Source organism: Brevibacillus reuszeri, from assembly GCF_002897295.1.
GTDB classification, from domain to species: domain Bacteria; phylum Bacillota; class Bacilli; order Brevibacillales; family Brevibacillaceae; genus Brevibacillus; species Brevibacillus reuszeri_A.
In genome coordinates, this window is sequence record NZ_BEXF01000020.1 from 1 (window position 1) to 56,466 (window position 56,466).

Annotated in this window: 58 protein-coding genes (1 of these 58 only partly in view); 33 read left to right on the forward strand and 25 right to left on the reverse strand. The window is 46.7% G+C overall.

Going from position 1 to position 56,466, the window contains the following annotated elements; all coding sequences use genetic code 11:
- The 8 genes from C3B52_RS25190 to C3B52_RS25225 form a co-directional block, all read left to right on the forward strand.
- Positions 1-344: RNA-guided endonuclease TnpB family protein (locus tag C3B52_RS25190; protein WP_164684918.1), on the forward strand; the 344-nt coding region annotated here is incomplete at its 5' end.
- Positions 345-635: 291 nt separating this feature from the next.
- Positions 636-914 carry a CD3324 family protein gene (locus C3B52_RS25195; protein WP_103109143.1) on the forward strand — a complete coding sequence of 93 codons (279 nt, stop codon included), beginning with the start codon at positions 636-638 and terminating at the stop codon, positions 912-914.
- Between the two features lie 94 nt (positions 915-1,008).
- Positions 1,009-1,743, forward strand: coding sequence for a class I SAM-dependent methyltransferase (locus C3B52_RS25200; RefSeq protein WP_103109144.1), 735 nt, complete (start codon positions 1,009-1,011; stop codon positions 1,741-1,743).
- Between the two features lie 461 nt (positions 1,744-2,204).
- On the forward strand, positions 2,205-3,560 hold the full coding sequence (gene brnQ, locus C3B52_RS25205) for a branched-chain amino acid transport system II carrier protein (RefSeq protein WP_103109145.1): 1,356 nt from the start codon (positions 2,205-2,207) through the stop codon (positions 3,558-3,560).
- Positions 3,561-3,763: 203 nt separating this feature from the next.
- Positions 3,764-4,459, forward strand: a complete 696-nt coding sequence (locus C3B52_RS25210; RefSeq protein WP_103109146.1) for a response regulator transcription factor — start codon at positions 3,764-3,766, stop codon at positions 4,457-4,459.
- Positions 4,459-5,904, forward strand: a complete 1,446-nt coding sequence (locus C3B52_RS25215; RefSeq protein ID WP_103109147.1) for a sensor histidine kinase — start codon at positions 4,459-4,461, stop codon at positions 5,902-5,904. The genes C3B52_RS25210 and C3B52_RS25215 overlap by 1 nt, the downstream gene beginning before the upstream one ends.
- Positions 5,905-6,069: 165 nt before the next feature.
- Positions 6,070-6,459 (forward strand): hypothetical protein, encoded by a 390-nt coding sequence (locus tag C3B52_RS25220; RefSeq protein ID WP_103109148.1) that lies wholly within the window; start codon positions 6,070-6,072, stop codon positions 6,457-6,459.
- 311 nt (positions 6,460-6,770) lie between these two features.
- The gene (locus C3B52_RS25225) at positions 6,771-7,796 is read left to right on the forward strand and encodes a S66 family peptidase (RefSeq protein WP_103109149.1); all 1,026 of its coding nucleotides are present in this window, start codon (positions 6,771-6,773) and stop codon (positions 7,794-7,796) included.
- Between the two features lie 112 nt (positions 7,797-7,908).
- Here the strand turns inward: C3B52_RS25225 and C3B52_RS25230 are convergent, their stop codons facing one another.
- The 3 genes from C3B52_RS25230 to C3B52_RS25240 all read right to left on the reverse strand — a co-directional run bounded on the left by C3B52_RS25230 (position 7,909) and on the right by C3B52_RS25240 (position 9,952).
- Positions 7,909-8,838, reverse strand: a complete 930-nt coding sequence (locus C3B52_RS25230) for a DMT family transporter (RefSeq protein ID WP_103109150.1) — start codon at positions 8,836-8,838, stop codon at positions 7,909-7,911.
- Between the two features lie 143 nt (positions 8,839-8,981).
- Complete coding sequence (locus C3B52_RS25235; protein ID WP_103109151.1) at positions 8,982-9,500, reverse strand: GNAT family N-acetyltransferase; 519 nt, start codon at positions 9,498-9,500, stop codon at positions 8,982-8,984.
- On the reverse strand, positions 9,497-9,952 hold the full coding sequence (locus tag C3B52_RS25240; protein ID WP_103109246.1) for a DinB family protein: 456 nt from the start codon (positions 9,950-9,952) through the stop codon (positions 9,497-9,499). Before C3B52_RS25240 ends, C3B52_RS25235 begins: the two co-directional genes overlap by 4 nt.
- A 155-nt stretch (positions 9,953-10,107) precedes the next feature.
- On the opposite strand from C3B52_RS25240, the gene C3B52_RS25245 reads away from it, so the two are divergent.
- Positions 10,108-10,539 carry an acyl-CoA thioesterase gene (locus C3B52_RS25245; RefSeq protein WP_103109152.1) on the forward strand — a complete coding sequence of 144 codons (432 nt, stop codon included), beginning with the start codon at positions 10,108-10,110 and terminating at the stop codon, positions 10,537-10,539.
- Here C3B52_RS25245 and C3B52_RS36765 read toward each other — a convergent pair.
- Entirely contained in the window at positions 10,528-10,701 is a 174-nt protein-coding gene (locus C3B52_RS36765) for a hypothetical protein (RefSeq protein WP_164684920.1), read from the reverse strand. The two genes, C3B52_RS25245 and C3B52_RS36765, sit on opposite strands and share 12 nt — an antisense overlap.
- Positions 10,702-10,813: 112 nt before the next feature.
- Between C3B52_RS36765 and C3B52_RS25250 the strand changes: the two genes are divergently transcribed.
- Positions 10,814-11,518: an HAD family hydrolase gene (locus C3B52_RS25250; protein ID WP_103109153.1), complete on the forward strand. Its 705-nt coding sequence runs from the start codon at positions 10,814-10,816 to the stop codon at positions 11,516-11,518.
- A gap of 57 nt (positions 11,519-11,575) precedes the next feature.
- On the opposite strand, the gene C3B52_RS36770 is transcribed toward C3B52_RS25250, so the two are convergent.
- From C3B52_RS36770 to C3B52_RS25260, 3 genes are read right to left on the reverse strand one after another with little or no spacing between them, the layout of a single operon-like run.
- Positions 11,576-11,740: a hypothetical protein gene (locus C3B52_RS36770; RefSeq protein WP_164684921.1), complete on the reverse strand. Its 165-nt coding sequence runs from the start codon at positions 11,738-11,740 to the stop codon at positions 11,576-11,578.
- Entirely contained in the window at positions 11,733-12,650 is a 918-nt protein-coding gene (locus tag C3B52_RS25255) for an ABC transporter ATP-binding protein (protein WP_103109154.1), read from the reverse strand. The genes C3B52_RS36770 and C3B52_RS25255 overlap by 8 nt, the downstream gene beginning before the upstream one ends.
- Positions 12,650-13,333 (reverse strand): ABC transporter permease, encoded by a 684-nt coding sequence (locus C3B52_RS25260; protein WP_103109155.1) that lies wholly within the window; start codon positions 13,331-13,333, stop codon positions 12,650-12,652. The genes C3B52_RS25255 and C3B52_RS25260 overlap by 1 nt, the downstream gene beginning before the upstream one ends.
- A gap of 116 nt (positions 13,334-13,449) precedes the next feature.
- On the opposite strand from C3B52_RS25260, the gene C3B52_RS25265 reads away from it, so the two are divergent.
- Complete coding sequence (locus tag C3B52_RS25265) at positions 13,450-14,202, forward strand: response regulator transcription factor (RefSeq protein WP_164684922.1); 753 nt, start codon at positions 13,450-13,452, stop codon at positions 14,200-14,202.
- Positions 14,199-15,950: a sensor histidine kinase gene (locus C3B52_RS25270; protein WP_103109157.1), complete on the forward strand. Its 1,752-nt coding sequence runs from the start codon at positions 14,199-14,201 to the stop codon at positions 15,948-15,950. Before C3B52_RS25265 ends, C3B52_RS25270 begins: the two co-directional genes overlap by 4 nt.
- Positions 15,951-15,983: 33 nt before the next feature.
- On the opposite strand, the gene C3B52_RS25275 is transcribed toward C3B52_RS25270, so the two are convergent.
- Together C3B52_RS25275 and C3B52_RS25280 are read right to left on the reverse strand one after the other, a co-directional pair.
- Entirely contained in the window at positions 15,984-16,478 is a 495-nt protein-coding gene (locus C3B52_RS25275) for a GNAT family N-acetyltransferase (protein WP_103109158.1), read from the reverse strand.
- 111 nt (positions 16,479-16,589) lie between these two features.
- Positions 16,590-17,471 (reverse strand): YitT family protein, encoded by an 882-nt coding sequence (locus C3B52_RS25280; RefSeq protein ID WP_103109159.1) that lies wholly within the window; start codon positions 17,469-17,471, stop codon positions 16,590-16,592.
- Between the two features lie 203 nt (positions 17,472-17,674).
- Here C3B52_RS25280 and C3B52_RS25285 point away from each other — a divergent pair, with 203 nt between their 5' ends.
- The gene (locus tag C3B52_RS25285; protein WP_103109160.1) at positions 17,675-18,145 is read left to right on the forward strand and encodes an SRPBCC family protein; all 471 of its coding nucleotides are present in this window, start codon (positions 17,675-17,677) and stop codon (positions 18,143-18,145) included.
- 104 nt (positions 18,146-18,249) lie between these two features.
- Here the strand turns inward: C3B52_RS25285 and eutH are convergent, their stop codons facing one another.
- The 4 genes from eutH to C3B52_RS25305 all read right to left on the reverse strand — a co-directional run bounded on the left by eutH (position 18,250) and on the right by C3B52_RS25305 (position 22,118).
- Positions 18,250-19,527 carry an ethanolamine utilization protein EutH gene (gene eutH / locus C3B52_RS25290; RefSeq protein WP_103109161.1) on the reverse strand — a complete coding sequence of 426 codons (1,278 nt, stop codon included), beginning with the start codon at positions 19,525-19,527 and terminating at the stop codon, positions 18,250-18,252.
- 448 nt (positions 19,528-19,975) lie between these two features.
- The gene (locus tag C3B52_RS25295; RefSeq protein ID WP_023556290.1) at positions 19,976-20,176 is read right to left on the reverse strand and encodes a cold-shock protein; all 201 of its coding nucleotides are present in this window, start codon (positions 20,174-20,176) and stop codon (positions 19,976-19,978) included.
- A gap of 269 nt (positions 20,177-20,445) precedes the next feature.
- A complete protein-coding gene (locus tag C3B52_RS25300; protein ID WP_103109162.1) occupies positions 20,446-21,045 on the reverse strand; it encodes a nitroreductase family protein in 600 nt (199 codons plus the stop codon).
- Between the two features lie 284 nt (positions 21,046-21,329).
- Complete coding sequence (locus C3B52_RS25305; RefSeq protein ID WP_103109163.1) at positions 21,330-22,118, reverse strand: class I SAM-dependent methyltransferase; 789 nt, start codon at positions 22,116-22,118, stop codon at positions 21,330-21,332.
- A gap of 162 nt (positions 22,119-22,280) precedes the next feature.
- Between C3B52_RS25305 and C3B52_RS25310 the strand changes: the two genes are divergently transcribed.
- Together C3B52_RS25310 and C3B52_RS25315 are read left to right on the forward strand one after the other, a co-directional pair.
- Positions 22,281-22,940: a futalosine hydrolase gene (locus C3B52_RS25310; RefSeq protein WP_103109164.1), complete on the forward strand. Its 660-nt coding sequence runs from the start codon at positions 22,281-22,283 to the stop codon at positions 22,938-22,940.
- On the forward strand, positions 22,941-23,789 hold the full coding sequence (locus tag C3B52_RS25315) for a 1,4-dihydroxy-6-naphthoate synthase (protein WP_103109165.1): 849 nt from the start codon (positions 22,941-22,943) through the stop codon (positions 23,787-23,789).
- Between the two features lie 65 nt (positions 23,790-23,854).
- Here the strand turns inward: C3B52_RS25315 and C3B52_RS25320 are convergent, their stop codons facing one another.
- The gene (locus C3B52_RS25320) at positions 23,855-25,312 is read right to left on the reverse strand and encodes a copper amine oxidase N-terminal domain-containing protein (RefSeq protein WP_103109166.1); all 1,458 of its coding nucleotides are present in this window, start codon (positions 25,310-25,312) and stop codon (positions 23,855-23,857) included.
- Between the two features lie 399 nt (positions 25,313-25,711).
- Between C3B52_RS25320 and C3B52_RS25325 the strand changes: the two genes are divergently transcribed.
- Positions 25,712-27,190 carry an Lsa family ABC-F type ribosomal protection protein gene (locus tag C3B52_RS25325; protein WP_103109167.1) on the forward strand — a complete coding sequence of 493 codons (1,479 nt, stop codon included), beginning with the start codon at positions 25,712-25,714 and terminating at the stop codon, positions 27,188-27,190.
- Between the two features lie 209 nt (positions 27,191-27,399).
- Here C3B52_RS25325 and C3B52_RS25330 read toward each other — a convergent pair whose 3' ends face one another.
- Complete coding sequence (locus tag C3B52_RS25330) at positions 27,400-27,936, reverse strand: superoxide dismutase family protein (protein ID WP_103109168.1); 537 nt, start codon at positions 27,934-27,936, stop codon at positions 27,400-27,402.
- Positions 27,937-28,184: 248 nt separating this feature from the next.
- Between C3B52_RS25330 and C3B52_RS25335 the strand changes: the two genes are divergently transcribed.
- From C3B52_RS25335 to C3B52_RS25365, 7 genes are all read left to right on the forward strand, one after another.
- Positions 28,185-28,640: a GNAT family N-acetyltransferase gene (locus tag C3B52_RS25335; RefSeq protein ID WP_103109169.1), complete on the forward strand. Its 456-nt coding sequence runs from the start codon at positions 28,185-28,187 to the stop codon at positions 28,638-28,640.
- A 132-nt stretch (positions 28,641-28,772) separates the two neighbouring features.
- Positions 28,773-29,450 carry a response regulator transcription factor gene (locus C3B52_RS25340; RefSeq protein WP_103109170.1) on the forward strand — a complete coding sequence of 226 codons (678 nt, stop codon included), beginning with the start codon at positions 28,773-28,775 and terminating at the stop codon, positions 29,448-29,450.
- Positions 29,447-30,871 (forward strand): HAMP domain-containing sensor histidine kinase, encoded by a 1,425-nt coding sequence (locus tag C3B52_RS25345; RefSeq protein ID WP_103109171.1) that lies wholly within the window; start codon positions 29,447-29,449, stop codon positions 30,869-30,871. Before C3B52_RS25340 ends, C3B52_RS25345 begins: the two co-directional genes overlap by 4 nt.
- A 120-nt stretch (positions 30,872-30,991) precedes the next feature.
- Positions 30,992-32,116 (forward strand): Fe(3+) ABC transporter substrate-binding protein, encoded by a 1,125-nt coding sequence (locus C3B52_RS25350; RefSeq protein WP_103109172.1) that lies wholly within the window; start codon positions 30,992-30,994, stop codon positions 32,114-32,116.
- A 2-nt stretch (positions 32,117-32,118) separates the two neighbouring features.
- Positions 32,119-33,774: an ABC transporter permease gene (locus C3B52_RS25355; protein ID WP_103109173.1), complete on the forward strand. Its 1,656-nt coding sequence runs from the start codon at positions 32,119-32,121 to the stop codon at positions 33,772-33,774.
- Positions 33,771-34,412, forward strand: coding sequence for an ABC transporter ATP-binding protein (locus tag C3B52_RS25360; RefSeq protein WP_103109174.1), 642 nt, complete (start codon positions 33,771-33,773; stop codon positions 34,410-34,412). Before C3B52_RS25355 ends, C3B52_RS25360 begins: the two co-directional genes overlap by 4 nt.
- A 136-nt stretch (positions 34,413-34,548) precedes the next feature.
- Positions 34,549-35,271: a DsbA family oxidoreductase gene (locus C3B52_RS25365; protein ID WP_103109175.1), complete on the forward strand. Its 723-nt coding sequence runs from the start codon at positions 34,549-34,551 to the stop codon at positions 35,269-35,271.
- A 170-nt stretch (positions 35,272-35,441) separates the two neighbouring features.
- Here C3B52_RS25365 and C3B52_RS25370 read toward each other — a convergent pair whose 3' ends face one another.
- Positions 35,442-36,389: a Gfo/Idh/MocA family protein gene (locus C3B52_RS25370; protein ID WP_103109176.1), complete on the reverse strand. Its 948-nt coding sequence runs from the start codon at positions 36,387-36,389 to the stop codon at positions 35,442-35,444.
- A 106-nt stretch (positions 36,390-36,495) separates the two neighbouring features.
- Here C3B52_RS25370 and C3B52_RS25375 point away from each other — a divergent pair, with 106 nt between their 5' ends.
- The gene (locus C3B52_RS25375; RefSeq protein ID WP_103109177.1) at positions 36,496-37,452 is read left to right on the forward strand and encodes a helix-turn-helix transcriptional regulator; all 957 of its coding nucleotides are present in this window, start codon (positions 36,496-36,498) and stop codon (positions 37,450-37,452) included.
- Between the two features lie 29 nt (positions 37,453-37,481).
- Here C3B52_RS25375 and C3B52_RS25380 read toward each other — a convergent pair whose 3' ends face one another.
- From C3B52_RS25380 to C3B52_RS25395, 4 genes are all read right to left on the reverse strand, one after another.
- Positions 37,482-38,312: a siderophore biosynthesis protein gene (locus C3B52_RS25380; protein ID WP_103109178.1), complete on the reverse strand. Its 831-nt coding sequence runs from the start codon at positions 38,310-38,312 to the stop codon at positions 37,482-37,484.
- 78 nt (positions 38,313-38,390) lie between these two features.
- Positions 38,391-38,816 (reverse strand): VOC family protein, encoded by a 426-nt coding sequence (locus C3B52_RS25385; RefSeq protein WP_103109179.1) that lies wholly within the window; start codon positions 38,814-38,816, stop codon positions 38,391-38,393.
- 218 nt (positions 38,817-39,034) lie between these two features.
- On the reverse strand, positions 39,035-40,225 hold the full coding sequence (locus C3B52_RS36775; protein WP_164684923.1) for a copper amine oxidase N-terminal domain-containing protein: 1,191 nt from the start codon (positions 40,223-40,225) through the stop codon (positions 39,035-39,037).
- A gap of 123 nt (positions 40,226-40,348) precedes the next feature.
- Entirely contained in the window at positions 40,349-41,041 is a 693-nt protein-coding gene (locus C3B52_RS25395; protein WP_103109181.1) for a LuxR C-terminal-related transcriptional regulator, read from the reverse strand.
- Between the two features lie 148 nt (positions 41,042-41,189).
- On the opposite strand from C3B52_RS25395, the gene C3B52_RS25400 reads away from it, so the two are divergent.
- The 5 genes from C3B52_RS25400 to C3B52_RS25420 all read left to right on the forward strand — a co-directional run bounded on the left by C3B52_RS25400 (position 41,190) and on the right by C3B52_RS25420 (position 45,410).
- Positions 41,190-42,128 carry an alpha/beta hydrolase gene (locus tag C3B52_RS25400; protein ID WP_235615857.1) on the forward strand — a complete coding sequence of 313 codons (939 nt, stop codon included), beginning with the start codon at positions 41,190-41,192 and terminating at the stop codon, positions 42,126-42,128.
- Between the two features lie 8 nt (positions 42,129-42,136).
- Positions 42,137-43,792 carry a flavin-containing monooxygenase gene (locus C3B52_RS25405; RefSeq protein ID WP_235615858.1) on the forward strand — a complete coding sequence of 552 codons (1,656 nt, stop codon included), beginning with the start codon at positions 42,137-42,139 and terminating at the stop codon, positions 43,790-43,792.
- 63 nt (positions 43,793-43,855) lie between these two features.
- Complete coding sequence (locus C3B52_RS25410; protein WP_103109182.1) at positions 43,856-44,590, forward strand: SDR family NAD(P)-dependent oxidoreductase; 735 nt, start codon at positions 43,856-43,858, stop codon at positions 44,588-44,590.
- 140 nt (positions 44,591-44,730) lie between these two features.
- Positions 44,731-45,033, forward strand: coding sequence for an AbrB/MazE/SpoVT family DNA-binding domain-containing protein (locus C3B52_RS25415; RefSeq protein ID WP_103109183.1), 303 nt, complete (start codon positions 44,731-44,733; stop codon positions 45,031-45,033).
- Positions 45,033-45,410 (forward strand): type II toxin-antitoxin system PemK/MazF family toxin, encoded by a 378-nt coding sequence (locus tag C3B52_RS25420; protein ID WP_103109184.1) that lies wholly within the window; start codon positions 45,033-45,035, stop codon positions 45,408-45,410. Before C3B52_RS25415 ends, C3B52_RS25420 begins: the two co-directional genes overlap by 1 nt.
- 63 nt (positions 45,411-45,473) lie before the next feature.
- On the opposite strand, the gene C3B52_RS25425 is transcribed toward C3B52_RS25420, so the two are convergent.
- Positions 45,474-45,995 carry an ankyrin repeat domain-containing protein gene (locus C3B52_RS25425; protein WP_103109185.1) on the reverse strand — a complete coding sequence of 174 codons (522 nt, stop codon included), beginning with the start codon at positions 45,993-45,995 and terminating at the stop codon, positions 45,474-45,476.
- A 189-nt stretch (positions 45,996-46,184) separates the two neighbouring features.
- Here C3B52_RS25425 and C3B52_RS25430 point away from each other — a divergent pair, with 189 nt between their 5' ends.
- A complete protein-coding gene (locus tag C3B52_RS25430) occupies positions 46,185-46,787 on the forward strand; it encodes a hypothetical protein (RefSeq protein WP_103109186.1) in 603 nt (200 codons plus the stop codon).
- A gap of 84 nt (positions 46,788-46,871) precedes the next feature.
- On the opposite strand, the gene C3B52_RS25435 is transcribed toward C3B52_RS25430, so the two are convergent.
- A complete protein-coding gene (locus tag C3B52_RS25435) occupies positions 46,872-47,297 on the reverse strand; it encodes an NUDIX domain-containing protein (RefSeq protein WP_103109187.1) in 426 nt (141 codons plus the stop codon).
- A 15-nt stretch (positions 47,298-47,312) separates the two neighbouring features.
- The gene (locus C3B52_RS25440) at positions 47,313-48,629 is read right to left on the reverse strand and encodes a serine hydrolase domain-containing protein (protein ID WP_235615859.1); all 1,317 of its coding nucleotides are present in this window, start codon (positions 48,627-48,629) and stop codon (positions 47,313-47,315) included.
- A gap of 111 nt (positions 48,630-48,740) precedes the next feature.
- Here C3B52_RS25440 and C3B52_RS25445 point away from each other — a divergent pair, with 111 nt between their 5' ends.
- Positions 48,741-49,544: a WecB/TagA/CpsF family glycosyltransferase gene (locus C3B52_RS25445; RefSeq protein WP_235615860.1), complete on the forward strand. Its 804-nt coding sequence runs from the start codon at positions 48,741-48,743 to the stop codon at positions 49,542-49,544.
- Positions 49,545-49,583: 39 nt separating this feature from the next.
- Here the strand turns inward: C3B52_RS25445 and C3B52_RS25450 are convergent, their stop codons facing one another.
- Positions 49,584-50,402, reverse strand: a complete 819-nt coding sequence (locus C3B52_RS25450) for a hypothetical protein (RefSeq protein ID WP_103109189.1) — start codon at positions 50,400-50,402, stop codon at positions 49,584-49,586.
- Between the two features lie 95 nt (positions 50,403-50,497).
- Between C3B52_RS25450 and C3B52_RS25455 the strand changes: the two genes are divergently transcribed.
- Positions 50,498-51,079, forward strand: coding sequence for a type 1 glutamine amidotransferase family protein (locus C3B52_RS25455; RefSeq protein WP_103109190.1), 582 nt, complete (start codon positions 50,498-50,500; stop codon positions 51,077-51,079).
- Between the two features lie 41 nt (positions 51,080-51,120).
- On the opposite strand, the gene C3B52_RS38100 is transcribed toward C3B52_RS25455, so the two are convergent.
- A complete protein-coding gene (locus tag C3B52_RS38100; protein ID WP_306418834.1) occupies positions 51,121-51,426 on the reverse strand; it encodes a DUF6713 family protein in 306 nt (101 codons plus the stop codon).
- 1,126 nt (positions 51,427-52,552) lie between these two features.
- Between C3B52_RS38100 and C3B52_RS25465 the strand changes: the two genes are divergently transcribed.
- Positions 52,553-56,466, forward strand: the 5' portion of a protein-coding gene (locus tag C3B52_RS25465) for a cadherin-like beta sandwich domain-containing protein (protein ID WP_103109192.1). 64 nt of this gene lie beyond the right edge of the window; only the first 3,914 of its 3,978 coding nucleotides appear in the window; it begins with the start codon at positions 52,553-52,555; the stop codon falls past the right edge of the window.

The following is a 56,466-nucleotide window of genomic DNA, read 5'->3' on the forward strand; positions in this document are numbered from 1 at the left end:
CCAAGCTGATCAACGAAAACCAAGTGATCTGTTTAGAGGACTTGCAAGTAGAAAATATGGTCAAAAATCACAAGTTAGCAAAATCCATTGCAGATGCTTCGTGGTCTATGTTTCGCACGATGCTGGAGTATAAGTCAGAATGGTATGGCAGAAAGGTCTCAATTGTTGGGAAACAATTCCCTTCCAGCCAGCTCTGCTCGACTCCAAACTGTGGATACCGTAACAAGGACGTAAAATATCTAAATTTACGTAGTTGGATATGCCCGAACTGCGGCGTCCAACATGATCGTGACCAAAACGCTGCCATCAATATTGAGCAAGAAGGACTTCGATTGTTGGCGTAGCCAACTAAACTGTGGGACTCACAGGGATAGCTTGGTATATTTCACTCTGTTAGGAGTGACTACCCAAGAATCCCCTGCCTTTAGGCATTGGGAGTGTCAAAACAATGATAACTCACATTCATACAGGAGCTGATCGGCATGAGACCCGTGCTCGTACGAAGAGCTGATTCAGGCTCTAGGCAAAGAGTTCCAGCTGTACTTTGCTTAGAGCCTTTATCACAACAGTAAAACTGGTACTCTTTGCTTCTCTATATACGGTAGGTCACGCTATATAGATAGGAGCAAGAACGAATGAAATATCAAAATGCCCGAGCGTTGCTGCCCGAAAAGCTGGTGCGCGATATCCAAAACTATGTTCAAGGAAGCTATTTGTATATTCCGATTCAACAAGAGCATAAAAAGCATTGGGGAGATAATTCAGGCTCAAAAAAATTGCTGCAAGAGCGCAATGAGCAGATTGCCCAGGCTTACCGCAGCGGGACCAGTGTCAAAGAGCTGGCTCAGCACTATTTTTTAACCGAGCATAGCATCCGTAGAATTATCCGTGAAGAGCACAACGTACAAACTTGATGCTGGATGATGTTTGTCCTGTAACCTTCTCGTTTGATCGACTAAGCTGATCATATGACGATAGAAAGTGCCCAGGATAGGAGCTGTATGCGGGATGAAACAAAACAAATACGATGATACGGATTTTTTTTCTGCTTATAAACAAATGCCTCGCTCCGTCAAAGGATTGGAAGCGGCAGGAGAATGGCATGTCTTACGCGCTTTATTGCCAGATGTAAAGGATAAGGACGTACTCGATTTAGGCTGCGGTTTTGGCTGGCATTGCCGGTATGCCCGCCAAGAGCAAGCACATTCAGTGACCGGTGTAGATATTTCGGAAAATATGCTGGAGCAAGCTCGCAAGCAAACGGACGATCCTGCGATCACCTATATACAGCTGCCGATCGAAGATATTTCGTTTGCAGCTGAGCAATTTGATGTCGTGCTCAGCTCGCTTGCCTTTCATTATATCGAATCTTTTGCAGACATTTGCCAAAAGGTGTATGAGTGCTTAAGGCCAGGCGGCTCCTTCGTTTTCTCAGTAGAGCATCCTTTATTTACAGCACGAAACGAACAGGATTGGCATTATGATGATCAAGGTAAACGCCTGCACTGGCCCGTCGATCAATATCAGCTGGAGGGAGCTCGAAAAACGACTTTTTTGACTGACAATGTCATCAAGTATCATCGCACGATCTCCACGTATCTAAACGACGTCATGGGGGCAGGCTTTGTTTTAAAGGCTGTTCGTGAACCGATCCCTTCGGAAGAAATGCTGAAGCAGGATGAAGGCATGCAGGATGAATTGCGCAGACCGATGTTTTTAATCATAGCTGCGGAAAAAGTATAAACGCAGTAGTGTCCAAAGCATATATACAATTAATTTTTGTGCGCGGGAAGATTTTCCCGCGTTTTTCACGTCTTTTCCCTGTTTTAAAAAGCTGTTAGGAAGACGCAAGGCTGCGCGAGGAAAAAGGAGAAAAAAGCGAAGATCTTTGGGGACCAGCCGAGGCGGAAGGCAAAAAGAGAAACACGCCTTTAAGCGTCCACTCTGAGAAGCATCCCGAACCGACCACTTTGGACGCGGTTTCTCTTTTTGCATGTAGCCGGACAGGAAAGACCCCCAAGCAAGGTACCCAAGAATCTAGAGCTTTTTTCTCCTTTTTCCTCCCACCACAGCATTACTAACAAGCGCCCCCGTATTTTCCAATTATTTATTCTGTTTGAAATAAAATTAGGTTGATGCAGGTTAAAAAATTAAGTTATACTTATGAAAATTTTATTAAAATAAATAATATTAAGGGGAGACACATGAGAGATTTAACAACTAGACAAACCATAACTGTGGGCCTCATGCTATTCGCCTTGTTCTTTGGTGCGGGCAATATGATTTTTCCACCTGCTTTGGGACAAGCGGCAGGTTCAAATGTATGGCTAGCGATGCTTGGATTTATTATTACTGGGGTGGGCTTGCCTTTGCTAGGGGTAATCGCCGTCAGCTTGAGCGGTGGTAATCTGCAAACATTGGCTGGTCGTGTACATCCTGTTTTTGCCGTTATTTTTACTTTTGTCGTCTACTTAGCGATTGGACCGTTTCTAGCGATTCCACGAACAGGGACCGTTACGTTTGAAATGGGTGTTCTGCCATTTTTACCGGAGGCGGTGAAAGGGAGCTGGGTACCACTCTTTATCACCACAGTTGTCTATTTTGCCATAACATTCTGGCTTTGCCTGAATCCTTCCAAGCTGGTGGATCGGATCGGAAAGATTCTGACGCCTGCTTTGCTTATCATTATTGGAATCATGTTCGTACAGTCGTTATTCCAGCCTATGGGCGGGATGGGACAACCAACTGGCGCTTATCAAGAAACAGCATTTTTTAAAGGCTTTTTGGAAGGGTATCTGACCTTGGATGCTCTGGCTGCGATGGTATTCGGGATCGTTGTTACCGCAGCTGTTCAGAACCAGGGGGTAACGGATCGTAAAAAAGTGACCTGGTCTACAATCAAAGCCGCTATTATTGCAGCTTGCGGCTTGGGCCTTGTTTATTTGGCTCTTGGCTACATGGGTGCGACCAGCTTTTCGCTCGGGCAGTCCGAAAACGGGGGACAAATTTTGACTACAGTTGTTCAGCATTTGTTCGGTCCGCTTGGCTCGATGCTTTTGGGCGCAGCCGTTACACTGGCTTGCCTGACGACATCCGTAGGACTCGTCACAGCGTGCAGTCGCTTCTTCTCAGACCGCATCCCTGCTATTTCCTATAAAGTGATGGCTGCGATTTTGTGCGTATTCAGTGCCGGTGTGGCAAATATCGGACTGACACAGCTGATTGCGATTTCGGTCCCTATACTGATGGCAATTTATCCGTTGGCGATCGTTTTGATGCTGCTGGCGTTTTTCCACAAAATGTTTCGGGGGCATAGAGCTGTATACGTTGGTGCGATCGTAGCAACAGCTTTGATCAGCTTGATGGACGGACTTTCCTCGGTGGGGCTCTCCATTGAGGCGATTACCTCGATTTACAAGCATTTGCCGCTTCATAAAGAGGGGATTGGCTGGCTGCTTCCTGCCATTGCTGGTGCTTTGCTCGGCTTTCTGTGGGGCAGTTTATGGCCAAGCAAACAGACAAAGCAAGAAATTTACCAAGAGAAGGCTAGCAACCTGTAAGAGGTGGCCTTTAAGAAAAAACAAGAGGGCGTGCGAACTCGAGCAGGGTTCAGGCACGCCTTTTTCCATCTAGTCCCAGCAGGATAGGACTTCTATCCGTCCACAAGCTGGGCGATCTATGTTACCATAGGAAAAAGTTTAGCGTATGGGACGGCACATAGATTCGCAAGCTGTCGTTTCATCATGAAGGGAGGTTATTAGCTGTGGCCCAAACAAAGGTCCTGGTAGCTGATGACGATCCAAACGTGCGCGAAATTATTCGCCTCTATTTTGAAAAACAAATGATCGACCTTGTTGTCGCTACAGATGGACGAGAAGCTATCGAGCTGATGGAAAAGGAATTGCCAGATGTAGTGATTTTGGATGTAATGATGCCTCAGATGGATGGCTTTGACGCATGTCGCGAAATTCGCAAAAAATGGGATACACCGATTATTATGCTGACAGCAAAGGATGAAGAATTTGACCGCGTACTCGGTCTCGAGCTGGGAGCAGATGATTATGTGACCAAGCCCTTCAGTCCGCGCGAGCTGGTAGCAAGAATTCGGGCGATTCTGCGTCGATTGCAGCCAAAGGCAAAGGTGGAGGAGGAAGTGCTCCGACCGTTTGTATTTGAGCAACTGACGATAGATATGGACAAGCGCGAGGTAATTGCTGCCGGAGAAAAAGTCAGCTTTCGCCCCAAAGAATTTGATTTGCTTGTTCAGCTGGCGAAGTCTCCAGGCAGTGTCCTGTCGCGGGAGCAATTGCTGGAGCAGGTATGGGGTTTTGATTATTTTGGCGATGTCCGCACGATCGACGTGCATATCAAAAAAATCAGGCAGCGTTTGGACAAGCTTCCGTATGAATGTATTCATACGGTCTGGGGGATTGGCTACAAATTCGGGGTGGATGTCTGATGCTGGGGATGTCCAAAAGCATCTTTCGTCGCCTGCTGTTTAGTTTCCTTGCCACAGTATTGGTTGGTCTGGGGATCTCGGGAATTTTGCTTTCCTTTTTTGCCAAGGAGTACATCTACAATACAAAGCAAGAAGAACTGCTTCGTCTGGCAAAAAAGGTGAACACCGCTATCTACGACAGCAATGAGATAAACAAGCAGCTGCTGGACAAGCTCGCTATGCTGGACGAATCGTTTGACACGCGTATTTGGTTGTTTAATGAGAATGGAAAAATCGTCGCAACCTCGATGAAAGATGAAGTATTTACAGGCAAGTCAGTAGCCGTCTCCATTGCAGACAGCGTATTAAAAGGAAAGAGTGCTGTGACCGAGCTGCAAATCGAAGGCTTGGAAGACCCGATGCTCTCTGTTTCTGTCCCATGGGGCAAAGGGGAGAAGGTGTACGGCGGGATCATTTTACACGCTCCGATAGAAGGCATCGAGCGAACCTTTGGGCAGATGCGTGAATCGATTTTGTGGGCGACACTATTCGGTGTGGTGTTATCGACCGCGATGGTTTCGTATTTATCCTGGTCAATCTCCAGGCCGCTTAGGACGATTGAACGGACTGCCGCGGAGATCGGCAGAGGGAACTACGTAGAACGGGTCAAGATCGATACCTCAGACGAGATCGGGGATTTGGCTCAAACGATTAATACAATGGCAGAAAAGCTGGAGAAGGTGGAGCAGGAGCGACATCATCTGGAGCAGGTGCGCAATGATTTTCTCGCCAATGTGTCCCACGAGCTGCGCACACCTTTGACGGCAATCCAAGGATTCCTGGAAGCGCTGCAGGATGGGCTCGTGGAGGAAGAAGATGCCCGGCAAAAGTACTATGCCGTGATGTACACAGAAACGATGCAGGTTAATCGCCTGGTCGATGACCTGATGGACCTGATGAAGCTGGAGAATAACGAAGTAAACCTCGCCAAGTTCCCAGTCGATGTTGGAGAAGTCATAAACAAGGTGGCTTTTTCTTTTCGAGCAGAGGCAGAGGAAAAGGGCTTGCATATTGCTGTTGAGGTAGCAGACGAGCTGCCGAGAATATACGCAGATAAAGATCGGATCGCCCAAATTCTGAAAAACTTTGTGAAAAATGCGGTGAAGTTTACGGAAAGAGGGGAAATCCGGCTGATCGCTGAGACGGAAGACGAATGGGTACGAATTCGGGTGGTCGATACCGGAATTGGCATTGCCGCGGATGATTTGAATCGGATTTGGGAGCGGTTTTTCAAGGTAGATCGCGGACGTTCCAAAAATAATAAGGGGACAGGCCTGGGGCTTGCGATCGTCAAAGAGCTGGTGGAGCTGCACGATGGAAAATGGAGTGTAGAAAGCATGCCAGGTCACGGAAGCACGTTTACCGTGTGGCTGCCGACAGTGACTGCGATTCGGCAAACGACCTGATTTTGTCTGAGTCCGAGTCAGCCTGATGATGTGATGGTCATACTTTTTTCATAGTTTGATCATGGTTTTTTCCCACTTTCCACACAGAATGGTTACTTTTCGCCGTTACGATATACATGTGACAGCGAGAAGGTCACGATGCCAAGGAACGAAAGGGGAATGAACATGAATAAAAAATGGGTATCCATTGCAGCTGTCGCATTGCTCCTATCAGGTAGCTTGGTTGCCTGCTCGAGCACAACGGGCACACCTGAGCCAGCGACACAACAAGAGGGAGGAAGCGCAACCACTCCGGGGACCTCCTCTACTGACAGTGGAACATCGGCTGACAGCTCGTCCACTCAAGATCAATCCACAGATGACTCCAAAGCTAACGCTGAAGCACCAGCAGGTTCTTCTGACAGCACAGGCTCGTCATCGGATGCATCAACTGGAGCTGGTAGCACAGACAGCAAGTCTGACGCAGGCTCTACGACAGGATCAGCTGGAACTACTGGCACCGAAAACAGCAGTTCGACTGAACAGCCTGCAGCAACTGATGCAAGTAAGCAGTAAGAACCAACTGTAACGACAGGTAACGCGTTTGTTCGTAATGAACTCCTCTACTTCCCTCCCGGTTAATTATATAGGGCGGCTTGATGTCGCCCGCTTTGTTTTGTCCCTGCTTTATGGAAACGCAGAAAGTCCGTCATCTCTATTGCTGATGTCCCTTGTGGATATCAGCTTTTTTTTGCTCTCAGAAAAGCTATCCATTTCGCTAGAGGCTTGCGATGCCAAGCTCTCTTAAAGTAAGACTGGTCTTTGCTCAGGCACAATTGATATGATGATTGGTAACTTACGCGTGAATCCTGGCAGGAGGGTCGAAGATGATTACATATCCGTTTTTAGAAAAGGGAGCAACGATCGGAGTAACAGCTCCATCTTCGGGAGTGAGAGCGGGCTTGCATGATCTGCTAAAGCTGGCCAGCAGTCGGATGGAGGAACGAGGCTATACTGTTACTTGCGGAGAAACGGCATGGACGCAGGAAAAAGCAAAGTCGGCTCCGGCACGAGTACGGGCAAAAGAGCTTCAGGATATGATGAGTGATGAGCGCATTTCGTTGGTATTCCCGCCGTGGGGTGGAGAGCTGTTGATCGAGCTCCTGGAGTATATCGATTTTGCAAAGCTTGGAAACAAGTGGGTTCTCGGCTACTCAGACACAAGTCTTTTGTTGCTAGTTGTTACATTGAAGCGGGGAATAGCGACTGCTCATGGAACCAATCTCATAGACCTGCGCGGAGAATTTTCGGATGCTACGACAGCCATGTGGGAAAAGGTGTTGTCTACCGAGGTAGGCTCCTATATCGTTCAGCAATCTTCGGAGTTGTATCAAAAGAAATGGCAGCATGATAATCCGACGCCCTGTGTCTTTCATTTGACGGAGCAGACAGAGTGGAAAACGATTACTGCGGAGGCTCACGCCCCAGTAAAAATAGAGGGACGCTTACTCGGTGGTTGTATCGATGTCATCCGGCATATCATCGGTACGCCGTATGGGGACGTGCGCCATTTTCAGGATCATTTTATCCAGGGTGAACCGATTGTATGGTTCTTGGAAAACTGTGAGCTGAGTACAGCAGATTTACGCCGCTCCTTGGTCCAAATGAAGCTGGCAGGATGGTTTGCGAATTGCTCTGGGATCTTGTTTGGGCGAAGTCCTGCCAATATGCCAGTCGACGGATACACTGCCGAGGATGTGTATCAGGAGCTTTTCAGCGAGCTGCAGGTCCCGATTGCTTACGATATCGATTGTGGGCATGTACCACCACAAATGACCTTGGTTAACGGGGCCTACGCGAAGATAGAAGTAGAAGCAGGCAAGGGCGTAATCACTCAGCATTTTAAACCATAGGCATGACACTGTGAAAAATAGCGGGAAAAAGGACAGCGCAAATGCTGTCCTTTTGTCCTTTTCGCGCTTCATTGTGATTATGCCAAACGTTTGGCGTCTGCCTGTAGACTCGTTACAACTTATGAGATTCTTGTGCATCTGCTTTGGAGGAATTTGATTTTTGCAGGTTAGACAAAGCGACTCCCAGAAAGATAAAAACAGCACCTGCGAAGAAACCTACACCGAGATGTTCATGGAGTAGAAGCCAGCCCAAAAAGGCGCCGACGATCGGCTGGACAAAGAAAAATCCTGCACCGCTTCCTGCCTGCATCAGCTCAAAGCCTTTGTTCCAGAGGTAAAAGGCTCCCGCAGTAGAAATGATCCCGATGTACAGAACCCCGGCCCAAATATCCATTCCAAATTGCCAGGAGACAGGCGTGACTGACAGCTCCCAAACCATGATGGGACTTGTAAAGAGGAGACCAAACAAGGCGACATAGGTGGTGACGGCCAAGGAGGAATAATGCTGTGTCGCTTTTTTGCTCAGTACTGTGTATAGACCCCAGCTAACAGCCGCCACCAACAGGATCAGATTGCCCATAAGTGACGATTGCGCATCTGCCCCATCCGGTACTCCGATGACGATAACAACCCCGCCAGTTGCAAGCAAGATCCCGACCAGCTGCTTCCAGTTAAGACGCTCTTTAAGCAGCCAGACCGCAAATAGCGCGATGAAAGCGGGAGAGGCAGCGGTAATCAAGGCTCCCATGTGTGCAGTCGAAAGCTTGGTACCGACAAACTGAGCAGCAATGGAGATCGTTACCCCTACAAACGCAATCCCCATCAGCATAGGAAAATCCTTTTTCGCGATGTATTCCTTGCGCGCTACGACAAACGCTCCCAATACGAGCAGCGCAATACCAAACCGCAAGATTAATAGCGTAAAAGGAGGAATTACCTCCAAAACGACCTTGCTTACTACGTAGACCCCGCCCCAGATGGCGGCTGCCAGCGTCAGGCAGAGTGCTCCAAACAGTTGTTTTTTCCAGTGTGAATGGTTCATGACCAAATGCCCCTCTCGGAATAGTTGAAAACAACCTTCGTTCCGCTTGTCGAGGGACGGATTCTGTATCTTCCCTCGACTATTAGGAGAGAAGAGCAGGTACATCACATTCAAATAGCAGGCGTGCCATCTATTTCACCTCCTTATTGAGCGTCCTTCAGCCATTTGGCTACCAAAAGCACAGGCTGTGTCAAGCGACCGACTGGAGCCTGAACCTGGCGATACTGTTCGTAGCCGAGCCGTCCCCAAAAGAGCAGGGCTTGTTCGTTCTGCGCGATCACTCCGTGGTGGATGTTGCGGCTTCCCGCTTCTATACAATGCTGTTCAACCAAGCAAACAGCTTCCTTGCCAAAGCCTTGCTGCTGGTAGTCAGCGTGGAGCAGCAGCATACTGATCCAGCTCTTTTGATCAGCGGGACTTGAGACGATCAGGTGCATGATTCCGATTAGCCTATCCCTAGAGCAAAGAGCAAGCCAGTATCCAGTAGGAATAGAGAGCGTGGAGTCATATTCTGCTTGGACTTCCTCAAGTGTTACGCTGCTCTCGCCATTTCTGAGCAGATTGTAGCCGGGATTGCTGTTGTATACATCCAAGGCAAAGTGGAGATCGCCCTGCTTCAGCTCACGTAAAACAAGCCGTTCTCCCGATAGATGAAGACTCATTGCTTGCCCCCGTATTTGCGGATCAGACCAATCTGTCCTCCGTGATAGCCCAGATGATAGATGAGACGCCCCAATGCTTGTCTCGGCGTCAGCGTGGCGATTGGAGACTCGCAGGGAACGTCCCATGCCTCTTCGGGCAAGGAGCGGAGGGATTCAAGCAGATGAGCGTAGGATGCTTCTCGTATCGCATGCAGAGCTGATAAATTCGTATAGGTACCCTCGTCTTTTACAGGTCCAATAGTTGCCAGCGTAATTTCTGGCGGTAGAGGCTGCTGAAAAAACATGGAGCAAAAGCGATACTCTACTTCGGCAATATGATGAATCAAAAATCCAACTGAATTAGAGCCAGGTGCCAATTTCCACGAAAGCTGCTCTGCATCGAGGTTTTCCAATACGTCCATGTAGCGGGAGCGAGCTGTTTGGAGTGCAGGAAGCAGGGTTTGTTCGAACATAAAATCATCCTTTCCGGTCGACCATACGATCACAGCATATACCTTTATTATAGGAGAAATGCAGCAAATGAACAGACGAATCATTCGGAATATTTTGAATGAACATTCACTCAGTTACGTACATTCGTTATACTAAAGAAAAAAGGAGTGAGAGAATGGCACATCGCTTTGATTTTACCGTCAGGTCAACAGATATTGACGTCATTGGGCATGTGAACAATGCAAAGTATTTGGAGTATATGGAGTGGGCGAGATTTGACTGGATCTGGCAGCATGGCTTTACACTTGACGAATTAAAGCGCCGACAGATCATGCCAGTGGTCGTTAATATCAACATCAACTATCGAAAGGAGCTGCAAATGCGCGAAGAGGTGTACGCTATTACGACTGTGGTCAAGGTGGGTGAAAAAAGCTTTGTCATCCGGCATGAGCTGTTTAACGAAAGGGAGCAGCTGGTGGCAGATGGGGATGTAACGATGGTGATGATCGATGCGAATACACGCCGCTCCACATCTTTGCCGAAAGAACTAGCAGAGGCATTGCATGCTGAGCTTGCAGCCAGCAGAGAAAATAAGTCAACTACGTAATATTTGCTTTATTGCAGCAATGTCATCTCTTATCAGCTGTACATCGATGATTAAATTGTCTAGCTTTTGGTTCATGCTGTCCAGCCGATCCAAAATGGTACGGGTGACCTGACGCAGCTCATTCATGCCTTCCAATAGAAGATTAAGCTTTTCCGTAGACATATTGCGCCCCCCTTTTCTTCGTTTTCCGTTACAATGATCATAGCAAAAGAAAGAGCCACATGCAGGAATAACTTGCAGGAAAGTCGTAAGGAAAGGGAGTGACCGCAAAAGAATGGCTGCTTTCACTACAATCTTGTTTGATTTGGACGATACCTTGTTTGATTTCTCAGCCTGCTGGGAGATAGGGATGCAGCAAACGATAGCGACCCACCCGCTCACTGCTGATCTGGATGGAAATGAAATGCTGGAAGCGCTGCGACGTCATGGGGACGAGCTATGGGTCGATGTCATTGCTCAGCGCTACGACTTTACGCAGTACCGTCAGCTTCGTTTGCAGCGTGCGCTGGCTGATTTTGACAGACACATTGAGGTAGAGCAAGTCGGTGACTTTCAGCGTGCATATGCGGAAGCTTGCATGAATGCTGTCCAGCCTGATCAGAATGTGCAAGCCACGATCGCAAAGCTGGCTGAGCAGCACACGCTCGGAATCGTCACGAATGGTCCGGAAGATATGGCGTTTACCAAGCTTGAACGTTTGGGGCTGTCCGGCTATTTTCCACAGGATCGGGTCTTTATTTCCGAATTGATTGGGTACCACAAGCCTGATCCACGGATCTACACAGCTGCGGTGGAGCAGCTGGGTGTACAGCGTAAGCAGGTGCTGTTCGTAGGCGATACGTGGGACGCAGATGTTGCTGGCCCGATTGACGCAGGCTTCTCAGCGGTCTGGATTAACATGAGGGGAAAAGAACCAAAATCGGCACATAAGCCTTTGGCCGTCATCGAACGCCTCGATCAGCTTTTATCACTGGTATAGCGCAAGAAGCAGCTCTTTGTAACCCGAATCGATCGGAGCTCAAACAGCTGCTTTTTTTTATGCCCTTTTCTGTTTTTGACGCCATTTATTCGCGGAAATGACGATATTTAGTACAATCAGACCAATCATGATCGACATGGACATGTTGGATACATCGTCTCCCCGATAGATTCGATACAGCAACAGAATCGTCAGAACGAGAGCGAAGTACAGATTAATCATGGCTCTCCTCCTCCAGGAAAATCTTCTCCAGAGACGGCTCCTCGACATGAACTCCATAAATGTCTACGCGAGCTTGTACGAGAGCACGGATCAACGCAGCTACTTTTTGTTCATCATCGACCTGTAACGAAAAGCGTCCATCTCCCCACACGCAGCTGCGCCCCAAAGCTTCCACGAATGTACGCAGGGTTGCCTGCTCTTGGGCGGCAAATGCAGAGTGGCGGACCGATACATTTCGCCATTTTTGATGTGCGGATTGTAATTCATCCAGACTCCCGAGCGACCCGATTTTTCCGTTTTTCATAATCGCGATGCGCGTACAAATTTTTTCTACCTCATTCAAGTTGTGAGAGGTCATGAAGATCGTCTTGCCTTGCTTATGCAGGCTTCTGAGCAGCCCTTGAATATGCAAAGCCGACTCGACGTCAACCCCTGAAGTAGGCTCGTCAAGAAACAATAGCTCCGGATCTCCTACGAGAGCCTGGGCGATCCCCAGCTTCTTTTTCATCCCAAAAGAAAACGTCTTGGCTTTGCGCGCCGCATGCTCCTCAAGCTCTACGGCAGCGAGTAGGCGGTTGCATTCTTGTTGGGTCAGCGTAACACCTTTGACACGTGCAAAGTAATGTAGATGAGCGGCAGCAGTCAGTGAATCATAAAATGTGGAGTAATCAGGCAGCACGCCGATTCTGCGCTTCCACTCCTCTGAAGTGGTATCGCTATCGAACATACGGATGGAGCCCGAGGTTGGGCGAATGATACCCGTGAGCATGTTGATGAAGGTCGACTTGCCTGCACCGTTGCGTCCTAGAAAGCCAAAGATTTCACCGCTCTGCACCTCCAGGCTGACGCTATTTACTACAGTCCGATTCCCGAAGCGTTTGCTCAGTTGGACAGTCTCAATTACCGGCATTAACAATCCCTCCGTCGAAACAAGTAGATGGAAGCGGACAAAAATACAGCGGCATACAGCCAGATAAAGCCAGTCCACGCCCCACCTTTTTGAATAAAGGTGTACGGTGTCAAATAAGCGGTCCATTGTGCAGTGGGATGGTCAGAAAGCGCACTCCAAAATCCAAGTCCGGGGAGCATTATTGCCAGTACGATTCCGAGGAACATCGTATAGCTGGGGCGAGGAACCGCTAGTGAGAGCAGAATCGCCAGGGTGATACAGTAGACAAGAATGGTCAAGCACTGCCAAAAGGTTTTGGCATCGAATGTATGGACAGTAGCCAAGACGACGCCAAATGTAATCACCAGGCAAACCAGCCAAAAGAGTACAACTCCGAGAAACTTCCCCAAAATGATTTTATTCCGCGAGGTTCGCGTAACGAGAAAGCGAATCGTCCTACCTGCCAGCTCTCGATTGATGACGTCATGGGACAGGCTGAAGACGAACAAAGGTCCGAGCAGCATGATGAGAACCAGGATGCCAAGCGCATGTCCTTTGGCCAGCTCTTGCGCCGGGAAAAAGCTTGCTGCCTGATTGACCAGATCAGAGACCAGGTACGAGATGCCGACAATAAAGGCGACGGTAATCAAAGATTTAATACTCTTGAACAATCTTATAAATTCATGTTGGCAAATGGCCCACATCGGTTTGTTCACTTCCTTTCTTCTCTTTATATTGTAGAAGGTCTTCCTTTCCTCGGTCGAAACACTACCTTACCATTACCTTAACGTTTTCATGTCTGCAGCCTGCACATGATATGATGGATGAATATAAGGAGGAGACGGTTGTGGAAACAGAAGCGAGAATATTGCTTGTGGATGACGAAGAAGCGATTTTGCATATGGTGAAGACTGTCCTGAGCAAGGAAGGCTTTTCGAACATAGATACTTGTACGCGAGCAAATCAGGCACTGCGTTTTATCGAAGAAAGGACGTATGATCTGTTGATTCTGGATGTCATGCTGCCGGATAAAAGCGGTTTTGAGCTATGTGCTGCGGTGCGTCAGCGGACACAGGCGCCGATTTTTTTTCTCTCCGCCAAAGGTACTGATTTTGACAAGCTGAGCGGCTTTGCATATGGAGCCGACGATTACATCACCAAGCCCTTTCACCCGTTGGAGGTTGTGGCACGCGTGAAGGCTCATTTGCGCCGGACATTCGGTGCTGCAGCTCCTGCTGCTGCGGTGCAGGAAGAAAAGCGCTACGTTTTCGACCGGTTCACAGTCAACGTGGATGCGGCAGAGCTGCTTGTAGAGGGAAATCAGGTAGACTGTCCGGCACAGGTTTTTCAACTGCTTGTGTTTTTCTGCCAAAACCCGAATCGGGTCTTTACCAAGGAACAAATATACGATCACGTCTGGAAGGATGAGTACGGCTTGTTTGATGAAAATACGGTCATGGTGCACGTCCATAAGCTGCGGCAGCGCATCGAGGATAATCCGAGCCAGCCCAAGCATCTTGTGACGATCCGGGGCCTGGGATACAAGCTGGTGACTTCTGGGAAATCATCATGAGTCTGCGGAAAAAGCTGATTAGTCAGTATGTGCGTCAGTTTTTCGGGTTTGTAGTCGTGCTTTTTGGTTGTCTCAGTATCTCGTTGGTGATTTTTGGGGTGCGGGTGACAAACGAGGAGATTGCTGCTGATCCATCCCGCCTGAGTGCCTCAGATCTGGCGATGCAGCTGCATGCCGAGGGTGAGGTCATCCGAGTAGATAAAAAGGTAGAAAAGAGCGTCGAAAACCATCATGGCTGGATGCAAATCGTGGATGAACAAGGTAAGGTTGTTTACGCGTTTCGATCGCCTGCCAATATACCTACCACCTACACACCTGGTGAGTGGATTGCATTGGTACAGACCGATCAGGCTGCCCCATATCACTTTACACACTGGGTTGTTTCGCTTGCGGACAAAAAATGGATTGTTTTGTATGCCACCCCTGCACCAGAATTTGAACTGATGCGACAATTACTCGCTTCGTCACAGGCGGCGGGAGGTAAGCAGGATACAGAGCTGTTGCAGCAAAGCTTTTCCCGGGAAAACGCCTGGTATGTGATCTATGACCGTGACGGACGGCTGTTCAGGCAATGGAATAATGCAAACGCGGCTCCGAGACTTGACCTGATGGAGGTATTGCAGACAGGGCAGGGACAACAAAGCACGCCGTATAACATTATTAGCCGTTATGACCAACAAAGTGGATGGACATACGTGGTCGGGACACATAATCCGGGCTACCAGCCAGGGGGAGCGGGTGATTCGGTCGACAATATGCTAGAGGATGGGCTGCGTCAGCTCGTTGTAATCATGATTTTATGTGTTGTCGTTGTCGGCAGCTGGTATGCGCTTCGCGTAGGAAAACCGCTTTTGCACATGGTGAGCTGGATTGAGCGTCTGGCAAAAGGTCAGTACGTAGAGCCTCCCACAAGAAAAGGTCACAGGGTGGGGATGACGCGAAAAGGGAAATGGAAGCGGTCATTTGCTGTGTATAAAGATATGTTTGATGCTCTCGGGCATTTAAGTGAGACGCTGCGGATGAATGAACAACGGCAAAAGGACATGGAACGTACGCGGGAAGAATGGATATCTGGACTCTCGCATGATTTGAAGACGCCGCTTAGCTCCATTTTTGGATATGCCGCGATTTTGGAGACGGAGGCATACGAATGGGCCAAGGGTGAGGTAGGGCAGTTCGGTAGGACCATACGCGAAAAAGCGGATTATATGAATGGGCTGATTGAAGACTTGAATTTGACGTATCGATTGAAAAATAATGAGCTGCCGCTCGTAAAGGAATCGATTGAGGTGGTCGAGACCATCAGGAGGATCACCGTAGACATGGTGAATGACCCGGGCGCAGATGAGCACCTGATCGAGTTTCGAGCGTTTCTCCCCTCATTTCGTGCAGAGGTGGAGCCAACCTATTTTCGACGTATCGTCGTCAACATTTTGGCCAATGCCATCAAGCACACTCCTACAGGCACACGAGTGCTCGTGTCTGTAAGTGCTTTGGAGACCTCTTCTGGTTTTGCTGTTGCAATCAGCGATAATGGGCCGGGGATGGATGAGCAGACGCAGGACAATTTATTTGAGCGGTATTATCGGGGGGGACATACAGAAGAGGATGTCAGTGGGACGGGCTTGGGGATGGCCATAGCCAAGCAGCTTGTATTGGCACATGACGGTGAAATTGCAGTAGAGAGTAAGCTGGGGAGCGGAACGACGGTCAGGATGACTTTTCCACTGGCAAAAAGAAAAGACTAGAAACTGGACGGTCCCTGTCTCTAGTCAGCTTGTTCAGGAGCTCGTTACAGATACAAATGTTTGATACACCTTGCCTTCTTCCTCGTGTTCTGAGAAGTCATCTTGGGTGTATTCTGCAATGGTTTTCCGCCAAAAGGCTTGAGCAGGCAGGTTGCTGCTAATCTGAAAGACCTCCCATTTTCCGGGAAATGCTCGGAAGATCTCATGGGCGACAGCTTTTCCTATCCCATGTCTTCTGTAGCGCTTCATGATAAAAAATTCGGCAATCGTAAAAACGGGCTCATCGTTCGGGTCAGGAAAGCTTCGAACCAGTACAAACCCCGCCAGCTTACCCTCAACCTTTATAAAATAAGGGTGCCGGACTGGATCACTCCAATACTCGTCTAAATACTGATAGCCATAACATCCATTCTCATTGACATCGATCGGCAAAAACTCGCTGAAGTCATAGATATACAGCTCTAACAGTCGCCCGAGAGCATCCTTCTCGCGGGCTGGAACGTTTACTAGTGAAAAAGGGATAGACAACGGAAAGCCTCCTTGCTAGTGAATACATCAATGGTACACGATTGTGCCATTTCGTGGAAACGAAAAAGTGCCACCAAATATCGGCGGCACTTTTTCCTATTGTCACGTTTGTTAGTGAATTGCGTTCTTTTTGAATTGTCCGCCGCGCACGTCGTGAATGTTTCCTACTGCTAAAAAGGAAGTCGGGTCTACTTCTTCTACAATCAGCTTGAGCTTGGCTTCCTCTAGACGAGTGATGATGCAGAAAATGACTTTTTTATCGTCGCCTGTATAGCCGCCTTCACCTTTCAGATAAGTAACGCCGCGTCCCAGGCGGGCAACGATTGCGTCACCTAGCTCTTTGTGATTGTCGCTAATTATCCAGACTGATTTTGATTCCTGGAATCCTTCGATGGTCAGATCGATCATTTTGAAAGCAATGTAATAAGCAATCAGCGAGTACATCGCACGATCCCAACCGAATACAAATCCGGCGCTGCTCAAAATGAATAGATTGATAAACATCACGATCTCACCAACGGAGAATGGAGACTTCTTATTGAACAAGACAGCGATGATTTCCGTACCGTCCAGTGAACCTCCGTAGCGTAGGACAAGACCAACACCAATACCCATAATAATTCCACCAAATACAGCAGCGAGCAGAGGGTCATCTGTTAAACCAGGTACGGGATGGAGAAGTGATGTGCCAATCGACATGACGGTTACCCCAAACAAGGTTGAGATAGCAAATGTTTTACCAATTTGCTTGTAACCGATTAAGAGGAAAGGTAAGTTCAAGAGGAACAGGAAGATACCTAGCTTCATTCCTGTCAGGTGCGAGGCAATAATGGAAACACCTACAATTCCGCCATCAATGATGTTGTTTGGAACCAAAAAGATTTCCAGAGCAACGGAGACGAGAGAGGCACCAATCAGGATGAAGAGGATCCTCTTGAGCAGTTTTCCAATAGGTAATTTTTGATGAACTGATTTTGCGACTGTTTGTTCCATCGTTCCTCTCCCTAATTTGGATTTTATTCCATTCTATTATAACATTCATTTTTGCTTGACAATGGCGCTAATGTGCTTTACCAGAAAAAATAGTACATTCGCATCTGATTTCATGAGAATCATTGCTGGAATAAGCTATTGACTGCCGATGCTTTCATTGTTATTTTCAAACTGTTAGGACAATAATGAGGGGGAAAATGACGATGAGTGCCTTGCAGGTAGAGACGGAAATAGGGTCTCCTCTGGAACTGGTATGGTTGGCCTTCACGCAAACAGATAGAGTGATTCAGTGGTTTGCTCCTGACGCGAATATTGAGCCGCGTTTGGGTGGGGCGTATGAATTGTTCTTTGATCCTAGTAATCGGGAGCAAATGGGAACCAAGGGATGCTTCCTGACACTCTTTGAACCAAAGGAGAGATTGGGCTTTACATGGAAGGGCCCGGACGATTTTGCAAGTCTGATGAATCAGGACGATGCATTGACATATGTCCTCGTCACATTGTCGGAGCAGGCGGGGAAAACAAAAGTGGTGATCGAACATTTTGGCTGGAAGGATTCAGAGGAGTGGGGCAAGGCTCGCGCTTGGCACGAAATGGCCTGGTCTCAGGTTCTAGCAAGTCTGAAGTCTGCGCTGGAAACAGGAAAAGGCGATTTGTGCTGCGTCCCGAGCTAGGGAGAGGTCACAATACACATTATGTACAGCCTCTCGTTTTCAGACGTTGTTTTTTACAGGAAAAAGGAGCCGTCCCTTTGCAGGACAGCTCCTTTTTTTAGGTTTTATTCTTTTGTAGCCGCTACTTCAGAAGCAGCTGCTTTTGGTTTGTCTTCCAAGTATTCATCCGGTCCGATAATACCAGCAGCACGGTCTTGTTTTTCCAATTCCAGTGCTTTTGGTACGGACAGCCAGTAGGAGATAGCGATCGCGATTACACCAGCCCCCAATTTACCGAGCAGTACCGGCAAGATGATGTTTGGCTGGAAGTTAGCCGAGAAGCTTAGGTGGTCACCGAGCAAGAAGGCAGCACACACACCAAACGCGATGTTGATTACTTTGTCTTTTGGCGGCATGGAACGTATGAGACGGAACATCGCCAAAATGTTTGCGATGGTAGCGAGCAAGCCAGCGCTACCTGTAGAGCTCAAACCTAATTTCATACCCAAAGCTTCCAGTGGCTTCGCACAGTATTTACGCAGCAAGTATACCATCGGGAAGGCACCTGCCAGCATGATACCGATGTAACCAGCTGTTTCCAAAGCACGGTATTGGTCAGCAGGATCGGCGATGATCGGGTCGAAGCCCCAAGCACCAAAGATCGTAGAGAAAATTCCAGTAAAGTGTTGAACGATGGAGAAAACGAGTACCAGCTTGATACCAGCATCCATTGTTTTACCGAAGATCATGAATCCGCGAATCATCAGGTCTGGCAAGAAGCGCAGACCGGCAGCGATTACCAATACAAAGATCAGGATCGGGGAGAGATTCAGCAGAACCTGTCCAATTCCGATAGCAAAAGTATAAGTAGAATCACCATTTGATGCGATTTCAGCACGCACTTGAGCGTTTGTTAAAGAAAGAATCGCACTTGTAATGAAAGCACCGATTGGAACGGTCAAAATACCGGACATGACACCCAACGCCATATATTTGTGGTCGCGTTTATCGAGCATCGCAAGACCCATCGGGATGGAGAATACGATAGTAGCACCAGCCATGAAACCAACCACCATAGCCATAACCCAACCCTCAGTGCTGGTCTTCAGGATGTTTGCCAATTGATATCCGCCCATGTCACTGGCAAGGATTGCGGTAGCGGCAAGAGCAGGGTCTGCACCGATCTTATGAAAGATGGGAGAAACTGCTTTTTCTACGAACCAGGAAATATACGGCAGGGAGGCCATAATACCGGCAGCGGGTACAAAGATATAACCGGTAGAGTGAATCCCTTCCATAAACTCTTTTCCGAGTCCTTCGTCGCTATTGCGGATCGCGGCAATAGCCCCAATGACTGCACATAACATAATAATGTAGATAATGACACTTCCAATGTGTTCCACAGACAACCCCACCTTTTTCAGGATGTAAACAATACGGTCATAATTCCCTTTACAAGATACCCATATCGAGGCCTCATTATGGAGGGAGACCGCGTAAAAAGGCGCTTAGGATCTCGTGACCGAGAATGACCTAAGCGCCTTTGCTTATTTGTATGAACTTGTTTACAGATACTTGTTTGGTAAACAAACTGCAACCGCTTTCAAACGCTTTTAAAAATAAAGGCTAGAATACCGGGTCTACGAAAAACGTACATGTTGTCAAAAAATTCATGCTCTCTAAAGCGCCGTTGCTTTAATCTGCATTATAACGTGATTATATGGTTAGGTGTGTGGATTGTCAACTGCCTCTTAGGAAGAAAGTATGAATTTTTTACATATGAAAATCAATAGTGATGCCAGCTAAAAAAAGCCGCCCCTAGATAAGTAGGGGCAGCTTTGTGAGTGCTGTTTACAGTTTTACAACGTTCTCAGCTTGTGGTCCACGGTTGCCTTCAACTACGTTGAACTCAACGCGTTGGCCTTCTTCAAGGGATTTGAAACCTTCGCCTTGGATTGCGCTGAAGTGAACGAATACATCGTTTCCGCCTTCAACTGCGATGAAGCCATAGCCTTTTTCAGCGTTGAACCATTTTACTGTACCTGTTTGCATGGGTGTTACCTCCAAAAAAATTAAAATGAATATGCAACTTTTATTTGTGGATAAAATAAAAATTCACACATTGGAAAAGGTTCAAACATAAATGTAAACCCTTTACAATATGTGAACGCTTAAAAAATCTTTTGTTTAACTGCATTTTACCATAGTCATTTGCGGAAAGCAATCGAATAAAACAGCACTTTTGCAGGAGAAATGCAGTACGACGACAAAACGGCATCGCACCATTTTGTCGTCGTATGTAGCCAGTCAAAAAGTAGTTTTTAAGAGTAGAATTTTACGCGATCTTCTAATGGCTGGAACTGTTTTTCGCCTGGCTCGGAGGTTGGCTTGCCAAAAGGCATTTGGGCAATCAGCTTCCAGCTGCTTGGAACGTTCCAGGTTTGCTGAACTTCTTCGTCAATCAATGGATTGTAGTGCTGCAGTGTTGCCCCGAAGCCTTCGTTTTCCAAAGCCGTCCAAACAACAAACTGAAGCATACCCGAAGAATGCTGGGACCAGATCGGGAAGTTGTCTTTGTACAGCTCGAATTGTTTTTGCAAGCCTTCTACGACACTTTGATCTTCAAAGAAAAGAACAGTACCATAGCCACTGCCAAATGCGTTCATTTTTTCTTCGGTCGAAGCAAAATTGTCGGCAGGTACGATTTTACGCAAGGTTTCTTTGGTGATATTCCAGAGCTTGTCGTGCTGTTCTCCGAGCAGTACAACTACACGAGCACTTTGGGAGTTAAAAGCGGAAGGAGTATGTTTTACTGCTTGGTTGATGACCTCTTGAATACGGCTATCAGATGCAACTGCTTCTTTGCTAATTCCATAGTAGCTTCTTCTGTCTTTTAAGGCTGTCAAGAAATCTTTTCCCATCATACATACCTCCAGAGACTTTTTTCTTTTAACATGATGCTTTGGAATTGCGATTATTATGCGGTGTGTTTTTGAAGATTACTTTTCGTAACCTAGTGTAAGTAATAAACTGTTCATTGTCAAGTAACTATCTATATTAAAGTTACATTTACATTTTTTTAATAGAATTTTACATAATGAGCAGTAAATACAGAAAAACCAAGAAAACCGATCCTCTTCATGCGAGATCGGTTTTCTTGGTTCGCTCCATGATAGATTTGGTTCCTTCAATGGGCAAGTGACTTCTACACGATGACTCGGACAAAGTAATGAGCGAAAGTGACTGGCAAGCCATTTGCCGTCGTATGCTGATCAAAAATGCGCTGAACTGACTCCAGATGCTGTGCAATTGCCTGCTCAGTTACGGAAGGCTGCTGGCCGAAGCAACGCAGCTTGATGACGTCTAGGGGAGAAAGAATGTACTCTGTGCTCGTTACCGACTCAATATCCACGTGGGAAAAGGAGGCCTGGCGCAGTCTGTCTTGTAGTAGATCGAGGATGGGAGTTCCACTTGGATGTGGCTCGAATAAATCAGGAAACCATTCAGGTAATTCGGCGAATAGCTGATCTGCCGGATGCAGCCCGAGAATTTGACCACCTGCCTTGATGACTTGTTTGCAGTGCAGGTACGCGGAGGTTGGACCTTTGCGATTATAAGCACAATCAAATTCTCCTGCTGCAAAAGGGAGAGGCTCTTTTGTGTTGCTGACTACAAAGGATACGTTTGGCTGTTTCATCTCTTTGGCTGTTTGCACGAAGCGATTGGTCACATCCACGCCAACCAGTTCACGTGCCACAGATGCCCAGCGTAGGGTGAAAGCACCATGACCGCAACCGATGTCGAGCACTTTTTTATTCTGAACCATATAAGCGACTTCCTGGGTAAAAAGCGACTCACCATTCGGCTCAGCGACAGTGGAGCGCCAAGGATATACATATTCGGCTGACAAGCTCGCCAGCTGTGCGTACCAGTTGAGCGAATGTGGTGCGATCCAGTCAGGGTGGTTTTTGGGGTTAGTTAAAGGTGGGTTCATTTGTCACCTCTTTGGAAATAGTTGTCTGAAGGTTCTATTGTAATTATTTTCCTATGTTTTGACAAACTCTCTAAACAACTTTACATGGAGTGAAAGTAGCGATAACGTTGGAGGTGGAAGCAAGACTGGACACAAGACAAATAGGAGAGGGGAGTGGGATACATGGAGACGGATCAACAGAAAAGACGCGTGCTGGTGGTGACGTCGGTCGAAGCAGAGCGTGATGCGGTTTTGCGCGGTCTGCAGGATGACAATAGATTTACGCTTCTGGTTGGAGGCGTGGGACCAGCGTCTGCCGCAGCAAGTACGGCAAGCATGCTTGCAGCAAACGAGTACGATTTGGTTATTTGCGCCGGCATTTGCGGTGGCTTTAGTGGACGAGCCGAGGTCGGTTCATTGGTCATGGCAAGTGAAATCGTATGTGCAGACTTAGGTGCCGAGACAGCAGACGGTTTTTGTGATGTAGACGAGCTTGGTTTTGGATCAGCGCGTGTTGCAGTCGACAAAGAGCTGGCGACACAAGTGACCGAAGCGATAGCGTCCAAGGGCTTGCCCGTTACAATGGGGCAGGTGCTTACTCTGTCAACCGTTACCGGTACAGCAGAAACGGCAGCGGCACTGGCAAAGCGTATGCCGGACGCAGCTGGGGAAGCCATGGAAGGCTATGGGGTAGCGATTGCCGCCCAGCAGTGCAGCTTGCCGATCCTGGAAATCAGGGCGGTATCCAATGCGATTGGCCCGCGCGACAAATCAGCGTGGCGCATCAAGGACGCGCTGAGTGCTCTAGAAAAAGCCAGTACAGTATTACGGGAGGTGCTATAGATGAAAATTGCGTTTTCACCATGTCCGAATGATACGTTTGTTTTTCATGCTTGGGCGCATGGACTGATTCCTGGAGCGCCGCAGCTCGACATTATGTATGCTGACATCGATATTACGAATACATTGGCCACAAAGGCAGAGGGTCCAGAGGTTATGAAAATCTCGTATGCGGCTCTGCCATGGGTATTAAAAGACTATGCGCTGTTGCCATGCGGAGGTGCCTTGGGCAGGGGGTGCGGACCACTTGTTTTGACCCAAGGAAATGGCTTGGGTACCGATCAGAATGATCCAGCCCGTTTGTCAGGAAAACGAGTAGCGGTGCCCAGCGAGCGCTCGACCGCTTATTTACTGTTCCGATTGTGGGCTGCGCAGAACGTACCTGGCGGGGTAGGCGAAATTGTCGTCATGCCTTTCCATGAAATTATGCCAGCCGTTCGTGACGGCAAAATCGATGCGGGACTTGTTATTCATGAAGCGCGCTTCACGTACCAAAACTATGGCTTGGCACTCATGACTGATCTCGGAAATTGGTGGGAGGCTGATACAGGACTGCCGATTCCGCTAGGTGCCATCATCGCACGCAGATCAATGGATTTGCAGGCTTTGACCGACTGGACGCGAGCTTCTGTCGAGTATGCGTGGGCTCACCCGCAGGCATCGCAGGATTATGTGATGTGTCATGCTCAGGAGCTGTCCTTGGAGGTTGCCAAAGCACATATCGATTTATATGTAAATGAATTTACACGTGACCTGGGTGAGGATGGCTACGGGGCGATTACCGCCCTGCTGGGGAGAGCGGGAGAGCAAGGACTCGTTCCTCAGATTGATTTGTCCTTGTTGCGCTGGTAGCAATATCGATCGAGAAACGCAAAAAAGCGCAGGAGTATCGTTAGGCTCCCGCGCTTTTTCTTGTGTTATTTGCTGATAATGACAGAGTTAGAATAATTATCCCAGCTTACTGTAGCCCCAAGTGCTTCACTGACAAAGCGAATGGGAACCATAGTCGTCTGGTTATTATACAAGATGGCAGGCACGTCCATCGTAATTGGCAGGCCGTTTTTATAAGCGATCTTGGAGCCGATCGTCAGCTTGATGACATCACCATCTGTCGTTGCCGTGACACTTTCCGTTGCTTCATCCCAGTCTACTTTTGCGCCGAATGCCTCAAACACTGCGCGCATAGGAACCAGCACTCTGGAGTTGATTTTGACTGGCGGCTTGCTGTAGGTTTGCAATTGACCGTCGATAAAAACGATGATCTGGCCGGACAGGTTCACCGTGTAGTAGGTTGCTTCCGATTGAATCGTTTGTTGGCTGAAACGATCGTAAATCGACAGCGTCAGTGTATAGCGGCCTGTAGGCAAGTTCAAATTTTTCGCAACGAGAGATGGATTTTTCGGATCGATCAGCAAATGCCGCACTTCTTTTCCATCTGCATTGCGCACGATAAAGTAAAAGTCGTACTGATCCAGAACATCTTGTTTCCCGCGCAATGTTATCGTGATCACACCAGAAGAACTAATCGTGATGTTGCCAGGGAAGGATTGCCCCATCCCTAAGCCGAGGTCGATAAATTCGCTCTGAATCACCCAGGTAACTGCATTCGACAAGGTTGTTTTACCAGAGAGCGTCATCTCCAGCTGCACCTTGTATGTACCCGGTTTAAGTGAGATGCTGCGCGATGAAAACTGCTGTTTCTTTGTTCCCAGAGCGGTGCGTTTCACGACCTTGCCATTTTCGTCGATGATGAGAAGAGAAAACTTTGCTTTTGCATATTCTGCTGTCAGATTGAGGTTAATCAAAATGTTATCTTCTTTAATGTCGATGTAACCAGGAAAATCGGAGCTGGGAATCTCGTCAATGGTGATTTCGTACGAATCGGATTGTAGAGTAGCACGACCGCACTGGGTATCTGTTATGACTCCCGTTAATTTATTCCCGGACGTTGTCTCGGGGCGAGGATCGTAGTTGCTAAGCTCCAAATAGAATTCATAATCCCCAGCCGGCAGTTTCAGACTCTTTTGCGGTACATGAATCCAACCGGATTTTATTTTCACTTCTATTTCTTTACCTTCCCTGTCTGTAGCAGGAGCCGTAAAGATTTTTGATTCATCAATGGAAGTAATGCGGATACGCGCTTTTTCATTTCCACGCGAATCTGTGGCAACCAGGTACATAAACTCGGTAAAAGCAGGCTCTGCCTCGATATACGCAGTCAGTCCCTCGTACTCATCGTAATCAACTTCACCAAATAATGGTGGCAAATAATTGCGTGTCACATAGCAGAATGCGTCTGCTCGGCTCGGTCCGAATGTGGAGAACAAAAGCAGACAAGCCATGAGCAGTCCAAACCATTTTGTAAAAGATTTCATGCTGTTTATCCCCTTTGGAAAAGTGGCAACCTGTATTGATCGGTACAACGATCTATGCCATCCGGGTCTATTTACCCACTTTTTAAAGAGTTAAAACATGATACGGACTGGAATGCTCTGAATTTTATTGTAGAAATTAGAAATTGGGTATGATAAAATACGTGTAACTTAATGAACGGAGCTGAAGTGGATAATGTAATCAAATCTTGCTTATAAAATAAAACAAAAAAGCGATATGTTTCGCCTGTTTTATTTCTTATATGCAAGAAGGTTACTTTATCTTTCACTCAATATATCCTTATCTGACGCCAGTATTGGGTTAGATTTGCTGTATTTATTTGAGCTACAAGAAAGTAACTTTCTTGTAGCTTTTCTATTTTTTTACAGGGGGATAACTCTATGTCATTAATCAATGTTACAAACCTGACGTTTGCCTACGAGGGTAGCTTCGATAACATTTTTGAAAATGTAAGCTTTCAAATCGATACAGATTGGAAGCTCGGATTTACAGGAAGAAATGGTCGTGGGAAGACGACCTTCATGAACCTGTTGCTTGGTAAATACGACTACAGCGGAACGATTTCTGCCCATGTCCAATTCGAGTATTTCCCATTTCCGGTTGAAAACAAGGAAAACAATACAATGGATGTAATCGCCGATGTACATCCCGACTACGTTCACTGGGAGCTCATGCGCGAGCTATCTTTACTGGGGGTTTCGGAGGAGGTTCTATATCGACCTTTTGATACCTTGTCCAACGGCGAGCAGACAAAGGTGCTCTTGGCAGCGTTATTTCTAAAGGAAAATAGCTTCTTGCTCATTGATGAACCTACGAACCATCTCGATATGCATGCAAGAAAGCTTGTCAGTAATTATCTCAAAAGCAAAAGTGGATTTATCCTGGTATCTCACGACCGATCCTTCCTGGATAATTGCGTGGACCACATTCTTTCCATCAATAGGACGAACATCGAGGTGCAAAAAGGGAATTTCTCGGATTGGTGGGAAAACAAGCAGCGACAAGACAACTTTGAGCTTGCCGAGAATGAAAAGCTGAAAAAAGACATCAAGCGCTTGTCAGAATCCGCGAAACGAACGAGCCATTGGTCGGATGAAGTGGAAAAAACGAAAAACGGGACGAGAAATTCCGGTTCCAAGGTAGACAAAGGATATATCGGTCACAAGGCTGCCAAAATGATGCAGCGATCAAAATCAATCGAGCAAAGACAGCATTCAGCCATCGATGAAAAATCCAAGCTCCTGAAAAATATCGAAAAACAGGACAGTCTAAAGATCTCACAGCTTGCTTATCATAAGAACCAGCTTGTTGAGCTCGATAATGTGTCAATTTCGTATGGGGAGAACGAGGTGTGCAAGAACGTCAGCTTTTCAATTCAGCAGGGAGAGCGGATTGCGCTTTCAGGAAAAAATGGTTCCGGCAAATCAAGCATCATCAAGCTGATATGCGGCGAGGACCTGAGCTATACGGGCACGTTCAGAAAAGGAAGTCAGCTGAAAATATCGTATGTCTCCCAGGATACTTCACACCTACGAGGCAATTTAACAGACTACGCCAGAGACAACGGAATTGACGAAAGTCTGTTCAAAGCGATTTTGAGAAAGCTTGATTTCTCCAGAGTCCAATTTGAAAAGGATATTTCCGCTTACAGCGGCGGCCAGAAAAAGAAGGTGCTGATTGCCAAAAGCCTTTGCGAGAAAGTTCATTTGCATATTTGGGATGAACCACTGAATTTTATCGATGTCATCTCGCGCATGCAAATAGAAGAGCTGCTGCTTGAGCACTCTCCAACCATTCTGTTTGTGGAGCATGACAGTGAGTTTTGCAAAAACATCGCGACGAAGGTAATTGAGCTGTAGGTTTGGAAAGTCCCGTAAATAAAAGCAGCGACAGTCCAGGAGCATTTTTTCGCTTCCGAGGCTGTCGCTTTTTCAACGTATAGGAATTTATAAGCGTATGACGCTTATGAATACCGGAGCGCATGTAAACATTCCGCTAAACGCGGTCGCTCCTCCTTGAGCAAGCCTCGATAGAGGTTTTCTTATGCTATCACTCGCTATCGGTCTATCTACCCTGCTTGGATAACGCCACACGCGAGCCGCTTGCCGCTGTTGCCTGCTGGCTGTGAACGAAAGTCGTCCGGGCTTTGATGAATGATAATGGATTTTCCGATGACATCTGCCGCTCTGAATTTATTCGTGAAAAAATTCATTCGCGCATAGCCATTATTGGAAAAAAGTACGGGAAAGTCGCCAGCATGATTGCCGTGGGGCTGATGGGTCGGATTCCAATGCCCGTCTGCTGAGGTAAACGGATCATCGGGATTTCCTACGGTGCAAACCCCTTTATCGTGCACATGGAAACCGAATGGCCCGATTTGCGGTCTATCCCCGGAAGCAGGCTGAAAAGTGGGGAGTCCGCTCACCTCTACATACACATCAGTCCCGTATGGCACATCGGTAAATACGACATAGCCGTTCAAATTTGGCGCGAGGGGGCCGCCGTGGATTTCGGCATAGGATTGAGTCGGCTCCTGCTCATATTGGGAGGATACGGTTTGCGGATAGAATCCATAATCGTATCCGTATGGCTGATATCCGTACATGACACACTTCACCTCTTGGTTAGGATCGTATTGATTTCTATCCTATGTGCCCAGTAGGCGGTGTGTTCCTGAGCTTTCCTGTAGGACGTTTCTGTTAGTCAGAAAAAAATGGTATATTATAGGCATCTTTTTGCAAAAAAGGAGGCGTTCATTATGACAAACTACATGATTGCTTTGATGAAAAACGACAAGGGGATAACGCCTCAGTAAGCTAGCAGCGTTTCCCCACAGCTGAAAGGGGAAAGGGAATGGGTACAAATCCAGTAGAGCTCGTAGAAGTAAATGCGGACAATTGGTATGAGTGCTGCCTGTTGGAGGTAGCGAAAGAACAGAAGGAATTCATGGTGCCGAACGCAGTGTCGATTGCACAGACAAAATTCGAGCCTTCGCTAAAAGCATTGGCAATAACCGTAGAAGAGAAGATCGTTGGTTTTTGCATGTACAATACAAGGCAAGAAGAGCTGGACGGGTATTGGATCTACCGAATCATGGTGGATAAAAAATACCAGGGCCAGGGCATCGGATCGGCAGCTACAAAATTATTGCTGGCTGAAATGGCAGCATTGCCTCAGGCGAAAAAAATCGTTGTCGGATATCATCCTGAGAACAAGGGAGCCCATCGTCTATACGCCAGCTTAGGATTTTGTGATGAGGGACACCGCTTTGGGCAAGAAATGGCAGTCATTCGCTATATCGCGGACTAAACGGAGAAGGGGCCAATATTGGTCCCTTTTTTTGTAAATCAGAAACAGGGACAAATCAATTGACGGTGAAAATGATTATCAAATACAATCAGATGGACTTAAGGCGAGGAGTATAGAAAAGGCGGGTCGAGGATGAAAAAAATTTTGCTGATTGAAGATGAAAAAAATATGGCTCGCTTTATTGAGCTTGAGCTGCGTCATGAGGCTTTTCACATCACCGTTGTCTATGACGGAAAAACAGGAATGGATTTGGCACTGAAGGAAGAATGGGACGTCATCCTGCTGGACCTGATGCTCCCTGGCGTAGATGGCTTGGAAGTGTGCCGAAACATAAGAGCGGTGAAAAAGACACCGATTATCATGCTTACCGCCAGAGACAGTATTACGGATCGTGTATCGGGACTGGACAGCGGTGCCGACGATTATATTCCTAAACCCTTTGCCATTGAAGAGCTGTTGGCGCGAATCCGGGTTGTCTTTCGCAGGCAGGAAGAGCAGGAGACCATTTCGCGCCCGCTGTTGACACATAAAGAGCTGCAGGTCGATTTGGATGCGAGAGTCGTTAGGAAAGGCGATCAGTTAATTGATCTGACCAAGAGAGAGTATGACCTGCTCGTCACCTTCATGAAAAATGTGAACCGGGTATTAGCCAGAGATATGCTGCTGGACAATGTGTGGGGATTCGAAGCGGCAGTAGAAACCAATGTGGTCGACGTGTACGTACGCTATTTGCGCAATAAAATTGATAGTCCCAAGGAGCCAAGCTATATTCAAACCGTTCGTGGCATTGGCTACGTGATGAGAAAATGAACAGAAACGTCATTTCCTTTTCGCAGATTCCCATCAAGTGGAGGCTGACAATCTGGTCTTCTGTGCTCTTGTTTCTCGTGTTTATTGCCTACAATGCGTTTCAGTATTTCTTTATCGAAAAATGGATGATGAAGCAAGAAGAGCAATTGATCCAACAAACGATGCGTGACATCATCAACTACTCGTTAGAAAAAGAGCTTTCGTTTAAAGAAGCGGAATTAGCCCAAATTCGTGGCTTTCTGGAGCGAATGAATCAAAAGGACCAGCTTATCCGTATCCTGGATGAAGACGGGAATCCACTGATGGTCGTGTACGACGATTACCAAAACAAAAGGCTCCAGTCCGTCCCTGTTTTTCACTATGACCACGCGACAACCGAGTATGTAGACGGGAACCTCGTGATGGGAAGCGGACCGATTACGATCTTTCAATTTACGGGTACGGTTGAGATTGTAAAAGACATGCAAACATATGAACAGCTCAGTGGCGCCTTGTTTCAGGTCATGGCGTTTGGCTGTTTGGGGGCAATCGTGATCAGCGGATTGGGTGGCAGACTGCTAGCACGTCAGCTGCTTAAGCCTCTACAATCGATGAATGAGACGATTCGCAAGATCAAGCAAAAAGGGCTTCAGGAGCGTGTAGAATTTTATGATAATCAGGATGAAATCGCGAGCCTGATGAAAATGTTTAATAAAATGATGGATCAGGTAGAGCGGTCCTTTAGGCAGCAAAGGCAGTTTGTCGAGGATGCCTCGCATGAGCTGCGAACACCACTTGCGATTATCGAAGGACATTTGGCGATGTTACGGCGGTGGGGAAAAAACGATCCGGCTGTGCTGGAGGAATCCCTGCACGCATCGATTCAAGAGCTGACACGGCTCAAAGGGCTGGTTCAGGAGATGCTGGAGCTCACGCGGGCGGAGCAGGAATTACAAGAGCGTGAGCCGAGATTGCCTCATCCAGCTCAAGCGCTTCGCCGAATCATCCGCAATATTGCTGTGCTGCACCCAGCCTTTCAGTTCGCAGAGGACGTAGATGCATTAGATGGGATGACCTTGGCAGTATGCGAAGAGCATTTGGAGCAAATTTTGCTCATTTTGCTAGATAATGCGGTGAAATATTCCGGTGAGAACAAACGGGTAGAGATTAGCGCCGTTTTGAGGCAGCAATCGGCGCGTATTTCGATCAGTGACAGAGGCATAGGAATTCCGGAGCAGGATTTGCCGTATGTGATGGATCGGCTCTATCGTGTGGACAAGTCGAGAAGTAGTGAGCAAAGTGGGCACGGACTTGGGCTGTCTATCGCCAAGCGACTGGTGGAAAAATACGACGGATCGCTTACGATCCAAAGCATAGAAGGTAAAGGAACGACGGTTTCGTTACTGCTGCCGATCGTAATGGAAGAGGGAATACTCTCGTAGAAAATGTTTTTTTCATTTTCACAGCGTTTTCTCATTTTCGTCAGATACAATAGTCATCGTTGAACTAATTGACAATGATTTTCATTATTAAATTCGTACGAGAATGGAGAGATCAGCTTCATGAGAAAAAAATCCATACTAGGACTCATGCTTTTTACGATGATGACCTTGCCATTCATGGCTGGCTGCGGCGCTAATCAGGCAGCGAACAATAATACAGCTACATCACAGCCACAGGCCGATGCCAATGCGGCAGGCGCAAACGCAACGGAGCCAGCTAAAAAAGACGGAGAGCAAGTCGTCAACGTATTTACGGCAAGACATTACGATGTAGACGGCAAGGTATTCGCTGAATTCACCAAGCAAACAGGCATTAAAGTAAATGAAGTAAAAGGCACAGCGGAGGAGCTGGTTGAACGCTTGAAGCGTGAGGGTGAGAGCTCCGAAGCAGATTTGTTCATTACCGTTGACGGCGGAGTATTGAACTATGCCAAGCAAAATGGCGTGCTCCAACCGATTCAATCTGCCGACGTAGACAAAAATGTACCAAAAGAATTGCGGGATAAAGACAGCGAATGGATCGGGATGGCGACACGCGCACGGGTTATCGTATATGCCAAAGATCGGGTGAAGCCAGAACAGCTGTCTACGTATGAAGACCTGGCCACCGACAAATGGAAAGGAAAAGTGCTGGTGCGCTCCTCCTCCAATTTGTATAACCAGTCACTGGTTGCTTCTTTTATCGAGCTGAATGGTGAGCAAGAGGCAGAAGCATGGGCAAAAGGTCTGGTGAACAACTTTGCACGCAAGCCTGAAGGCGGAGACCGGGATCAGGCAAAAGCGATCGCAGCCAAGGTTGGCGATGTTGCCATCATGAACACGTACTATGTAGGACAGATGCTGCATTCCAAAGACGCTGAAGAAGTGAAGGTCGCTGAGAACATCGGAGTCTTCTTCCCGAATCAGAATACGACTGGCACTCATCTGAATATTAGTGGTGTTGGTCTTGCGAAGCATTCCAAGCATAAAGACAATGCGGTAAAGCTGATCGAATTCATCACGGGTAAAGAAGGACAAACCATGCTGACACAAGGTAGCTTTGAATTCCCTGTGAACCCGGAGGCAGACAAGCCAGCATTGCTAAAAGAGTGGGGCGAGTTCAAAACACAGCAGCTCGATTTTGCCAAGCTGGGAGAGCATAACAAAAAAGCGGTTGAATTGCTGAATAAAGCGGGCTGGAAATAAGCATGATCGGATCAGCGCTCTTGAGAAATTTGAGACGGAATATGAATGGATGGGTAACATTGAGCGTAATAGGGGCCTTCTTGGCCCTTCTTCCGTCTCTTTATATTTTGTTCGGACTTTTTCAAAAAGAAACTGAAAACTGGCAACACATCCAGGAATACATGCTGGTCGATTACGCCTTGCAATCGCTTTGGCTTGTACTCGGGACTGGCGCCTGTACGATCATCGTCGGCGTGACATTAGCTTGGTTAGTAGCGGCTTATGATTTCCCTTTGCGCCGCCTTTTTAACTGGGCTTTTGTGCTACCGCTGGCGATTCCGCCTTATATTGCAGCTTATACGTACGGTGCCATGCTCAGCTATACGGGAAGTGTCCAAACCTTCTTTCGCAATTCATTTGGTTGGACCCCTGACCAGCGCTACTTCGACATCATGTCGATGAAGGGTGCCATTTTTATTTTCACTCTGTTTTTGTTTCCGTACGTGTACCTTATCACGAAAACATTTTTAGAGAAGCAGAGTGCAGCTTTTATTGAAAATGCAAGACTGCTGGGGAAGAATTCGTTTCATACATTTTTCGTGATTGTCATGCCGCTCTCCCAAGGGGCAATTGTCGGCGGTGCCAGTCTTGTCGCCTTTGAAGTGCTTAACGATTTTGGGGTCACGAAGCATTTTGGGATATCGTCGTTTACGACTGCGATCTTCAAAACGTGGTTTGGGATGTTTGACGTGGATTCGGCGATCCGTTTGGCAGCATGGCTGATGAGCTTTATTATCGGATTGTTCGTCATCGAAAGGCTGCTGCGCAAGCGTAAAAAATTCAGCTCTCCGACAAGCAAGATGAACCCACTGAAACGCCGCAAGCTAAAAGGTGTGTGGAAATGGGCGGCAATGGCATTGGGGCTCGTGGTGGTGTCCTTGTCTTTTCTTATTCCTGTGATTCAACTCGTCGTATGGGCGACGTGGACGTATGAAGACGTATGGAACTCAGGCTTTACGGAGCTCCTTTTCAATACACTGTCTGTTTCTATTGTTTCGATTTTCATTTTGATGCTGCTGGCGGTTATTGTAGCCAACGTCATTCGCTACGCTCGCGGCTCTACCTTTTCGCTCATGCTGACCCGCTTTATTTCCATGGGCTATTCCATACCTGGAGCGGTTTTGTCCATTGGCGTGCTCGCTGTAGTCATCTCAGTCGATCAAAAGCTGAGCGGCGTTTACGGGTGGCTGGGTCTTGGCGAGGGTAAGCTGGTGCTCAGTATGTCCTTGTTCATGCTGATTTTTGCTTACATCATTCGCTTTCTTGCAGTTGGCTATAACGCGGTGGAGGCAGGTTTTGAGAAAACAGGAAACCGCTACTCGGAAGCCTCGCGTTTGCTTGGGCTGGGCATGACAAAAACCTTTTTTAAAGTGGATTTGCCTTTGATCAAAGGGGCGGTTTTCACCGGCTTTGTTTTAGTATTCATGGAGATCATCAAGGAGCTGCCGCTCACTCTCCTGCTGCGTCCATACAACTTCGAGACATTGGCGACAAAAGCGTACCAGTACGCCAGCGATGAACAAATTCACCAAGCCTCGATTCCGTCCCTCTGTATTATTGTGGTTGGGATTGTCTCTGTTTTTTTCTATCACTGGTTAGGAGAGAAACAAGCAAAATGACTTATTTTCAAATGGAAGCGATATCGTTTGGTTATGGGACAGGGAGTCGGAATGTCATTCAAGAGTTTACGATGCGAATGGAGCAGGGAGAGATTGTCGGGATATTGGGACAGAGTGGCTGCGGCAAAAGCACCCTGCTGCGGCTGATTGCAGGGCTAGAGGAGCCAAAGGCAGGACGCATCGTGATGGATGGACGAATCTTGGTTGATCAGCGCCAATTCGTAGAGCCGGAGCGACGTGGAGTCGGTATGATCTTTCAGGACTACGCGCTGTTTCCTCATTTGACTGTCGAACAAAATATATTATTTGGGCTACACGGATTATCTAAAAAAGAGCGCGGGCTGCGTCTGACTGAGATGCTGGAGCTTGTACAGATGCAGGAGTACAGCAAGCGATATCCTCATGAGCTGAGCGGCGGGCAGCAGCAGCGTGTTGCATTTGCCCGGGCATTGGCTCCGCGACCAGCGATTCTTTTGATGGATGAGCCCTTCAGCAATCTGGATGCAGAGCTAAAAAACAAAATACGTGAAGACTTAAAGCAGCTGCTGCGAGCAGCTAACATTACCTCCATTTTGGTCACGCATGACAAAGAAGATGCCCAAACAATCTGTGATCGAATCATTCGAATCACACGCTAGTGCCCGTGCAAAGTACAGACTCCCTCTCCAAAGTGCAAGGCTTGCGGGGGAGTTGTTGTATAATGTATTGGTAGAGATTACAGTTTCCGGGCATCTTGTGGGTATAGATGGCCATCTTATAGGAGGAGAAGTACGAATGAAAGTAGAGATCTGGTCTGATTTTGCCTGCCCGTTTTGTTATATTGGGAAAAGACGCTTTGAGGCAGCCCTGAGTCAATTCCCGCACAAAGAAAAGGTAGAGACAATTTTCCGCAGCTTCGAGCTGGACCCGCATGCCAAACGGGATACCAATGAAACCATTTACGACATTTTGGCGGCCAAATACGGAATGCCTGTGGAAAAAGCAAAGGGCATGACAGAACAAGTGGCACAGCAAGCCAAAGAAGTAGGCTTGGAATATCATTTTGACACGATGATCCCAACCAATACGGCTGACGCTCATCGACTCGCTCACTATGCCAATGCGCATGGAAAAATGCCAGAAATGATCGAACGTCTGTTGAAAGCTTACTTTACCGATTCGCTGCACTTGGGTGATCATCAGGTACTTGCAAAGCTGGCTGCTGAAATCGGTTTGGATCAGGAACAGACGCTGGCGATGCTGGCAGGGGATGAATACAGCGAGCATGTACAGGCAGACAAGCAAAAAGCTGCTGCTCTGGGCATCAATGCTGTTCCGTTCTTTGTGTTTAATGACAAATATGCCGTATCCGGTGCACAGCCAGGCGAGGTCTTTTTCAATGTGCTAAACAAAGTGTGGGAGGAAGAGAGCGCTGCTCCTACCTTGCAATTTGTGCAAACAGATGAAAAGAAAGATGCTGACGGTGACAATTGCGCGGATGGTTCCTGCAAGCTCTAACTATTGTCTGTCCTTGGCCTGCCCCTCAATTGCTTGTGCTTCACCTGCTGTTCAAGCTTTTCTGTCCGGAGCCAAAAGCTGTTACGAAAGCAATGAATAGCTAATGTAATAGAAAGGGGGCAAAGCCGAATCGGGCTTGCCCCTTTTTCAATAAATCGGAACGAATTGAATCACGAACGAGGAAGTGCAGCCAGTCGATCTTTTACCTGAAAGCCCAATTCAATTGCGCGAATCGCCTCAGTGAGCGAGAGCATCGATTCGCAATCGTTTTTCAAACACCAGATAGCATGCTCCAGACTTTTTGCATAAGGATTGGCAGATTCCAAGATGATCTCTTCTCTCCCCGTTTCAGTGTAGGCATACAAGCTGGCATTGTCCTCGCCATTTGTGTCGCTTTCATGATAGACCAGCTTGGCCTGCTCAAAATAGGCTTCATAACCGACCGTAAACGGATAGGAGCGCGGCATTTGGGAAGAGGTGATGATTTCTGCGTGTGCCTCGGGATAGCTGAATAGTGCTCGTACGAGTGATTGCTTCTTGTCCGGTGCTTCCTGACCGTAAACGGTATGATGGTCTGGAATCCCGAAAAGCCACGTGACAAAATCCAGTTCATGAATCATCAGCTGGATCACAATCGAGTCAAGACCAAGATCGCCCCACAGCGGAGCCGTTTCTCTCTTTAGGGAAAGAGACAAGAGCCGACCGTATTTTTGCTGCTGGCATATGGAGTGCAGATAGGCATAAGCCGGATCGAACTTGATAAACTGATTGACCAGGATTCTCTTGGATGAGCGTTCCTCAGCACGCTTCATCACTTCCACATCTCCCGGACTGAGGCAAAGTGGAGTTTCACAAAAGACATGCTTGCCCCTTTCAAGTGCTTCCACCGCATATTGTCTATGCAGCGTGGAAGGCAAACAAATATCAATCAGGTCAATGCCTGGGTCCGTCATTATTTTATCGATTTGGGTCGTTGTTTCTACCCCTAGCTCATGCTGCAGCTCTTGCAGCTTTTTTTCGTTTCTGCCAAAAACGACGATACGGTCAATCTGGTTCATCTTTTTCAATAGACGTGCATGATACGAGCCGAAGCCGGTACCTAAAATACCCACATTCATCCAAGCAACCCTCCTTTTTCCTTATCGTAACGCACAATTGTTGACAACTGATTGTCAGTAATAGAAAGATAGGGGTAAGACTAGTCGAATAGGGAGGGGGCTTGCCATGAGATTACATCGATTGATCGCAATCTTATTGCTCATCGAATCAAGGGGGCAGATGAAGGCAAAAGACCTCGCTTATGCTTTGGAAACGTCGGTGCGCTCAATCTATCGAGATGTGGATGTGCTGGCAGAAGCGGGAATCCCGATTGTGGCGAGATCCGGTCCAAACGGAGGCATCAAGCTGATGGATGGGTATACAGTCAATCTGAAGCAGCTGAACGGCGAGGAAGTCATTCATCTCTATTTAACGGGCATGGGCATATATGCTGGAGGACAGACCGAGACTGGATTGAAATTAAAAAACGCACTGTTAAAGCTGGAAAAAACGCTGCCGGAGACATATCTGGCTGATATCGAGAAAGCAAAAACCCGTTTTTATTTTGATGATACGCCTTGGTGGACAGAGCGAGCAGTGATTCCGTGTCTTGAAGCGATGCGAGCAGCAGTGTGGCGATCCTGGAAGCTGCGTATTACCTATCAAAAAGTAGGCGGCGATTGCTCCACACGCCTCGTCCATCCGTATGGACTCGTGGTGAAAAAAGCAGACTGGTATCTCGTAGCTTTTTGCGAAGACATAGGCGAATTACGGACGTTTAAATGTGAGAGAGTCATTGCGGTTGAACAAGTGGAGGAGTCGTATGAGATTCCGGAGGCATTTTCACTAGAGGATCATTGGAACAAGCAAGGGGTGCTTTTCAAACAAAACTGTAGGGAGAAGGAGTTTTATCCAGTTACGGTCAAGCTGCATGAGTCGAAGCGGGCACTTATGCACAAGCTGGACGTGATTGAATCACGACAGGCAGAGGATTATTGGCTGCTCGCTATCAACTGGTACAGTCACGAAAGAGCCTGCCAGGAAATAGTCGATTGGCTCGGTCATATCGAAGTGATCGAGCCAGTGCTGCTACGAGATTTTGCAAAAGAAAAGGTCAGGGAATTGTTACGTCTGTATTCATAAAAGGGCGGTATTTCGAACCTGATAGGATATTAGGTGTATTCAAAACAAATGACGGCTTTCTTTAGCTCCTGATCGTAAAATAAGTGGACGGAGCCTGCGCCGTATGCCTGGAATAAGTAACCTGTCAGAGTGCCTATGTAAGTAAATACTTCTCCGTTTTCCTTGAGGGGACGATTGATGAGGTTGGTGTTTTCAAACTGGCGCATCTCCTCGATGGATACGTCGTATTCCTGCATAAATTTTTGGGTCTCATCGGATTGAAACGCAACATCGTCCAGGATTCCATTGATCTCGGGATACGAAAAGCCCCAGCCATCTATTCTTTTCTTTTCGATGTCTGCGATCAAGTCATCGACGGAGTCAAAGGTTTCTCCAATGCTGGAGAAGGGATAAATGGCTTGATGGAGCTCATAAAATTTCTTGCGGCTGTTATAGTCATTTTCGTTTTGAAGATAGGCTTGCTCCAATTCACTTAATTGACCGAGATCTTTTCTTAGCCGTAAATATTGCTTGTCTCCCGCTGCCTTTAATTGTGCATACTCAGCTTCCTTTTGTTCTTGTTGATTCAAGAGGAAGTAGTTCCAATCAGCCTCGAATGTATATTTCCCATTGCTGACATCAAAGCCCAGCATATCCTCCTTGGTGTAGGCGGTATGGTACTCCTGCGTGTCTTCTCCTACACAGCCTTCATAGATTTCCTTAACAGACACAATGTGCAGCCATTCGTCCAGCTCAGGAAAAACACATTGCAGGTTGATGGAGCACAGGGGTAGGAAGTGCTTTTTGCAGTTTTCGAGATCATCAGCAAAAACGTCTACGTAAGCAGGAAATGGCTTGAGGCACGATTCAGGAATGTTCATCTTTTTTGAATCCTCCTTTTGGACAGGTAGAAAAACGGCTCTGATGCGTTAGAGGCGATCAGAGCCGTTGATTTGGAATTACTGGTTACCCTCTGTGAAGATTTGGAATGTGATGCCGAACTTGTCCTTCACATTTCCGTATGCAGGGCTAAAATGAGTTTCTTGCAACGGCATATGTACTTGACCGCCATCTTGCAAGGCATCAAAGATTCGTTTGGATTTCTCAACATCGTCAGATACGATACAGATGGTTACTTGATCACCTTTTGGAATCGATTGACCAGGGAATGAATCAGAGAACATCAAGTCGGAATCGCCAACTTTTAACGATGCGTGTGCCACGCGGTCTTTTGCTTCGTCTGGAAGAGGGAAATCAGGATTTGCAGGCATGTCAGCGAAAGTTTGAACAAAAACAACCTTGGCATCCAATGCTTTTTCATAGAATGCAATCGCTTCTCTCGTGTCTCCATCCAGCACAACATAAGGGGTCAAGCGCAATGACATGATAAAGTCCTCCTTGGTCACTCTGATTTAGGGTATGTTGGAAGTTTCATATACCAATATTACCCACAAGTTTATTTTAATATACGGAACGTATGTTTGCAATTATTGTTTTGTAAAGATTATTGATGAGAAGAATAGACATTTGACGAAGAAAGAAAGAAAAAACCACCGATCGGTGTGGTTTCGGTGGTTCACTTTGTTCATGGATTGAGGGAATATTATTGCGCGTCTGCGCTTGCTTCAGTTGCTGCAGAAGCTTCTGTATTTTCCGTAGCTTCCTTGTCGATGATGATCACTGCACCTGTTTCCGGCTCCCATTGAACTTCGGCATTCAATGCCTCGCTCACAAAACGGCTAGGGACAACAGTGGTTCCTTCGACGAGGGTTGCTGGAATGTCGAGTACTTTTTCTTTCCCATTGACGTAAGCAATCTTGTTGTCAATGATGAGCTTCACGACGACACCGCCGCGGGTAACAGTGACTGATTTATCTGCCGGGTTCCAGTTGACCTCTGCCTTCAAGGCTTCGGAAATGGAACGAAATGGCACGAGTGTTCTGCCGTTATGCAAAATAGGGGCTGCTTCCAGCTCTTCACCGTTCACGTAGAGACCCAGGTTTTGCTTGCCCAGCTTTTTATACAACAGCCCAAGCTTCTTGTAGGCTTCAATGTCCTTGTAGTTGGCACGCAAAGCTTCCTTACCCATCGAAGCTGCATCTGTCAGATTCCCGTCTTTTTCCAGGATTCCAGCAGCCGCCCACAATGCCGCATCCTTCTCACTTACGCCTCCAAGCTGCTTCTGTTGGTCCAGTGAGAGGAGCATTTCGTATTTTGCTTTCAGCATTTCAGCAACGGCTGCTCCAGCAGGCTTGTCCTGCACACGCTCGATTGCTTTTAGCAGGCCTTCATATTTTTTATAATTGCCGTACGTATCGGATTTAGTGGCTGCTTTTTTTGCTGCTTTTTCTTCTTCCTTCGCTTTTTTGGCGGCTTGCTTGTCTAACTCTTCTTGTGCCTTTTTTGCTTCTTTAGCCGCTTTTTCGGCTTGCTTCTCCAGATCCTCCTGAGCTTTTTTCGCCTCTTTAGCGTCCTTTTCAGCTTGCTTCTCTAAATCTTCCTGAGCTTTTTTTGCTTCTTTCTCAGCTTTTTCAGCTTGCTTCTCTTGCTCTTCCTTGGCTTTTTTGGCTTCTTTCTCAGCCTTTTCCTGCTGCTTCTCTTGCTCTTCCTTGGCTTTTTTCTCTTCTTTTTCAACTTTTTCCTGTTGCTTCTCTTTCTCTTTTTTCTCGTACTTCTCGGATGCTTCCGTGTTTTTGCCAGACTCCTTGTATTTGTCTGACTGCGCTGCTGCTGTACCTGTTACTAGACTGGTTGCCAATAAACAGGAGACAGCAATCATGTGACTTTTTTTCATATGATTCCCCTCCTTATGATGACTCCCATATATAATCGGACAGTTGCGCATAATTGTTTAGGTAATTAATTTGAATTTTACAAAACAATCATATAAATCCTGATAATATGCAAATCTCATAGACTAGGAGATGAAGCCTCTGCGATATAACTCTCCAACTGCATGCGAACGGTTTTGAGCGCCAAGCTTTTTAATAGCTGTCTTTACATATTGCTTCACAGTTACCTCGCTAATTTCCATCGAATCGGCCATTTCCTTTGTGCTTTCTCCCCAGGCGATTTTCCGCATGACCTCCAATTCCCGTTTGCTCAAAAGCGGTGTATCCTCAGCTCCCATCGAGCCATTCATGATTTTCCCCACCTGCTTTCCGTAAAGGGTGAGGGAGGATAGCAGCTCTTCATCGAAATCCTGGTTTGTAAATTCTGAGCTGCAAATATAGCCAATAACGATCGAGCCAAAGCAAATCGGCACGACCAACAAGGAATTGATCGTGGAGGGCATGACGTATTTACTGCTCATTTGCTTTAAATAATCGAGGCCAAAGCAATACTTTGCCTGTCTTTCCCGGATAGCAGAGTACACGATTGGATACGAGCGAACGTCATCCCGAATTTCCCCGATGTGCACGAGACCAGTGGAGTGAAGTGAAATAATCCCCTCGCAAAGGAAGCCCAGAGGGGAGTAGCGCATTAGATACGCATTTAAAACGGGGAAGAGCTCCATATAGACAGTAAGAATGGTATATAGCTGTTCTTCGTGGCTAGTTATAGCTTCAAGCTTGCGAATATGTTCTTGAAAGGTAGATTGAGGGACCATGATACCACCTCCTTTTAAGGTACAGAGCACGGCGAAAATGAGGAATATTCAGATTATACAAATAAAACTATGCTGAAGATAGTCTTGAAAACAGATTTGCACATCGTTACCGTACGAGAAATATCTACGCGAGAAAGGGAGATGTTTTGTGGCGAATCTAGATCCCAAAGCAAAGATACACGTGGAAATGTTTCAAATCCTGTCCGAATTCCCAGCGATGGAACCAGAAGCCGTTCGTGAACTTCTGGCGCAAGCGCCGCCTTTGGAAGTCGAGCTGGCACCGCTGGCAAAGGTAGAGGATCGGTTTATCCCAGTCGGAAAAGATGAGGAAATACGGATACGAGTTTACACGCCGCACGGTGAAGGTCCTTTTCCTTTGTTTGTTTACTATCACGGCGGAGGCTGGGTGATCGGCAGCATCGAGATGACGGATGCGAGCTGCCGCATGATTGCAAATCAAACGGGCAGGATCGTCGTGTCCGTAGACTATCGGCTCGCTCCTGAGAACAAATTTCCGGTACCAGTAGAAGATTGCTATGCGGCACTGCAATGGGTACATGAACATGCGGCGGATATAAATGCAAACGCTTCCAATATTGCGGTAGGTGGTGATAGTGCTGGTGGAAATCTGGCAGCTGTTGTGGCGATGAAAGCAAGGGACGAGGGTGGCCCCGCGATTTCGGCACAGGTCCTCATCTATCCAGTTACGAATCTTGATTACAATACGGGCTCGTATGAGGCTTTCCAAAAAGGCTTCGGGCTCGACCGCGAGCTGATGAAGTGGTTCGGCAATCACTATATAGCGAGACAAGAGGATCAAACAAATAAATATGTAGCTCCCTTGCTTGCCGATGATGTGAGCAAGCTTCCTCCTGCTTTTGTCATTACGGCAGAAAATGATGTACTCCGCGATGAAGGCTTAGCCTATGCCGAGCGCTTGCGGGAAGCCGGTGTCACGGTGGAATCGATGTGCGAAGAGGGCCTAGTGCACGGCTATTTTTCCAATGTGCTGATTTTCTCGGAACGGATTGAAGCGGCAATCGGGAAGATCGCGGAATTTTTGAATGAAAACACGGCAGGGAGGTAGGTGCAGCGATGACAAATACAGAGCAATATCAACAGAAGAAGCAAAAGACGGACTTCGATGCAGTGGTGATTGGGGCAGGTTTTTCGGGTTTGTATATGCTGCATCGTTTGCGGGAGGCGGGCTTCTCGACTCGTGTGTATGAAGCAGGCGATGGTGTCGGGGGCGTATGGTATTGGAATCTCTATCCGGGTGCGCGTTGTGACTCGGAAAGTATCTATTACAACTACACCTTCTCAGATGAGCTGCTGCAGGAATGGACCTGGTCATCCCGCTATCCTGAGCAGCCGGAAATATTGCGCTATCTCAACTATGTCGCAGACAAATTCGATTTGCGCCGGGATATCCAGTTTGAGACGCGGATTACGGCTGCTCACTATGACGAGGAAAATAACTGCTGGAGCATTCATATGGAGGATGGCAGCAGTGTATCTGCGACATATTTTATCTCAGGCGTAGGCTGTCTCTCGGCTGCCAATATTCCTCGTTTTAAAGGCTTGGATGACTTCGAGGGACAATGGTACCACACTGGACACTGGCCACATGAAAAAGTAGATTTCAAAGGAAAGCGAGTCGGGGTCATCGGGAATGGTTCCAGTGGTGTCCAGTCAATCCCTATGATCGCGCAGGAGGCTGAGCAGCTTTTTGTATTTCAGCGCACGCCACAGTTTACGATACCAGCGCGAAATCATCCGTACGATCCCGAGTTCATCCAGAAAACAAAAGAAAACTACCCTCAAATCAGAGAGCAAATGAAAGAGTCGTGGGGCGGGTTCCCAATCGCGCCCAGCGTTCGCTCAGCGCTTGAGGATGCACCGGAAGTACGTCAGGAGGTATATGAGACTGCTTGGGAAAAGGGCGGATTTTTCCTGACGTATACGTATCACGATCTGACGATGGATGAGGCTGCGAATGAAACCGTGTCCGACTTTATCCGCTCTAAAATTCGCGAGACGGTTCATAAACCTGAAGTGGCTGAAAAGCTGTTGCCTACTTACTATTTCGGAACCAAGCGTCCGATTTTGGATACACACTATTTTGAGACCTACAACCGCGAGAATGTCACACTAATAGACGTCAAAAGTGCACCGATTGAGGAAATCACAGCAAAAGGTTTGCGCACGGCAGAAGCAGAGTATGAGCTTGATGTTCTTGTGTTTGCCACCGGCTATGACGGTATGACGGGTCCATTGCTGAAGATAGATATCCGTGGAAAAGACGGCTTGACGCTGAAAGAAAAGTGGAATGAAGGAGCACATGTGCAGACGTATCTCGGGATTGCCAACGCAGGGTTCCCCAACTTTTTTATGATCACAGGCCCGGAAAGTCCGTCTGTACTGGCAAACATGCCGCTCGCCATCGAACAGCATGTAGAGTGGATTGGGGATTGCGTCGAATACTTGCGCGACCATGGTATCGAAAAGATAGAAGCAACAGAAGAGGCTGAGACAGCTTGGAGCAGCCATTGCCGAGAAGTGGCAGATGCTACGCTGTATCCAAAGGCAGATTCCTGGTACACAGGTGCCAATATTGCAGGAAAGCCGCGCAGCTTTTTAATTTATCTATCGGTGGCTTCGGACCGTATCGACGGATTTGTCAGGAGGTCGCTGCAAAGGGATATGATGGCTTTTCTTTGGTGTCACAGCCAAAGACAGTGTCGTAAATAGACGAGCTTGCATGATCGTTGAATAGAGAAACACAGCCAAAATCGTATGAAGGAGGAATGAAACATGTCTGAAACGAATCGCGTCGCCGTTATTACGGGAGCAGGCGGAGGGATTGGGCGGTCTGCCAGCCTGAAGCTTGCGGAAAAAGGGATGAGCGTCGTACTCGTCGATTTTGATGAAAAGGGTGGAAATGAAACACTGCACCTCATCCGGGAAAACGGCGGTGAGGGGATGTTCATCCACGCCGATGTTTCCAAAAATGCAGATGTGGAGAAATTCGTTCAAGCTGCTAAAGAGACGTATGGAAGAATTGACGTGTTTTTCAATAACGCAGGGATTCTCGGCACGCCTTCACTATTAGGCGATTACAGCGAAGAGATGTTCGACCGGATCATTTCCGTAAACCTGAAAGGAGTTTTTCTAGGTTTAAAGCATGTGCTGAAAGTTATGGAGGAGCAGCACGCTGGAGTCATCATCAATACAGCCTCTGCAGCAGGAGTGAAAAGCTGTGAATACTTGGGCGGATATGCGGCAAGTAAGCATGGTGTCGTTGGCTTGACGAAAACGGCTGCAGTCGAGTACGGACCAAAAGGAATCAGGGTCAATGCGATATGTCCGGGTGGCGTCATGACCAATATGACAAAGGGAATGGAATTGAACAATCCAGAGCAGAACGGACCGCTGAGACGCCCAGCCGTGCCTGAGGAAATTGCCAATGTCGTATGTTTTTTGGCTTCGGATGAGTCTAGCTATATGAATGGGGCGATCGTTACGATTGATGGTGGGCTCACGACATAGAAGCAATTCCTAGCTTTAATAGGGAATAAATCCAAAAAGGCTTTGCACTGAATGCAAGGCCTTTTTTCGTTATTCAACGTATCAATTCTATCTTTCAAGTATATACTGTGTATATACTTTAGTGGGAGGTTGTGGTAACGTTGAATCAAAAGGAAAAGAAAGGATTGGTCTATTTGACAACCGCAACCGTACGTAAGTGGGGAAACAGTCTGGCTGTCCGAATTCCTCAAGAAGTATCTGAATTGGTGAAATTTGCTGATGGTGTCGAGGTTGAAATGTGTGTTACTGATAATAAGGAAGTCATTTTACGCCCAGTGATCCCAGCTGCTGAAGATCAAGAAGCCCTCCGCAAGCATTTTCTGGCGCTCCGCGCAAAATGCAAACCAGGTAATAGTGCACATGAAGAGGTGTTTGCGGAACCAATGGGGGATGAGATCATTTAATGGCGATTACAGGAGATGTAGAACGAGGAAGCGTCGTTTGGTTGAACATGCACCCAACGAGGGGGCACGAACAAAATGGTTGGCGAGCTGCAGTCGTGTTATCAGATGGACTTATTGATCCGGGTAATTCAGCTTTTGCTATGATTGTTCCGATCACGACCCAAGAAAAAGAGTATCCTTTTGAGGTTAAGATTCCACCAGGGATCGATACAACTTATCCACGGGTACCGTTCACGGAACTCAGCGGCGTGGTACTTACTGACCAAGCAAAGTCACTTGACCTTAGTGCTAGAAATGCGGTGGTAATTGGTAAAGTTGACCCTACATCGTGTTTCTATCAGCAGATTATCACGAATGTGCGCTCAATTCTCGCCTAAAAGTAAGACATAAAAAGGAAATGGTACGAAGCCCCTCTACAGTAAGGGGCTTCGTTAAAAGAGTCAAAGCGAAACTCCACTCTGCCGAAGAAGCTCGGCAACAGCATGGTTTCCTTGCTTGATCGCGAGCGCTAAGGCGGTTTCGCTTCCCTCTGCACAAGCATTCACGTCGGCTCCATGTGCGAGCAGCAGACGAATCAGCTCTACGTTATCATCGTGATAGGCTGCCGAATGCAGGCACGTATGGCCGTTACTATCGAAAATCGTCGTTTTGGCATTGCGGGACAAAAGCAGTTGAATCACTTCTGGATCGCGCTCTCCGGCGATAGCGGCATGCAAAGCTGTATTGGAAGGGATGTAAGAAACCTTCGAGTGTGAAACGGCATTAACATCCGCACCAGAGTCGAGCAACAGCTGCACAGCAGCCTTATTTCCAAAATGCGCTGCATAGCCTAAAAGTGTAAGTCCATCGCTGTTTTCGATATTGGCGAGGTGCGGATTGACCTCCAGTATAGCTGTTAAGCACTCAGTATTCCCCGATTGTGCTGCCTGAAACAACTCCTCGGTCATCTGGGTGAGTTCCATTTGGCTTGTCCTCCTTATTGGCTTTTGTATTTCCCATGGTAGCAGTGAGCTGAGATCGGATTAATCAAAATTTTGGTCGTTATGCTAATTCATATTTAGTCAGTTGGAAGTATAATGAAATAATGTAAAATTAATTTCTCTCAATAAATCACGGGAATAAACACACTTCGATTAAGGAGCGTGAAGATCATGATTCGCATAGTCTTGATTTTCTTCCTTGCCGTAACACTATTTGGTTGTTCTAAAGCCGCTGATAATTATGAAGCAAATGATAAATATGTAGCTACTACGATTGCGACGAGTGACATTAAGATTTATAAAGAGCCTGATCTTTTAACGTTACTCGATAAAAAAGTAAAAGATGATCATACCATTAAAGATAATGTTAGGATTACTGAAGTTTTACATGATGAGCGTTCTTCATTTGTGAAGTTCGTTTTTGAAGAAAATACAACCTTGATTGAAGGCGTAGCTTACGTTACACAAGAACAAGATGCTTGGAAACTAGAACAACTAGCTGTGCTCCCGGTTGATAGCAAGTCTCCTTTCACCCATCATGAATATGCATCAGCTTTAAATGATGGTACCAACAGAGGGTTTAAAATAGTATCAGGTTATATAAATGAACCTAAAATTAAGGAAATCAGAATTATATATGCCGACAGAGAAATGAGAGTAATAATGATTGGAAAAAATCAGAAGACGTACATAGACTGCGTAATAGGTGATACAGGAAGTATTAAAGAAATTTCGGCGTTGGATGATACTGGTAAAACGATTTTTAAATACTAAGCAAATAAGTTCTCATGACTAGGACTATGAAAGCCGACCTCCAAACAAATAGAAGTGATCGACATATCCACTTGGAGGAGTAGTTTACATGCCTTTCTTTTTCAAGCTGTCGATCGCAGGCAGCATAAAGCATGCGAGATTTTCAGGTAATTGATTGAGGGGGAACCATTTCAAATCCCCGATGGCTCCACCCGGCTCCATATTGCGAGCCTCCCCGCTTTTCACAGTGACCACATAGATGGCAGATACCCAATGCTCGTTATTTTCAGGACGGATCGTTTCCGATGTACAGAGCAGCTCTTTTACTTCTACTTCGAGATCTACTTCTTCTTTTATTTCGCGAATCACGCAATCCTCCAGCTTTTCATAGGGATCTACTTTGCCACCAGGGATGCACCAAGTGTCCTTTTCCGGATTTCGATTGCGCCATACTAGCAAAATTTCGTTTTGTTCGTTCAGGATAACCGCTCCCACTCCAAGGCGAGGGAGGGTAGTTGTTGTTGTAGTCATTTGTTATCACCTAACTTATCTGGGTAGTTGGTCTGTCTTGTGAAGCTGATGCTTTTTGCCGTAGTAGTCTGTATATACAAGACCTTCTAGCTCACCTGCTTTTGAATAAGAAAAAACAAGCTGTTCATTGATCATCTCAGTAACAAAAATCGTGTGTGAAGAACCATGATGAATGGGGACAAGCTTGAATTTATAGAATACACCGTACATTTTGGGAGTAGTCAAATAAAGCTCGTTGTTTTTTACAGAGATGTCCAATATCGTCCCCGGCTCCTTTTCAATAACATAGGAACCCGTCAAGGCAGCTTGCTCGTGAAAGTCGATGGGACGCGCAGGAAGTGGCAAGGACACATTTTCCTGAAACATCATTTTGGCTATCTCTCGGCTTAGATGAGACACAGGGGTGATATTCATATTGCTTAGAAAAATGATCGTAGCTTGATCATCTACAAAGCGGAGAAAATCGCTACAGAAACCACTGATATCTCCAAAATGATGCGTACATTTTTTTCCGATAATCTCAGATACCATCCAGCCACATGCATAGGAAGCGAGATTAGGGGTGAACAATTGCTCTATCAGTTCCTTAGGGAGCAGACTGGATGAGAGCAAGGCTTTGTCCCAAATAAACAGGTCCTCTGTTGTTGAATACAAGCCATATGCTCCTAGAGGAAAAGACATGTCTGCATAAGCGGAATGAATCGGTTCTTCCCAAAAGGAATACCCAGAAGCAAGATTCGGGATGACCTTTCTGCCATCATCACAGCCCGTATGATTCATTCCCAGCGGGTGGCAAATGCTTTCCTGAATGTAATCTGCATAGGACATGCCTGATACTGCTTCGATAATCGCCGTTAAAATGGCATAGCCAGAGTTCGAGTATTCAAATCTGCTTCCTGGTTCAAAATGCAGAGGATGTTCTTTCAATGAAGAGATCAGTTGGTGCAGAGAGGAATGCAGCCTCATGGTGCGCGTCCAAAAGTCAGGAAAACTAGTGTAGTTTGGAATCCCAGATGTATTCGTCAAGCAATGATAAAGGGTGATTCGCTCGCCGTTTGGAAACGCAGGCAAATACTTCGCGATGGGGTCGTGGAGCTTCAATTTTTGCTTTTCATGCAATTGTAAAATGGCAACCGCAGTGAACGCTTTTGTCATGGATCCGATGCGGAATTTGGTTGTTGATGTATTGGGGACATGATGCTCCCGATTTGCCAGACCGAAGCCGCGATTTACGATGACCTCGTTGTTTGATGCGATCAATAGAGATCCGTTTAGATAGCCATTGCGATCGTAGGCTTCGATCCAATCAGTAATGTGATCCTCAAGCAGCATGCGAGTGACCCCCCGAATATTACCAACTCTACTATCTTTTATATCATAGCAAATTGTTAAGGGTAAGACGTAAGTTCAGCGTATATGGTAAAATTCTTCTAATTCACATGGATGAAAGGTGATCATATGGAAGGCTCAGTAACAATTTTAGGAGTACCTTTTTCTAAGCTAACCCTCCATGAAACAACACAGCAATTGACGGAGCATATTCAACAAGAACCGTCCAAGCTGTTCCATCTGATCACGGTGAACCCAGAGATAACCATCACCTATCAAACAGACGAACTGCTGCAAACCATCGTCAAAGAGGCAGACCTGATCACTCCAGACGGAATCGGCATCGTGATGGCCTCAAGACGAACAGGCGAGCCACTTGCTGAGAGAGTGACTGGCTATGATTTGCTGCTTCGACTGTTAGAAAAAGGAAATGAGCACAGCTGGAGCTTCTTTTTTCTAGGGACAGATGAAGAAACGAACCAAAAAGCAGCTGAGGAGGTCAGCAAACACTATCCGCAGGTTGTGGTTGCCGGTCGTCATAACGGTTTTTTTACCGAGGAAGAGGAGGGACAAATTCTTCAAAGCATCCAGCAGACCAGGCCAGATGTACTGATCGTCGCGATGGGGGCTCCCTACTCTGACAAGTGGATCTATAGGAATAAGCACAAGCTGGATGGGGTAAAGGTCGTTTTTGGTGTAGGGGGAAGCCTGGACGTAATCGCAGGAAAAGTAAAGGCCACACCAGAAGTATGGAAGAAGCTGAATTTGGAATGGCTGCATCGACTTCTTACCGTTCCTGTAGCCAAGGGGCAAAAATCACGCTGGCGCAGACAGTCTGCCTTACCGAAATTTGTTTACAGCGCGATTATTAGGGATGGCAGGCACGTGGCCTTGAAGAACGCAAAAAGAGGGGAGTAGTGCCCCTCTTTGTTGTACGGCTCGCAAGGTATGTTTGATTTACTGAATTCGCACAATTCGTCTTGCGTGAACGTCACAATCGAAATCCCCATCGCTGCTCATGAGCTCTTGAATGACTTCGTCTCGATAATGTGGGGAAATGGGCAGCACTCCAAGGATATGATAGCCTCCATGTGCAGCTGTTCCGCCGTCGCCGCCTTTGGAGATGACAGGAGAGTCTACCAGTTCAAATATATAGGGCTCGTAAGCAATGTACAATCCAAAATGGTTAGGCTTTTCAAGGTCTGCGTAATAGCGTTTTTCTTTGCAAATATCTTCTATCAATTTGCGATCCACGTGATCACTAAAAATCATCGAGGTTCCTCCACCACATAAATACTCCCATTCCTCTTCTGTCGGTAATGAGAAGCCACTTCGCTCCAGGTCCGTTTTGATCTCATAGTAGTTAGCCAAATGACCCGACTTGGGGTCTATTCTTTGTACATTTCTCTCTACCAGCATTGGAGCGATTTCAACTTCTCGCAGTGGTGAAAATACGCTTTGCAAATAAGCCTCTGCACTTTGTGAAACCCCTGTAATTTCAAGCTCCTTTTGGATCGCAGATAAGATCATTTCATCTTGCTCTTCTACCTGGTTCCATCCCAGTGTAGCTGTTGCGCCTGGTACAAAGACGAACTCATTTCCAGCTAGCTCAAAAAGGCCAGTCGTAAACGTGTTTTGATCTGAATGAAAGGTTTCCATCGTTTTGAATGTAAAGGCGTGTCCATTGTATCCTTCTAATGCTTTCAACGCTTCGGTTTTTCTCACTGAATCCATGTTTCTCCAGTTTGTTAAGTGAATAATGTTACTTGCGCTCATTTTCTCGCCACCTAAATTTATCTTTCCTGACCATAATTGTCAGTGAAGCTGTTTTACTATTCATTTATACAAAGTTTTACTAGGAGGGAATCACATTGAAGGAAGTATTAATTTTCATAACAGATGGTTTTGCAGATTGGGAGGCCAGTTACGTCAGTTCAGAGCTAAACAAGCCTGGAACAGGATATCGTGTAAAGACAATCGCCATTGATCAGGAAGCCAAGGTTTCAATGGGGGGATTAACAGTACTTCCAGATTATAGCGTAAAAGGATTCAATCCAAATCTCGAAATCGCTATGTTAATCATACCTGGTGGAACGGGATGGAGAGAAGAAAAGAATCAGCAAGCAAAAGTAATTGTGGATTACTGTGTGAAAAAGGATATTCCTGTGGCAGCCATTTGCGATGCTACCACCTTTTTGGGAAACCACGGATACTTGGACAATCATAGACATACAGGCAATACACTGCCTTATTTGAAGCAAGGGGCTCCGAATTACAGAGGAGATCAACATTATGTAGATGCTCAGTCTGTCCGTGATGAGAACCTAATTACGGCGAATGGAAGTGGTGCAGTAGAGTTTTCAAGAGATATTTTGGAGAGATTGGGAGTATTCATAGGCGATGAATTGAATGAATGGTACAAGATATTTAAGCAGGGCTACTTTCCCTCATAGTTTTTTAGTCTGAAAGAAATGCGCGAAAGTAAGAAGGAGTTTCAGGACAGTACCAGTCCAACAAGATGCAAGACACCTAGTACGCCCATTGGATATATAATCATTCTTGAGTACATGTTCGTAAAGTTATTGTTCGGATGCTTCTCAAAGAAAAAATGTAGTATGGAGTGAATGATTAAAAACACATCGATAATGATAAAAGAGATGATGTGGTGGCTTATAAACGAATATAGTAGGATTGCATACAGTGGGAGATGGAGAATTGTAAATGTTTTGAAGGCACGGTTATCATCCATGTCTTTCAAAAAGATAAACAGTTTCCATTCCTTAGCTCTTATTGCATCCATTTCATGCAAGCAGAAAAGAGCAAAATTAATAGAAAAAATCACGAGTAAGATCGATGACAAAATTGCTCACCTCTTCCATATTATTTTACTTAAATTAAAGCACAGTGAAATCGTCGATTCAAAAGAAGGTTTGGTGAATATTTCCACTGGGGACTACTGGAGCAAAATTGTCATTGATCAGAAAAGAAAAAGGCTAAACTCCCGTTGTGTCAAGGGAATTTAGCTTTTTCTCTTATAACTATTTCAACGTTAAAAGTGTCACTGCCTTCACATGCGCCGTTTCGGGTAGCATTTAAATCGTGTTAACTTGGAACAACGAAACTTAACTTAAGTGTTGTTTTTGAGGCTCCTTAAGTATCCATTATCACCATTAACAAATTAAAGTTACACGACTGTGTGGTCAAAAATATGGCCAAAGAATTCCATCATACCTGGGAAAAGACAGGTAACTGATATAAATTTTTGAGTGGTTAGGGGCATTGAGCGGCTGAATTAGTTGTTGATGTAAGTTATATGGAAAATAGGATCTCTGATATAACATTTGCTCGTAAGCTTGCTCAGATAAGTAACCATTCAATTGTACTCAATTCTTTAAGAATGGAACAAATTGTTGAATTCGTTGATAACTAAAGGGATCTGAGGAGAAAGAATAAATTTTGGAGTGCCTACGCTAACGTGAAATTGATAATAAACATCCGCTGTTGTTTTATAAGGTTTATTTGAATGATATAAATTCCCAAAAATTACCGTCACTATCTGTTGGGGTAAGTATAAGTTTAACATTTTCAAAAGTATCAGCAATATTATGGTTTTCGGAAACAATTCATTCATTGTAAGGCTCGGGTGAGTAATTTAGACACTAAAGATGCAGTAGTATTTCCATTTCTATATAGAAGACTTTCCTTCTAAACCTATAGTCGTCTGGATTTTGGTAGTAAAAGTTATCAAATTGTAATTCACATCACACTAATTTGGAATAATTTATGTTAGTGTAGGACGAACAGCTCCTTGAGCTTTGCTACTATAATTGCGAAAAGCTTATCCATTTAACCTGTAACCCCGAAGCTTCATCGATATTACGTTTGTAATCTTTGCGAAAATGAAACTTTTTTACGGAGGAAAATGAATGGAATTAAATCTTTTATTCAGAAAAATTCAGAGGATGATGCGGTTTTCGCTGGGTATATTGTTGGTTGCCGTTTCCTTGGGAATGGGTTTGGGTGTTCAATCCGCGATGGCAGCGACTTGGAACACAGTTAACCACGATTTTAGTGCGTCTTTCATGAATAAGATAGCGTACGGCAATGGAACCTGGCTATTGTTCTCACAATCGGGAGACTTCGGGAAGTCTACAGACGGCACTACATTTGAACGACATTCCAGTAAAACGGCCTTTCCGTGTGAAGTGAACAAAGCGATGCACGTCGGAACACAGTGGATCGCCGGATGCAGCAATGGGAAGGTCTACACACTGGCGGACGGACTGGATCCGGTAGATGTGACCAAATGGGTTGAGCAGACTACTGGCAAATCGGGTAAGCTCGTCTCGATCGCGACCGACGGTGATACGATTGTTGTGGTGGGAGATTCAGGCGGTACACTGCTGACCTCGGTCGATGGTCACAATTGGGTTGACCGTTCGATCCGTAGTGCAGCCGGGTTTAATGATGTTACATATGGTCAAGGCAAGTTTCTGGCAGTAGGCAGGGCATCAGACAACCGCAGTGCTATCTATGCATCAGACGATGGCGAGACATGGAACAAGGTCAATACTGCAACACCGGGCAAACAGTTGTACGGGATTGCCTATAACGGAGCCAAGTTCGTCGCCGTCGGTTTGGAAGGTTATCTCTACGTATCGGATGACGGCGAAAGCTGGGTAGAAAAAACGCCTCCGGCAGGTACCCAATCCATAAGCTTTGCTACCGTTTCTTACGGGGCTGGTCAGTTTTATGTAGGAGGTACTAGCCAAACAATTCTGACCTCTCCGGATGGCTCTACTTTTACCACAGAGATCTCCCGCGGAAGTGCGCAGTCAGTGACCTCAATTGCAGTCGCCAACGGGAAAGCGATCGCAGCGGGCAGTTCAGGTCTTCTCTTATCGGCTGCTGCGGTTCCTCCGATCAGCTCAAATGCTTCGTTGAGCAACTTAACGGTTACGCCGGGTAGTTTGACGTTTAACCCGGCTACGCCGAACTATACGGTTGAGGTTCCGTATGATACAACATCCGTGACCGTCACCCCGACTTTGCAGGATATAACGGCAACGCTGACGGTAAATGGCACGAGCCAAGCCAATGGAGAAGCGACTTCGGTAATGCTGGATGCGGATGGATCGACAGATATCTCGATTGTCGTAACCGCACAGGATGGCATAACAACGAAAACGTATATCATCACCGTGAATAAGCAGGCGCCAGCAAGCAATGGATATTTGTCCTCGTTGAGCGTCAACGACTCACTAGTGTCTGGATTTGTGAAAACGAACTATAGCTACAGTGTGGAAGTGCCGTATGGAACAGATGACATCCATGTGAGCTGGATACCGGATGAACGTAGCACGCTACAAGAATTGAGAGTAAATGGTACGAGCCTACAGCTCGGATCGCCGCCGATCTCCGGGATCAGCTTTCCCCTGAATTTGGGCGAGGTGCGTGTGATCGAGATCCGTGTGAAAGCGCAAGATGGCACGAGCACAAAGTATACACTAATGGTCAAGAGAGTGCTGTCGAACAATGCGAATTTGAGTGATTTGCAAGTGAATCCGGGCGTGCTGACGTTTAAATCGGATACGACGGAGTATACGGTTGAGGTTCCGTTTGGTACAACCTCTGTGACCATCACCCCGACTTTGCAGGATATAACGGCGACGATGAAGCTAAATGGCACGAGCCGTGTCAACGGCGCAGCGGTCACGGTAACGTTGGATGCGGACGGATCGACAGAAATCCCGATTGTCGTAACTGCACAGGATGGCGTAACGACGAAAACGTATAGCATCACCGTGAATGAGGAGGCGCCAGCAAGCAATGGATATTTGTCCTCGTTGAGCGTCGACGGCACACCAGTGTCCGGGTTTGTGAAAACGGACTATAGCTACAGTGTGGAAGTGCCGCATGGAACGGGTAGCATCAATGTTAACTGGCTACTGGATGAACCAAGCACGCAGATACTGCAAGCCGTGAAAATAGACAGTGTGAGCCAACCTCTTGGGCCAATTACTGGTTTGCCCCTGACTCCGGACGTTGCCCGTGTGATCGAGATCCATGTAAAAGCGCAAAACGGCACGATCACGGTGTATACGTTGACTGTCACGGTGACAGCAGCTTTAGTCAATAAAACAGATCTACACGCAAAAGTGACCGAAATTAACAATAAGCATCTGCTAGAAGCAGATTACACGCCAGCGAGCTGGAATGATTTGCAAAACGCGTTGACAGCTGCTCAAACTGTGCTGAATAATCTGAGCGCGACCCAAATACAGGTAGATGATGCGTTAGCAGCGCTGAACGCAGCACATGGTGGACTTGAAAACGTGGTAGCACCCGTTGACAAGTCTGAACTGCAAGCAAAGGTGACCGCCATTACAGCAGAGAATTTGAAGTCTACGGCTTATACAGCCACCAGTTGGCAAGTGTTCCAGACTGCGTTGACACTTGCTAATGATGTACTTTCTAACGCGAGCGCAACACAAGCCGATATCAGTAACGCACTGACTGAATTAACAAATGCGAGAAAAGGCCTGATCCGCGTCAACATTCCGGTAGTGGTCGACAAAAGTGTCCTTCAGTCCACCCTGGCGAAAATCAATGCGGAAAATCTGGAGGAAGCTACGTACAAACCGGAAAGCTGGGAGTCGTTGCAGGATGCATGGACACAAGCAAACAAGGTAATGGCTGATTCATCTGCTACCCAGGTTGAGGTGGATAGAGCGGCGTCTGCGTTGATAGCAGCACGAGATGGACTGATTGAGCAAGGAATTGAAGTGGACAAGAGTAAATTGCAAGCAAAAGTGAATGAAATCATCAATGAGAATTTGCTAGAAGAAGACTATACGAAAGCAAGCTGGGATACGTTGCAGGAAGCGTTAAGAGAAGCCAACGACGTGTTAGACGATCCAAATGCTACCCAGGACGAAGCCTATGCCGAGCTTGCTGCGTTGACAAAAGCGAGACAAGGATTGAAAAAGCAAGCTGACTCTACTGTAGACAAGAGCAAGCTAGATGAAAAAGTGGACGAAATCAAAGATGAAGATTTGCATGAGGCTGACTATACGAAATCCAGCTGGCGTGCTCTTGAAAAAGCGTTGAGAGAAGCCGACGAAGTGCTTGCCGACCCTCATGCCACCCAGGGTGAGGTAGATGAAGTGCTGGCTGCGCTGAAAAAAGCGAGAAAAGCTTTAGAGAAAGCTGAACGGGAAAAAGACCGTGATAGAGATCGAGATAGGGATAGAGATAAAGATAAAAACGAGAATAATAACGATCGGGAAAATAGCACCCTTGGAAGTGGCACAGGTACACCAGAAGCAGGTGATGAAAAGAATGACCAAAAAGGCTATATGAACGGCTACACAAGTGGGAATTTCGAACCGGATCGAAGTGTAACTCGTGCAGAATTGGCAATGATTCTGGTAAATACAGGCATGGTCAAACCAGTAACATCTGTAAATGGGTATTTTTTTGATGTAGCTGAAAACTACTGGGCGGCCGATGCTATTAAACGTGCGAACGAGGCAGGTTTGATGAACGGGTATGCGAACGGTATGTTTAATCCGACAGATGGAGTCACCCGTGAGGAAATGGCTGTGATTCTCTTCAGATATCGCGGATTAAGAGATGACGGGATGAATAACAGCTTCTCCGATGTAGCAGGCGATCACTGGTCGGCTCAGATGATTGCAGCGGTTAGCAAAGAAGGACTGGTGTCCGGTTATCCGGACGGTAGGTTCTTACCAGAGAAAGAATTAACGCGTGCAGAATTGGTAACGATTCTGAATCGATTGCTGACTGAGGAACAGTTGAATCATGTAAGTGGACAAAC

Coding starts and splice junctions, on each gene's coding strand:
- C3B52_RS25395 (WP_103109181.1), bottom strand. CDS start 41,041: ATGGTCCCTCAATCTACCTTTCAAGAACATATTCGCAAGCTTGAAGCT.
- C3B52_RS25270 (WP_103109157.1), top strand. CDS start 14,199: ATGAGTCTGCGGAAAAAGCTGATTAGTCAGTATGTGCGTCAGTTTTTC.
- C3B52_RS25345 (WP_103109171.1), top strand. CDS start 29,447: ATGAACAGAAACGTCATTTCCTTTTCGCAGATTCCCATCAAGTGGAGG.
- C3B52_RS25340 (WP_103109170.1), top strand. CDS start 28,773: ATGAAAAAAATTTTGCTGATTGAAGATGAAAAAAATATGGCTCGCTTT.
- C3B52_RS25195 (WP_103109143.1), top strand. CDS start 636: ATGAAATATCAAAATGCCCGAGCGTTGCTGCCCGAAAAGCTGGTGCGC.
- C3B52_RS25285 (WP_103109160.1), top strand. CDS start 17,675: ATGAGTGCCTTGCAGGTAGAGACGGAAATAGGGTCTCCTCTGGAACTG.
- C3B52_RS25230 (WP_103109150.1), bottom strand. CDS start 8,838: ATGAACCATTCACACTGGAAAAAACAACTGTTTGGAGCACTCTGCCTG.
- C3B52_RS36770 (WP_164684921.1), bottom strand. CDS start 11,740: ATGATTAATCTGTACTTCGCTCTCGTTCTGACGATTCTGTTGCTGTAT.
- C3B52_RS25250 (WP_103109153.1), top strand. CDS start 10,814: ATGGCTGCTTTCACTACAATCTTGTTTGATTTGGACGATACCTTGTTT.
- C3B52_RS25325 (WP_103109167.1), top strand. CDS start 25,712: ATGTCATTAATCAATGTTACAAACCTGACGTTTGCCTACGAGGGTAGC.
- C3B52_RS25445 (WP_235615860.1), top strand. CDS start 48,741: ATGAAAGGTGATCATATGGAAGGCTCAGTAACAATTTTAGGAGTACCT.
- C3B52_RS25365 (WP_103109175.1), top strand. CDS start 34,549: ATGAAAGTAGAGATCTGGTCTGATTTTGCCTGCCCGTTTTGTTATATT.
- C3B52_RS25440 (WP_235615859.1), bottom strand. CDS start 48,629: ATGCTGCTTGAGGATCACATTACTGATTGGATCGAAGCCTACGATCGC.
- C3B52_RS25350 (WP_103109172.1), top strand. CDS start 30,992: ATGAGAAAAAAATCCATACTAGGACTCATGCTTTTTACGATGATGACC.
- C3B52_RS25405 (WP_235615858.1), top strand. CDS start 42,137: ATGACAAATACAGAGCAATATCAACAGAAGAAGCAAAAGACGGACTTC.
- C3B52_RS25265 (WP_164684922.1), top strand. CDS start 13,450: ATGGATGAATATAAGGAGGAGACGGTTGTGGAAACAGAAGCGAGAATA.
- C3B52_RS25260 (WP_103109155.1), bottom strand. CDS start 13,333: ATGTGGGCCATTTGCCAACATGAATTTATAAGATTGTTCAAGAGTATT.
- C3B52_RS25235 (WP_103109151.1), bottom strand. CDS start 9,500: ATGAGTCTTCATCTATCGGGAGAACGGCTTGTTTTACGTGAGCTGAAG.
- C3B52_RS25240 (WP_103109246.1), bottom strand. CDS start 9,952: ATGTTCGAACAAACCCTGCTTCCTGCACTCCAAACAGCTCGCTCCCGC.
- C3B52_RS36775 (WP_164684923.1), bottom strand. CDS start 40,225: ATGAAAAAAAGTCACATGATTGCTGTCTCCTGTTTATTGGCAACCAGT.
- C3B52_RS25380 (WP_103109178.1), bottom strand. CDS start 38,312: ATGAACATTCCTGAATCGTGCCTCAAGCCATTTCCTGCTTACGTAGAC.
- C3B52_RS25370 (WP_103109176.1), bottom strand. CDS start 36,389: ATGAATGTGGGTATTTTAGGTACCGGCTTCGGCTCGTATCATGCACGT.
- C3B52_RS25330 (WP_103109168.1), bottom strand. CDS start 27,936: ATGTACGGATATCAGCCATACGGATACGATTATGGATTCTATCCGCAA.
- C3B52_RS38100 (WP_306418834.1), bottom strand. CDS start 51,426: ATGGATGCAATAAGAGCTAAGGAATGGAAACTGTTTATCTTTTTGAAA.
- C3B52_RS25335 (WP_103109169.1), top strand. CDS start 28,185: ATGGGTACAAATCCAGTAGAGCTCGTAGAAGTAAATGCGGACAATTGG.
- C3B52_RS25320 (WP_103109166.1), bottom strand. CDS start 25,312: ATGAAATCTTTTACAAAATGGTTTGGACTGCTCATGGCTTGTCTGCTT.
- C3B52_RS25420 (WP_103109184.1), top strand. CDS start 45,033: ATGGCGATTACAGGAGATGTAGAACGAGGAAGCGTCGTTTGGTTGAAC.
- C3B52_RS25360 (WP_103109174.1), top strand. CDS start 33,771: ATGACTTATTTTCAAATGGAAGCGATATCGTTTGGTTATGGGACAGGG.
- C3B52_RS25225 (WP_103109149.1), top strand. CDS start 6,771: ATGATTACATATCCGTTTTTAGAAAAGGGAGCAACGATCGGAGTAACA.
- C3B52_RS25375 (WP_103109177.1), top strand. CDS start 36,496: ATGAGATTACATCGATTGATCGCAATCTTATTGCTCATCGAATCAAGG.
- C3B52_RS25425 (WP_103109185.1), bottom strand. CDS start 45,995: ATGGAACTCACCCAGATGACCGAGGAGTTGTTTCAGGCAGCACAATCG.
- C3B52_RS25435 (WP_103109187.1), bottom strand. CDS start 47,297: ATGACTACAACAACAACTACCCTCCCTCGCCTTGGAGTGGGAGCGGTT.
- C3B52_RS25315 (WP_103109165.1), top strand. CDS start 22,941: ATGAAAATTGCGTTTTCACCATGTCCGAATGATACGTTTGTTTTTCAT.
- C3B52_RS25215 (WP_103109147.1), top strand. CDS start 4,459: ATGCTGGGGATGTCCAAAAGCATCTTTCGTCGCCTGCTGTTTAGTTTC.
- brnQ (WP_103109145.1), top strand. CDS start 2,205: ATGAGAGATTTAACAACTAGACAAACCATAACTGTGGGCCTCATGCTA.
- C3B52_RS36765 (WP_164684920.1), bottom strand. CDS start 10,701: ATGTCTACGGAAAAGCTTAATCTTCTATTGGAAGGCATGAATGAGCTG.
- C3B52_RS25450 (WP_103109189.1), bottom strand. CDS start 50,402: ATGAGCGCAAGTAACATTATTCACTTAACAAACTGGAGAAACATGGAT.
- C3B52_RS25280 (WP_103109159.1), bottom strand. CDS start 17,471: ATGGAACAAACAGTCGCAAAATCAGTTCATCAAAAATTACCTATTGGA.
- C3B52_RS25305 (WP_103109163.1), bottom strand. CDS start 22,118: ATGAACCCACCTTTAACTAACCCCAAAAACCACCCTGACTGGATCGCA.
- C3B52_RS25385 (WP_103109179.1), bottom strand. CDS start 38,816: ATGTCATTGCGCTTGACCCCTTATGTTGTGCTGGATGGAGACACGAGA.
- C3B52_RS25295 (WP_023556290.1), bottom strand. CDS start 20,176: ATGCAAACAGGTACAGTAAAATGGTTCAACGCTGAAAAAGGCTATGGC.
- C3B52_RS25310 (WP_103109164.1), top strand. CDS start 22,281: ATGGAGACGGATCAACAGAAAAGACGCGTGCTGGTGGTGACGTCGGTC.
- C3B52_RS25430 (WP_103109186.1), top strand. CDS start 46,185: ATGATTCGCATAGTCTTGATTTTCTTCCTTGCCGTAACACTATTTGGT.
- C3B52_RS25245 (WP_103109152.1), top strand. CDS start 10,108: ATGGCACATCGCTTTGATTTTACCGTCAGGTCAACAGATATTGACGTC.
- C3B52_RS25200 (WP_103109144.1), top strand. CDS start 1,009: ATGAAACAAAACAAATACGATGATACGGATTTTTTTTCTGCTTATAAA.
- C3B52_RS25220 (WP_103109148.1), top strand. CDS start 6,070: ATGAATAAAAAATGGGTATCCATTGCAGCTGTCGCATTGCTCCTATCA.
- C3B52_RS25410 (WP_103109182.1), top strand. CDS start 43,856: ATGTCTGAAACGAATCGCGTCGCCGTTATTACGGGAGCAGGCGGAGGG.
- C3B52_RS25255 (WP_103109154.1), bottom strand. CDS start 12,650: ATGCCGGTAATTGAGACTGTCCAACTGAGCAAACGCTTCGGGAATCGG.
- C3B52_RS25355 (WP_103109173.1), top strand. CDS start 32,119: ATGATCGGATCAGCGCTCTTGAGAAATTTGAGACGGAATATGAATGGA.
- C3B52_RS25300 (WP_103109162.1), bottom strand. CDS start 21,045: ATGGGAAAAGATTTCTTGACAGCCTTAAAAGACAGAAGAAGCTACTAT.